The organism is Aeromicrobium sp. REDSEA-S38_B2, assembly GCF_001628525.1.
GTDB lineage: Bacteria > Actinomycetota > Actinomycetes > Propionibacteriales > Nocardioidaceae > Aeromicrobium > Aeromicrobium erythreum.
Window position 1 is genome coordinate 1 of record NZ_LUNH01000026.1, and the last position, 40,884, is coordinate 40,884.

Annotated in this window: 32 protein-coding genes and 1 pseudogene; 4 read left to right on the plus strand and 29 right to left on the minus strand. The window is 73.2% G+C overall.

The genetic code is table 11. The features are described from left to right. Both A6Q81_RS17360 and ligA read right to left on the minus strand, forming a co-directional pair. A partial coding sequence (locus A6Q81_RS17360; protein WP_502692806.1) for an aminotransferase class V-fold PLP-dependent enzyme occupies positions 1-868 on the minus strand: 868 nt, incomplete at its 3' end. Then, positions 851-3,199, minus strand: a pseudogene (gene ligA, locus A6Q81_RS07010) (NAD-dependent DNA ligase LigA); the annotation flags it as partial. The pseudogene ligA and the gene A6Q81_RS17360, both read right to left, overlap by 18 nt. Before the next feature lie 92 nt (positions 3,200-3,291). Here ligA and A6Q81_RS07015 point away from each other — a divergent pair. After that, positions 3,292-3,468 carry a hypothetical protein gene (locus tag A6Q81_RS07015; RefSeq protein WP_158509191.1) on the plus strand — a complete coding sequence of 59 codons (177 nt, stop codon included), beginning with the start codon at positions 3,292-3,294 and terminating at the stop codon, positions 3,466-3,468. Between the two features lie 6 nt (positions 3,469-3,474). Here A6Q81_RS07015 and A6Q81_RS07020 read toward each other — a convergent pair whose 3' ends face one another. The 8 genes from A6Q81_RS07020 to A6Q81_RS07055 all read right to left on the minus strand — a co-directional run bounded on the left by A6Q81_RS07020 (position 3,475) and on the right by A6Q81_RS07055 (position 12,411). Next, the gene (locus A6Q81_RS07020) at positions 3,475-4,446 is read right to left on the minus strand and encodes a uroporphyrinogen decarboxylase/cobalamine-independent methonine synthase family protein (RefSeq protein WP_286689982.1); all 972 of its coding nucleotides are present in this window, start codon (positions 4,444-4,446) and stop codon (positions 3,475-3,477) included. Next, positions 4,443-5,549, minus strand: coding sequence for a tRNA 2-thiouridine(34) synthase MnmA (gene mnmA / locus A6Q81_RS07025; RefSeq protein ID WP_067856416.1), 1,107 nt, complete (start codon positions 5,547-5,549; stop codon positions 4,443-4,445). Before mnmA ends, A6Q81_RS07020 begins: the two co-directional genes overlap by 4 nt. After that, positions 5,549-6,763: a cysteine desulfurase family protein gene (locus A6Q81_RS07030; RefSeq protein WP_202967715.1), complete on the minus strand. Its 1,215-nt coding sequence runs from the start codon at positions 6,761-6,763 to the stop codon at positions 5,549-5,551. Before A6Q81_RS07030 ends, mnmA begins: the two co-directional genes overlap by 1 nt. 61 nt (positions 6,764-6,824) lie before the next feature. Then, on the minus strand, positions 6,825-7,958 hold the full coding sequence (locus A6Q81_RS07035) for a cysteine desulfurase family protein (protein WP_067856413.1): 1,134 nt from the start codon (positions 7,956-7,958) through the stop codon (positions 6,825-6,827). Further along, positions 7,955-8,836 (minus strand): carboxylating nicotinate-nucleotide diphosphorylase, encoded by an 882-nt coding sequence (gene nadC, locus A6Q81_RS07040; RefSeq protein WP_286689983.1) that lies wholly within the window; start codon positions 8,834-8,836, stop codon positions 7,955-7,957. The genes A6Q81_RS07035 and nadC overlap by 4 nt, the downstream gene beginning before the upstream one ends. Continuing rightward, entirely contained in the window at positions 8,830-10,392 is a 1,563-nt protein-coding gene (gene nadB / locus A6Q81_RS07045) for an L-aspartate oxidase (RefSeq protein ID WP_286689984.1), read from the minus strand. Before nadB ends, nadC begins: the two co-directional genes overlap by 7 nt. A 1-nt stretch (position 10,393) precedes the next feature. Continuing rightward, positions 10,394-11,734 (minus strand): quinolinate synthase NadA, encoded by a 1,341-nt coding sequence (nadA, locus tag A6Q81_RS07050; RefSeq protein ID WP_067856404.1) that lies wholly within the window; start codon positions 11,732-11,734, stop codon positions 10,394-10,396. Continuing rightward, positions 11,731-12,411 carry an NUDIX hydrolase gene (locus tag A6Q81_RS07055; RefSeq protein ID WP_286689985.1) on the minus strand — a complete coding sequence of 227 codons (681 nt, stop codon included), beginning with the start codon at positions 12,409-12,411 and terminating at the stop codon, positions 11,731-11,733. Before A6Q81_RS07055 ends, nadA begins: the two co-directional genes overlap by 4 nt. A 103-nt stretch (positions 12,412-12,514) precedes the next feature. Here A6Q81_RS07055 and A6Q81_RS07060 point away from each other — a divergent pair, with 103 nt between their 5' ends. Then, positions 12,515-13,651 (plus strand): GNAT family N-acetyltransferase, encoded by a 1,137-nt coding sequence (locus tag A6Q81_RS07060; protein ID WP_286689986.1) that lies wholly within the window; start codon positions 12,515-12,517, stop codon positions 13,649-13,651. Between the two features lie 3 nt (positions 13,652-13,654). Here the strand turns inward: A6Q81_RS07060 and A6Q81_RS07065 are convergent, their stop codons facing one another. The 12 genes from A6Q81_RS07065 to A6Q81_RS07120 form a co-directional block, all read right to left on the minus strand. Next, positions 13,655-17,182: an error-prone DNA polymerase gene (locus A6Q81_RS07065; protein ID WP_286689987.1), complete on the minus strand. Its 3,528-nt coding sequence runs from the start codon at positions 17,180-17,182 to the stop codon at positions 13,655-13,657. 102 nt (positions 17,183-17,284) lie between these two features. Then, complete coding sequence (locus A6Q81_RS07070; protein ID WP_286689988.1) at positions 17,285-18,805, minus strand: DNA polymerase Y family protein; 1,521 nt, start codon at positions 18,803-18,805, stop codon at positions 17,285-17,287. Continuing rightward, the gene (imuA', locus tag A6Q81_RS07075) at positions 18,802-19,482 is read right to left on the minus strand and encodes a DnaE2-dependent mutagenesis accessory factor ImuA' (RefSeq protein WP_236749842.1); all 681 of its coding nucleotides are present in this window, start codon (positions 19,480-19,482) and stop codon (positions 18,802-18,804) included. Before imuA' ends, A6Q81_RS07070 begins: the two co-directional genes overlap by 4 nt. 82 nt (positions 19,483-19,564) lie before the next feature. After that, a complete protein-coding gene (locus A6Q81_RS07080; protein ID WP_067856388.1) occupies positions 19,565-21,313 on the minus strand; it encodes a dipeptide ABC transporter ATP-binding protein in 1,749 nt (582 codons plus the stop codon). Continuing rightward, the gene (locus A6Q81_RS07085) at positions 21,310-22,296 is read right to left on the minus strand and encodes an ABC transporter permease (protein ID WP_286689989.1); all 987 of its coding nucleotides are present in this window, start codon (positions 22,294-22,296) and stop codon (positions 21,310-21,312) included. The genes A6Q81_RS07080 and A6Q81_RS07085 overlap by 4 nt, the downstream gene beginning before the upstream one ends. Then, positions 22,289-23,215, minus strand: a complete 927-nt coding sequence (locus tag A6Q81_RS07090) for an ABC transporter permease (protein ID WP_067856382.1) — start codon at positions 23,213-23,215, stop codon at positions 22,289-22,291. The genes A6Q81_RS07085 and A6Q81_RS07090 overlap by 8 nt, the downstream gene beginning before the upstream one ends. A 148-nt stretch (positions 23,216-23,363) precedes the next feature. Next, the gene (locus tag A6Q81_RS07095) at positions 23,364-24,989 is read right to left on the minus strand and encodes a peptide ABC transporter substrate-binding protein (RefSeq protein WP_067856379.1); all 1,626 of its coding nucleotides are present in this window, start codon (positions 24,987-24,989) and stop codon (positions 23,364-23,366) included. Between the two features lie 209 nt (positions 24,990-25,198). Beyond that, positions 25,199-26,146, minus strand: a complete 948-nt coding sequence (locus A6Q81_RS07100) for an electron transfer flavoprotein subunit alpha/FixB family protein (protein ID WP_286689990.1) — start codon at positions 26,144-26,146, stop codon at positions 25,199-25,201. A 14-nt stretch (positions 26,147-26,160) separates the two neighbouring features. Then, a complete protein-coding gene (locus tag A6Q81_RS07105; RefSeq protein ID WP_067856373.1) occupies positions 26,161-26,943 on the minus strand; it encodes an electron transfer flavoprotein subunit beta/FixA family protein in 783 nt (260 codons plus the stop codon). Between the two features lie 194 nt (positions 26,944-27,137). Further along, on the minus strand, positions 27,138-28,220 hold the full coding sequence (locus A6Q81_RS07110) for a hypothetical protein (protein ID WP_286689991.1): 1,083 nt from the start codon (positions 28,218-28,220) through the stop codon (positions 27,138-27,140). A 145-nt stretch (positions 28,221-28,365) separates the two neighbouring features. Then, positions 28,366-30,990 carry a coiled-coil domain-containing protein gene (locus A6Q81_RS07115; RefSeq protein ID WP_286689992.1) on the minus strand — a complete coding sequence of 875 codons (2,625 nt, stop codon included), beginning with the start codon at positions 30,988-30,990 and terminating at the stop codon, positions 28,366-28,368. Positions 30,991-31,134: 144 nt separating this feature from the next. After that, entirely contained in the window at positions 31,135-31,914 is a 780-nt protein-coding gene (locus tag A6Q81_RS07120) for an enoyl-CoA hydratase/isomerase family protein (RefSeq protein WP_083516317.1), read from the minus strand. A 134-nt stretch (positions 31,915-32,048) separates the two neighbouring features. On the opposite strand from A6Q81_RS07120, the gene A6Q81_RS07125 reads away from it, so the two are divergent. Continuing rightward, positions 32,049-33,737 (plus strand): maltotransferase domain-containing protein, encoded by a 1,689-nt coding sequence (locus tag A6Q81_RS07125; protein WP_286689993.1) that lies wholly within the window; start codon positions 32,049-32,051, stop codon positions 33,735-33,737. Positions 33,738-33,799: 62 nt separating this feature from the next. Further along, entirely contained in the window at positions 33,800-34,678 is an 879-nt protein-coding gene (locus A6Q81_RS07130) for an NUDIX domain-containing protein (protein ID WP_286689994.1), read from the plus strand. Positions 34,679-34,682: 4 nt separating this feature from the next. Here the strand turns inward: A6Q81_RS07130 and A6Q81_RS07135 are convergent, their stop codons facing one another. From A6Q81_RS07135 to A6Q81_RS07165, 7 genes are all read right to left on the minus strand, one after another. Then, a complete protein-coding gene (locus A6Q81_RS07135; RefSeq protein ID WP_286689995.1) occupies positions 34,683-35,645 on the minus strand; it encodes a DUF8094 domain-containing protein in 963 nt (320 codons plus the stop codon). Beyond that, on the minus strand, positions 35,642-36,688 hold the full coding sequence (locus tag A6Q81_RS07140; protein ID WP_286689996.1) for a hypothetical protein: 1,047 nt from the start codon (positions 36,686-36,688) through the stop codon (positions 35,642-35,644). The genes A6Q81_RS07135 and A6Q81_RS07140 overlap by 4 nt, the downstream gene beginning before the upstream one ends. Before the next feature lie 72 nt (positions 36,689-36,760). Next, positions 36,761-37,663 (minus strand): tetratricopeptide repeat protein, encoded by a 903-nt coding sequence (locus A6Q81_RS07145; RefSeq protein WP_067856352.1) that lies wholly within the window; start codon positions 37,661-37,663, stop codon positions 36,761-36,763. Positions 37,664-37,731: 68 nt separating this feature from the next. Then, complete coding sequence (locus tag A6Q81_RS07150; protein WP_236749841.1) at positions 37,732-38,301, minus strand: PH domain-containing protein; 570 nt, start codon at positions 38,299-38,301, stop codon at positions 37,732-37,734. 4 nt (positions 38,302-38,305) lie between these two features. Next, positions 38,306-38,464, minus strand: coding sequence for a hypothetical protein (locus A6Q81_RS07155; protein ID WP_169795969.1), 159 nt, complete (start codon positions 38,462-38,464; stop codon positions 38,306-38,308). Between the two features lie 89 nt (positions 38,465-38,553). After that, positions 38,554-39,522, minus strand: a complete 969-nt coding sequence (gene meaB / locus A6Q81_RS07160) for a methylmalonyl Co-A mutase-associated GTPase MeaB (protein WP_236749840.1) — start codon at positions 39,520-39,522, stop codon at positions 38,554-38,556. A 26-nt stretch (positions 39,523-39,548) separates the two neighbouring features. Then, positions 39,549-40,739, minus strand: coding sequence for an acetyl-CoA C-acetyltransferase (locus A6Q81_RS07165; RefSeq protein ID WP_067856349.1), 1,191 nt, complete (start codon positions 40,737-40,739; stop codon positions 39,549-39,551). Between the last annotated feature and the right edge of the window lie 145 nt (positions 40,740-40,884).

Here is a 40,884-nt window from a genome sequence, read left to right on the forward strand (position 1 = left end):
CCTCCCTGTCCGGGTCGCCGTAGATTCTAATCCCAGGGATCTCCCTCATCCTGGACGCGGTCCACGAGGCGATGTCGTTGATGTGCTCGTGCACCTCTCTCATGTCAAACTGGTCGAGCCATTCGACAGCGGCCCCCCAGCCTATCGCCTCCGCGATTCGGGGTGTTCCGGTCTCGAACATAGCGTGGCCTTCCTGGAACGTCGAGCCCTCGGTCGAGACTCGCTTAATCATCGACCCGCCAGTCATGAACGGGGCCATCTCGGCCATCGCGTCGCGTCTGACGAGCAGGCAGCCTATGCCAGTGGGCCCAGCCATCTTGTGAGCAGATATGGCGACGAAGTCCGCCCCCAGTGAGTCGAAGTCGATTCTCTCGTGTGGGGCTCCCTGGGCGCAGTCTATGAGCCCCCGCGCGCCGGCGGCATGCGACATCTCGATGATATTCTCTATCGGATTGCGCACGCCCAGGACATTGCTGGTGTGGACGACGCAGACCAGAGAGGCGCCTTCGATAGCCACTTCGAAGGCATCCATGTCGAGAGTGAATGACGCGGTGTCGATGGGCACATACCTGACCTCGATACCGTTGTCGACGGACATCTGCTGCCAAGGAACGATGTCCGCGTGGTGCTCCATCTCGGTCAGGACGACGACGTCGCCCTCGCTGAGGTTCTCCCTCGCCCAGCCGTAGGCTGCCAGGTTGATCGCCTCGGTAGCCCCGCTGGTGTAGATCATCTGGTCGGGAGAGGTTCCGAAGTACGAGGATATTCGCTCCCTTGCGCCCTCCAGCGCCGTGGTCGCCTCGTCGGCGGTGGCCTCGTCCCCCGCGTCAGCGTCCGGCTCCTCGCGCGGAGGGCCCTCGGCGAGCAGCGTCTTGAAGGCTGCCTCGTCGAGGATGGGGACGCCGAGCTGCTCGGCCTTGTCGGCCTTGGAGCCGGGGTTGTCGCCGACGACGACGTAGTCGGTCTTCTTGCTCACCGACCCGGCGGCCTTGCCGCCGTGCTCGAGGATCGCCTCCTTGACGGAATCGCGGGTGAAGTCCTCGAGGGAGCCGGTGACGACGATCGTCAGCCCGTCGAGCGTGCCGCCGCCGGTGGACGCCGCGCCGGGACCCGGGTGGTCCGGTATCGCGAACCGGACGCCGGCCGCGCTCCAGCGGTCCAGGATCTCCTGGTGCCAGTCGACGGCGAGCCACTCCAGCAGCGAGTCGGCGATGATCGGGCCGACACCGTCGACCTGCGCGAGCGTGTCGCGGTCGGCCGCGCGGATCGCCTCGAGGGAGCCGAAGTACTGCGCCAGCGCCCGTGCTGCGACCGGGCCGACGTGGCGGATCGACAGTGCCACGAGCTGGCGCCAGAAGTCCTTCGTCTTGGCCTTCTCGAGCTCGTCGACCAGCGTGAGGGCCTGCGCCGACGGGTGCAGGACGCGGTGGTTCTTGCGCACGCCCGCGGCCCGACGCTCCGCGGGCGACGCGTCCTCGAAGCCGGGCGGGTAGGTGACCTCGACCCGCTGGAAGGGTGCACGTCGTACCGGCTCGCCCGTCCGCTCGTCGATGCGGGGCTCGCCGGTCTCGGCGTCGCGCACGACCACCTCGATCGGCACGAGCGTGTCGAGGTCGAGGTCGAACAGACCCGCCTCGCTACGCAAGGGCGGCTCCTCCGGCACCGTCGGCTGCGTGAGCGCGGCGGCCGTGACCTCGCCGAGCGCCTCGATGTCGAGCGCACCCCTCGACCCGACGTGCTCGACCCGGCCGCGCACCTGCGCCGGGCAGGTCTGCGCGTTCGGACAGCGCAGGTCGATGTCGCCCTCCTTCATGGGCCGCAGCGGGGTGCCGCACACCGGGCAGTCGTCGGGCATGACGAACTCGACCTCGCTGCCGTCGCGCAGCTCCGCGACCGGGCCGAGGACCTCGGGGATGACGTCGCCGGCCTTGCGCAGGACGACCGTGTCACCGATGAGCACGCCCTTCTGCCGGACGACGTCCTTGTTGTGCAGCGTGGCCTGCCGCACGACGCTGCCGGCGACCTGCGCCGGCTCCATGACGGCGAACGGCGTGGCCCGACCGGTGCGGCCCACGGAGACGACGATGTCGAGCAGGCGGGTGTGCACCTCCTCGGGCGGGAACTTGTAGGCGATCGCCCAGCGGGGCGCGCGACTCGTCTCGCCGAGCTCCGGGTGCAGCGCGAGCTCGTCGACCTTGACGACGACACCGTCGATCTCGTGCTCGATGGCGTGCCGGTCCTGGCCGAGCTCGGCGACGCGGGCGAGGAGGTCGTCGACGGAGTCGTAGACCCGCGAGTGCGGGCTGGTGGGCAGACCCCACGACCCGAGCAGGTCGTAGACCTCGCTCTGTGCCGCGACCGGCGGACGCTCCCACGCGCCGATGCCGTGCACGTAGAGGGACAGCGCCTCGATCCGCGCCTCCCCCGCCTCGCGCTCGAGCCCGTCCTTCTTGCCCAGCAGCTGGCGCAGGCCGCCGCTGGCCGCGTTGCGCGGGTTGGCGAACGCCGGGAAGCGTCGGGCGGCGGCGGCCTCGGCCCGGTCCTGCTCGACCCCTCGCCCGGTCATCTCGGCCACGACCCGCTCGCGCAGGTCGGCCTGGAGCGCGTTGAGCCGCTCGAACGCGGCGACCGCGATGAAGACCTCCCCGCGGACCTCGACGATCGGCGGGTGTCCCTCGCCGTCGAGCCGCCGCGGCACGCCGGGCAGCCGCACCGCGTTGGTGGTGACGTCCTCGCCGACCCTGCCGTCGCCGCGGGTCGCGGCGCTGACGAGCCGGCCGTGCTCGTAGCGCAAGGAGAGCGCCAGGCCGTCGATCTTGACCTCGGTGAGCCACCGGACGTCGCGCCCCGCCGAGGCACGCGTCTTCTCGCACCACGCGGTGAGCTCCTCGGGCGAGAAGACGTTGTCGAGGCTGAGCATGCGCTCGGCGTGCTCGACCGGCGCGAGCTCGGAGCTGCGGGCAGCGCCCACCGAGAGGGTCGGCGAGTCCTGACCCTGGACCTCGGGGTGCAGCCGCTCGAGCGCCTCGAGCCGGTGCATCCAGCCGTCGTAGGTCTGGTCGTCGACCCGGGAGTCGTCGTCGCCGTAGTACGCGTCGCGGGCCTCGTTGATGCGCTCGACGAGCTGCTCGGCCTCGGCACGCGCCTGGTCGAGGGTCAGGTCCAACGGGTTCTGCGGGGCCTCGGTCACGTCGTTCATCCTAGGACCGACCTCCGACGTCCACCCCTCGTCGACGAGCCGACGGACGCGCCGCGGGTGCGACGTCGGCAGCGACCTGACACGGTGGACGCATGAGCCCCCGACGCCTCGTCCCGATCGTCCTCGGAGCCCTGCTCGTCGTGGCGGGGCTCGTCGGGTTCTTCGTCCTCGACGGGCTCGCCGCCGACCTCGCGTGCGGGGTCGCCGTGGTGGTCGGCATCGCCGTGGTGCGTCTCGGGTCGCGGCCCGACCCTGACGAGATCGTCTAGCGCACCTCAGCGCGCCAGTCCCACGGCCTCCGCGAGCACGCGGCGGGCGAAGGCGGGCGACGCGCCCGCGAGACCGCAGGCCGGCGTGATCACGACGCGGTCGTGCCAGGCGTCCTCGCCGAACCCGAGCCGTCCGGTCCAGTCCTCGATCCGACGTCGGGACGCGGCCGGGTCGAACGCGACGTCGGTCGACGGCAGCGCCCCGACCCAGAGGTCCGTCCCTGCCTCGAAGGCCTCGGCCCAGGCATCCGCACCCCCGCCGGTGGCCGCCTCGACCAGGCCGAGGTCGAACGCGACGGCGTCGAAGCCGGCTCCGCGCAGCAGGGAGACGGGGACCGCGGGCGCGCAGCAGTGCGCCACCGGCATCGCCCCGGCGTCGCGGACGGCGTCGACGACGAGCCGCAGCAGCGCGTCGGCCTCGGGCAGGTCGACGGTGCGGTAGCGGCCGAAGCCGGACGACGTCGGCACCTGCGCGGCCAGCACCGCGGGCAGGGCCGGCTCGTCGACCTGCACCACGAGCGGCGAGCGCGGGAAGCGCCGACGCAGCGACGCCACGTGGTCGCCCACCCCCGACGCGAGCGCGTGCGCGAGGTCGCGCCGTGCCCCGTGGTCGGACAGGACCTTCTCGCCCCGCTGGAGCTCGACGGTCGCCGCCAACGTCCACGGTCCGGCCACCTGCTGCTTGACGGTGCCCTCCCGGTCCTGGGCGACCTCCTCGAGGACGTCGAGGTCCTGCGCGAGCAGGGAGCGGGCCCGACGGTGGTCGACCCCCGAGGCGTCGAGCAGACGCCACCCGGCGGGCTGGAGGTCGGCGCCCAGGCCGTCGAGCACGGCGAGCGACCTGCCGACCATCTGGGCGGCGACGCCACGCGCCGGGAGCTCGGGCACGAAGACGAGGTCGTCGAGCGTGCCGAGCACCATCGCGGCGCTCTCGGCGTAGTCCTCGCCGGGCAAGGAGCCGATGCCGGTCGCCCTCACCTGCCGTCCCCGACGCCGACCTCGACGCGCGACGTGGCCGTGATGGTGGCGGAGCCGACCACGCGGGTGCCCACGTAGACGACGACGGCCTGACCGGGCGCGATGCCCTCGGCGGGGTCGTGCAGCCGCACCCGGACGAGGCCGCCGTCGACCTCGACGACGGCGCGGTGCTCGGCGCCGTGGGCGCGCAGCTGCACGGTGCACTCGAGCGGACCGTCCGGCGCCGGGCCGCACCAGAGCGGGCGGTCGGCCTCCAGCACGTCGACGAGGAGACGCTCGCGCGGGCCCACCGTCACCGTGCCCGAGACCGGCTCGATGTCGAGCACGAAGCGCGGCTTGCCGTCGTCGGCCGGCACGCCCAGCCGCAGGCCCCGGCGCTGGCCGATCGTGTAGGCGTAGGCGCCGTCGTGCTCGCGCAGGACGGTGCCGTCCTCGTCGACGATCGTCCCGGGGCGGGGGCCGAGCCGCTCGGCGAGCCACCCGGCGTTGTCGCCGTCGGCGACGAAGCAGATGTCGTGGCTGTCGGGCTTCGTGGCCACCTGCAGGTCGCGACGGGCGGCCTCGGCGCGCACCTCGGTCTTGACCGAGCCCCCGAGCGGGAAGTGCGAGTGCCGGAGCTGCTCCTGCGTGAGCACGCCCAGCACGTAGCTCTGGTCCTTGCCCGCGTCCTGGGCCCGGTGGAGCTCGACGTCGCCGCTCGCCCCGGTCTCGAGGAGGGCGTAGTGGCCGGTGACGACGCCGTCGAAGCCCAGCGCGAGCGCGCGGTCGAGCACGGCGGCGAACTTGATCTTCTCGTTGCAGCGCAGGCACGGGTTCGGGGTGCGGCCGGCCGCGTACTCGGCGACGAAGTCGTCGACCACCTCGTCGGCGAACTCGGTGCTCATGTCCCACACGTAGAACGGGATGCCGAGCACGTCGGCGGCGCGGCGGGCGTCGCCGGCGTCCTCGATGGAACAGCAGCCCCGCGCACCGGAGCGGTACGACCGCGGGTTGCGGCTGAGCGCGAGGTGCACGCCGGTGACGTCGTGGCCGGCCTCGACCGCGCGCGCCGCGGCGACGGCGGAGTCGACCCCGCCCGACATGGCGGCGACGAGCCGTGCCATCAGCGTCCCCTGACGAGGGAGGCCGTGACGGCGCGATCGCGCACCTGCGGGAGCGCGGCGAGCAGCCGGTCGACGTCGGCCTCGGTGGAGGTGTGACCCAGGCTCAGCCGCAGCGACCCGCGGGCGGCGGCGTCGTCGTAGCCCATGGCGAGGAGCACGTGGCTGGGCTGCGGGACGCCCGCCTGGCAGGCCGAGCCCGTGGACACCTCGATGCCCTGGGCGTCGAGCAGCATGAGCATGGCGTCGCCCTCGCAGCCCGGGAACGTCACGTGGGCGATGTTCGGGAGCCGGTGCTGCGGACCGGGCTCCGGGTCGCCGTTGACGACGGCGTCGGGGACGGCCTGCAGGAGACCGGTGACCAGCCTCTGCCGCAGGCGCTCGATCCGCGCCGAGACCTCGGCCTGTCGCTCGACGGTGATCTCGAGCGCCCGCGCGAACGCGGCGATCAGCGCCACCCCGACGGTCCCGGAGCGCAGGTCGCGCTCCTGCCCGCCACCGTGGACGAGGGGCACGGGGGCCACCTCACGACGCACCAGCAGCGCACCCACCCCCACGGGCCCGCCGAGCTTGTGCGCGGTGACCGTCATGGCGTCGAGCCCGGAGGCGGCGAAGTCGAGCGGGAGGTAGCCGGCGGCCTGCACGGCGTCGCTGTGCACCGGGATCGCGTGCTCCTTCGCCAGCGCGACGACGTCGTCGACCGGCTGCACGGTCCCCATCTCGTTGTTGGCCCACATGGTCGTCACCACCGCGACCGACGCCGGGTCGGCCTCGATCTGCTCGCGCAGCCGCTCCACGACGACCCGTCCCTGTCGGTCGACGGGGGTCGTGTCGATGCGGGCACCCTCGTGGGCGGCCAGCCACGTGACGGGGTCGAGCAGGGCGTGGTGCTCGATCGAGCTGAACAGCACGCGGTCGCGGGCGGGATCGACGTCGCGTCGGGCCCAGTACAGGCCCTTGATGGCCAGGTTGTTCGCCTCGGTTCCCCCGGAGGTGAACACGACCTCGGACGGGCGGGCGCCGAGGCACTCCGCGATCACCTCGCGCGACTCCTCCACGACCCGCCGCGCGGCGCGGCCCGAGGCGTGCAGGCTCGACGCGTTGCCCGTGCGGGCCAGCTGCTCGGTGAGCACCTGCGCGGCCTCGGGGTGCATCGGCGTGGTGGCCGCGTGGTCGAGGTAGACCACGGAAGCCGGCGCGCTGTTCTCGGACGTCATGACGTCACCAGGGTAGACCGGCGCGCCACCGCGTCGTCGCGCGCTGGCGGCGACGTCGCGCTCACCGCCCGCAGACGTCGGCCAGCGCCCGCGCCGCGTCGGTGAGCTGCTCGTCGGTCACCGAGCGCCCGAAGGTGAAGCGCACCGCCGTCTGCGCCACCTCCGACGGCACTCCCATGGCCACCAGCACGTGGCTCGGCTCGTCGCTGCCGGCGTGGCACGCCGACCCGCTGGAGCACACCACACCGCGGCGCTCGAGGTCGAGCAGCACCGACTCGCCCGACCGTCCGGGGAGCACGAACGACGCGTGCCCCGGGAGACGACGCACCGGGTGTCCCGTCAGTGCGGCGCCCGGGACCGACTCCAGCACCGCCGCGACGAAGCGGTCGCGCCGCGCCGCCACCTCCGCCGCCGACGTGCCGGCCGAGCGCGTGAGCCGCAGCGCAGCCGCGAGACCGACGGCACCCGCCACGTCCTCGGTGCCGGAGCGTCGACCGCCCTGCTGGCCGCCGCCGTGGACGAGCGGCTCGACGCGCACGCCCCGACGCACCCACAGCATCCCGACGCCCTTCGGTCCGCCGAGCTTGTGCGCCGAGAGGCTGAGCGCCTGGACGCCGAGCACTCCGACGTCGAGCGTCAGCCCGTCGTGGTCGGGCCAGGCCGCCGACTGGACCGCGTCGGTGTGGAACGGGACCCCGTGTCGCGCCGCCACCTCCGCCAGCGCGGCGACCGGCTGGACGGTGCCGACCTCGTTGCTGGCGTGCTGCACGCTCACCACGGTCGTGTCGTCGCGCAGCACCGCAGCCAGGTGGCCGGGGTCGACGAGACCGTCGCCGTCGACCTCGAGCTCGGTGACGTCGTAGCCGATGCGGCCGAGCCAGCGGGCCGACTCCAGGACCGCCGGGTGCTCGACGGCGCTCACGACCACGTGGCGTCCCCGCGGCTGGGCGAGTGCGATGCCCTTGACGGCCGTGTTCGCCGCCTCGGTCCCCCCAGAGGTGAACGTGACCTCGCCGGCGCGCGCACCGAGAGCCTCGGCGACGTCGGCGCGCGCCTGCTCCAGGCCGGCACGGGCGGCGTCGCCGATCTCGTGGTGGCTCGACGGGTTCCCGAACGCCGGACCGAGGTAGGGGCCCATGGCGGCGAGCACGTCGCGGCGCAGCGGCGTGGTGGCCGCCTCGTCGAGGTAGATCACGTCGCCGGTCCCGCCACCTGCGACCCGGCACCTCCGGCCCCGCCGACCTCGACGTCGAGCCCGAGGTCGAGCGCGCGGACGGAGTGGGTCAGGGCACCGACGCTGATCACGTCGACGCCGGCGCGCGCCACCTCGCCGACGGTCTCGAGCGTGATGCCGCCGCTCGCCTCGACGATCGCGCGACCCGCGACGAGCGCGACCCCCGCCCGCAGCTCGTCGGGCGTGAAGTTGTCGAGCATGATCGTGTCGACACCGCCGGCCAGCACGGCCTCCACCTGGTCGAGACGGTCGACCTCGACCTCGACGTGGGTCGTGTGCGGCAGCTGCTCGCGCGCCTGACGGATCGCGGCGGTCACGTCGTCGACGAGCGCGAGGTGGTTGTCCTTCGCCATCACGGCGTCGGAGAGCGAGAAGCGGTGGTTGCGCCCGCCACCGCAGCGGACCGCGTGCCGCTCCAGCGCCCGCAGCCCGGGCGTGGTCTTGCGGGTGTCGACGATCCGGACGCCCGTCCCCTCGACCGCCTCGACGTACCGGGCCGTGAGGGTCGCGATGCCGCACAGGCGCTGGACGAGGTTGAGGGCCACGCGCTCCCCGCGCAGCACGGCCCGTGCGGGGCCCACGACGGTCGCCAGGACGTCACCCGCGGCGAACGGTTCGGCGTCGGCGCGCAGGACCTCGACCACGACCGCCGGGTCGACCGCGGCGAACGTCTCGACGAGCACGTCGCCGCCGGCCATGACGCCGGCCTCGCGGGCCACGACCGACGCTCGGGCAACGGCGGTCGCCGGCACGAACACCTCCGACGTGAGGTCGCCGGACGGCGCGTCCTCGTCGAGGGCGAGGTCGACGACACGTCGCACCTGGCGTCGGGTCAGCACGCGGCACCTGCCGTCGCCCCGACTCGACGCGGAGCGGTGGTCCGGGCGAGCACCACGGCACTGTGCCGGGCCACCGGCCCCGGAGCGGGAGCGTCGATGCGGAAGTGACCACCGCGCGACTCCCGACGCTCCAGCGCCGAGACGACCAGCGCCCGCGCAACGGTGCGCAGGTTGGCGTCCTCGACCGCCTTCACGTCACCACCCGAGGGGACGCTCGTGTCGACCCGCTGCAGGGTCTCCACCGCGTGCCGCAGTCCGACCTCGTCGCGCCGCAGCCCGGCCGTGTCCCACAGCAGCCGCTGCAGGTCGGTCCGGATGAGCGGCAACGGGTCGTCGGTGTCCGCGGGAGGCACGAGGACGGGTGCCGCCCAGCTCTCGTCGACGTCGTCGGCCGCACGCGGCGCGGCCACCGCGGCCTCGACCACCCGCCGTCCGTACACCGCCCCCTCGAGCAGCGAGTTCGACGCGAGCCGGTTGGCTCCGTGCAGCCCGTTGCAGGCGACCTCGCCGACGGCCAGCAGACCCGGCAACGACGTGCGTCCCCAGAGGTCGGTCCGCACGCCGCCCATGAAGTAGTGGGCTGCCGGGGCGACGGGGACCGGCTCGCGGCCCCAGTCGAGCCCGAACGAGCGCACCGACGCGTCGATGGTCGGGAAGCGGCGGGCGAGGAAGTCGGCCCCGAGGGCGGTGGCGTCGAGCAGCACCGGCGCACCGCCCTGGCGAGCCATCTGCTCCGCGATCCCCCGCGCCACGACGTCACGAGGGGCGAGCTCGGCGTCGGGGTGGACGTCGAACATGAACCGGTGGCCGTCCGCGGCGCGCAGGACGGCACCCTCCCCCCGCACGGCCTCGGACACGAGCGGGCTGCCCGGGACCGCGAGGGCGGTCGGGTGGAACTGGTAGAGCTCGAGGTCGGCGGCGACCGCACCCGCACGCAGCGCCATCGCCAGGCCGTCGCCCGTAGCGACGGCGGGGTTGGTCGTGTACGGGTAGAGCTGCCCTGCTCCCCCGGTGGCGAGCACCACCTGGTCACCGTTCAGCACCGTGCCGTCGAGGAGCACGACGCCCCTGACGACGCCCCCGTCGACGACGAGGTCGACGGCCATCGTCCGCTCGCGCACGTCGACGTCGCTCGCGCGCACCCTCTCGACCAGGGCGTCGGAGATGGCCGCACCCGTCGCGTCGCCACCGGCGTGCAGGATCCGCCCGTGGGAGTGGGCGGCCTCCAGGCCCCGGGCCAGCTCGCCCTGGTGCACGTCGAAGCGCACTCCGCGCCGCACGAGGGCGGCGACCGCGTCGGGACCAGCGGCGCAGAGCACCTGCACGGCCGCCTCGTCCGACAGCCCGGCACCGGCGGCCAGCGTGTCGGCCACGTGCGACGCGACGCTGTCGGCGGGGTCGGTGACCACCGCCACGCCGCCCTGCGCCCAGCTGGTGTTGCTGGTGACGAGGTCGGCCTTCGTGAGCAGCGTGACCCGCACCCCGGGACGAGCTGCCGCCTCCAGCGCCGCGGTGAGTCCGGCGACGCCGCTGCCGACGACGACCACGTGCCTCACGTCAGGCACCCCTCCCCGAGACGGGGACCGGGGAGGCGTCCTTCGGTCGCGCGGCGAGCATGCGCTCCAGGGCGACCTTGGCGTCGCGCGCGACGTCGTCGGGCACGACGATCTCGTTGCGCACCTCCCCCTCGAGCAACCCGTCGAGCACCCAGGCGAGGTAGCCCGGGTGGATCCGGTACATCGTCGAGCAGGGGCACACGACGGGGTCGAGGCAGAAGATCGTGCGGTCGGGGTGCTCCGCCGCGAGCCGGTTCACGAGGTTGACCTCGGTGCCGATGGCGATGACGTCGCCGGGCTGGCTGGCCGCTACGTACTTGCGGATGAGGTCCGTCGAGCCGGCCGCGTCGGCAGCGTCGACGACCGGCATCGGGCACTCGGGGTGCACGACCACCTTGACGCCGGGGTGCTCCGCGCGCGCCTGCTCGATCTGCGCGACGGTGAACCGCTTGTGCACTGAGCAGAAGCCGTGCCACAGCAGCACCTGCGCGTCGTGCAGCTGCTCCTCGGTGTTGCCCCCGAGCGGCTTGCGCGGGTTCCACATCGGCATGCGGTCCAGCGGCACGCCCAGGGCCTTGGCCGTGTTGCGGCCGAGGTGCTGGTCGGGGAAGAAGAGCACGCGGTGCGCCCGCTCGAACGCCCACTCCAGCACCGTGGCGGCGTTCGACGACGTGCAGACGATGCCGCCGTGCCGGCCGCAGAACGCCTTGAGGGCGGCCGAGGAGTTCATGTAGGTGACCGGCAGGACCGGCACCTTGCCGTCGGCGTCGGGACCCATGCCCGTGACGGGGTCGGCGTAGACGCGCTCGAGCTCCTCCCACGCCGTCTCGACCGACTCCTCGTCGGCCATGTCGGCCATGGAGCAGCCGGCGGCCAGGTTGGGCAGGATCACGTGCTGCTCCGGCCGCGCGAGGATGTCGGCGGTCTCGGCCATGAAGTGCACGCCGCAGAAGACGATGGTCTCGGCGTCGGGGCGGGTGAGCGCGGCGTTGGCGAGCTGGAAGGAGTCGCCCACGAAGTCGGCGTGCTGCACGACCTCGTCGCGCTGGTAGAAGTGCCCGAGCACGACGAGCCGGTCGCCGAGCGCCTCCTTCGCCGCGCGGATCCGCTCGTGCAGGTCGGCGTCGTCCATCCGCTGGTAGGCCACGGGCAGCTGGCCGGGACGCACCACCGGCTCGGGCACGACGTCGTCCTCGGACGCCCCGGGGCCGTAGCCCGGCACGAGGTCGAAGAGCCACGGGCCCTCGGCGAGCTCGGCGTCGCACGTGTCGCCGGGCCGTGCGGTGACGACGTCGTGGACGGAGCCGGTGGGGACGGGACCGGTGGACAGGGTGCTGGTCATCGGATCTCCTCGGGGAGAGCCGCGCGCCGGTACAGCGCGGGCGGACGGTGGCTCGTGCCGGTGAGGTAGGAGCCGGTGGCGGTGACGGTCCCGCTCGCCAGGACCTGGCGGCGGAAGTTGGCGGGGTCGAGCGAGCGATCGAGCACGGCCTCGTGCACGGCGCGCAGGTCGGCCAGCGTGAACTCGGGCGTGACGAAGGCGAACGCGATCGGCGAGTACGTGATCTTGGCCCGCAGACGCGCCAGGGCGTAGCGGAGGATCGTGTCGTGGTCGAAGGCGAGCCCGCGCACGTCGTCGGCGACGAACCACTCGACGTTCTCGCCGTCGGTGGCCCGGGCGTCCTCGTCGGGTCGCACCAGCGCCCAGTAGACGATCGAGACCACGCGGTCCTCGGGCGAGCGGTCGACCGCGCCGAAGGAGTAGAGCTGCTCGAGGTGTCGCGGCGCCAGGCCGGTGGTGCGCTCGAGCGTGTGGCGCGCCGAGGCCGCGAGGTCCTCGTCGGGGCGCAGCGGGCCGCCCGGGAGGGCCCAACGCCCCTCGTACGGCTCGCGGATGCGGCGCACGAGCGGCAGCCACAGGGTCGTACGGCCCGTCGTGGGGTGCGGGCGCAGCGCGAAGATGACCGTGGACACCGCCAGGCTGACCTGGCCGGTGTCGGTCTCGACGTCGGTGCGCATCGCCACTCCCTTCGGGTTGACCTGACCTTAACCCCACCTTCTGGTCGGCTCAACTCGAAGTGCGGCGCATCTCACCCCTCGGGCACCGGCCAGGATGGGGGTCATGCAGATCCGCCGCCTGACCGAGGCCGACGAGGACGTCATGCGACGCCAGTTCACCGAGGCGTTCGGCGCCTTCGACCCGCCGGAGCCGCCCGTCCCCCTCATCGTCGCCGGCAAGCGCTGGTGGGGGGCGGAGGTCGACGGGCGCATCGTCGCGACGGCGCTGGACCGCGAGTACGCGTCGTGGTTCGGCGGTGTCCGCGTGCCGACGGCGGGGATCGGCGGGGTCACGGTCGCGCCCGAGCACCGCGGAGCCGGTCTGCTCCGTCCGCTGTTCACGGCCATGCTGGCCGAGGCCCGGGAGCGTGGCGCGCTGGTCTCGACGCTGTACGCCACCGCGCCCGCGCTCTACCGGCGGTTCGGGTTCGAGACGGTCTCCTCGCTCGACGACGTGCGTCTGCCGACCCATGCGCTCGCCGTGGGCGGCAGCACCCCCGTGCGGCGGGCCACCTCGGCCGACGACGACGCGATCCGCGCCGTACACGACCGCGCGGCGGCCCGCGAGAACGGTCCGCTCGCGCGCACCGGACCGCTCTTCACGGAGTCGCCGACCCTGCGCGTCAGCGGGGTGAGCGTCGCCGAGCGCGAGGGCGAGGTCATCGGCTACGTGTCGTGGGACCGCGGCCGCGGGTACGGCGCCGAGGGCGAGCTGGTGGTCGGGCAGCTGATGGCCGACGACGCCGACGCGCTGCGCTCCCTGCTGAGCCTGCTGTCGACGTTCGCGTCGGTCACCCCGACCGTCCGGATCCGCACCAGCGGCGTGCCGCCGTGGCAGCACCTGCTGCGCGCGGCGCACCCGGAGACGGTCTCGTCGGCCCCCTACGCGCTGGCGGTGCTCGACCCGGCCGCCCTCGGTCTGCCGCGCGTGCACCCCGGCATCGACACCCGCCTCCCGTTCTCCGTCGACGGGCGCTCCTTCACCCTCGTGGTCGCCGACGGCTCCGGGCACGTCGAGCCCGCGGGCACGTCGGCGGGCGGCCGCACGTTCACGCGCGGTGGCCTGGCGCTGACGTTCGCCGGCGCGGCGACCTCGGCCACCCTGCGCTCGCTGGGCCACGTCGGAGGCGACCCCGCCGACGACGTCACGTGGGACCTGCTGTTCACGCGCGGCCCGGTGACGGTGCACGACTACTTCTGACGCTCAGCGGAAGTCGCGCGACCGGTGCCGTCCGATCGCGGTCGCCGTCTCGGGGTAGAGGGTCTCGATCCGCTCGATCCGCTCCGCCCGCAGGTTCGTGGCGCCCTCGACGTTCTCGACGATCCCCCGCACGACCACGCCGGCCGCGTTCTGCAGCACCCGGCGGTGCTGCTCCCAGACGTCGGCGAACACCACCACGTTGAGCATCCCCGTCTCGTCCTCCAGGTTGAGGAACGTGACGCCCGACGCCGTGTACGGACGCTGCTTGTGGGTGATGAGCCCGGCCACCCGGATCCGCCGACCCGTGCCGAGCGACGCGCACTCCTGCACCGCGCGGACCTCCTCGCGCACCAGCAGGGGACGCAGGTGCACGAACGGGTGGTCGGTGGGCGAGATGCGCGTGGCCCACAGGTCGGCCGTGGTCAGCTCGACGTCGCTCATGCCCGGCAGCATCGGCGGCGGTGCCTGCACGGCCGTGCCCTCCAGCAGGTCGGGCGCGTCGGTGTAGCCCGCGTTCCACAGCGCCTGGCGTCTGCTGAGGCCGAACACGTCGAACGCCCCTGCCGTGGCCAGGGCCTCCATCTGCGCCACCGACAACCGCGTGCGGCGCACCACGTCGGCCATGTCGGTGAACGCACGCTCCGCCCGGGCCGCCACGACGCGCTCGGCGTCGGCCTGCCCGATGCCCTGCACCTCCGTGAGCCCCAGCCGCACCGCGTGGTGGCCGTCGCGCCGGTGCTCGGCCAGCCGGGCCTGCAGCACGTCGCGGTCCTGCGTGTCGTCGAAGTCGCCCGTCGGGGGCTGCTCACGGTGGGTGCAGGTGTCGAGCCCGGTCGGGGTCCCGGCCCCCTGGCCCGCGACGAGGAGCTCCAGGTCGGCGTGGACCTGGGAACGGGCGATGCAGGGTCGGCGGACCTCCACCCCGTGCCGGCGGGCGTCGGCGGTGAGCGACTGCGGGGAGTAGAAGCCCATCGGCTGCGAGCGCAGCAGCGCCGCCAGGAACGCCGCCGGGGCGTGCAGCTTCAGCCAGCTGCTCGCGTACACCAGCAGCCCGAAGCTGAGCGCGTGGCTCTCGGCGAACCCGAAGTTCGCGAACGCCTGGATCCGCTCGTAGATCCCGTCGGCGGTCTCCCCCGTGATGCCGTGGCGCTGCATGCCGGCGTACAGGGTCTCGCGCAGGCGCTCGATCCGCTCCGTCCCGCGCTTGGAGCCCATCGCCCGCCGCAGCAGGTCGGCGTCGTCACCCGTGCAGTCGCCCACCGTCATCGCGATCTGCATGAGCTGCTCCTGGAACAGCGGTACGCCCATCGTGCGCTCCAGCACCGGCTTCAGCAGCGGGTGGATGTGGTCGACCGGCTCCTTGCCCAGTCGGCGACGGATGTACGGGTGCACCGCCCCGCCCTGGATGGGGCCCGGGCGGATGAGGGCGATCTCGATGACGAGGTCGTAGTACGAGCGCGGCCGAAGACGCGGCAGGGTGCCGATCTGGGCCCGGCTCTCGACCTGGAACACGCCCACCGAGTCCGCCAGGCAGAGCATGTCGAAGACTCCGCGCTCCTCCTTCGGGATCGACGCGAGGTCCCACCGCTCCCCCGTGTGCTCGGCCAGCAGGTCGAACGTGTGCTGGATCGCCCCGAGCATCCCGAGGCCGAGCAGGTCGAACTTGACCAGCCCCATCCACGCGCAGTCGTCCTTGTCCCACTGCAGCACGGTGCGCTTGTCCATGCGGGCCCGCTCGATCGGCACCACCTCGCCCACCGGCCGCTCGGTGAGCACCATGCCACCGGAGTGGATGCCCAGGTGGCGAGGCGTCTTCAGCAGCTGCTCGGCGAGCTCGCGCACCAGCGGCGGCAGGGGGTGGTCCTCGGCCGTCTCGACGGCCCGCCACGACTCGATGCCCTTGCTCCACGCGTCCTGCTGACCCACCGAGTAGCCCAGCGCCTTGGCGACGTCGCGCACCGCCGACCGCGGCTGGTAGCTGATCACGTTGGCCACCTGCGCGGCGTTGCGCCGGCCGAACTGGTCGTAGACCCACTGGATGATCTCCTCCCGGCGGTCGGCGTCGAAGTCGACGTCGATGTCGGGCTCCTCGTCGCGGGTGGCGGCCAGGAAGCGCTCGAACGGCAGGTCGTAGAGCATCGAGTCGACCGCCGTGATGCGCAGCGCGTAGCAGACCGCGGAGTTCGCGGCCGAGCCGCGACCCTGGCACAGGATCCCGCGACGTCGGGCCTCGGCGACGATGTCGTGGACGATGAGGAAGTAGCCGCAGAAGCCCTTCGCCTCGATGACGGCCAGCTCCCGCTGCAGCCGTTCCTCGGCGCGGTCGCGGTCGTGCGCGTAGAGCTCGTCGGCACCCCGGCGCACCAGCTCGCGCAGGTACTCCATCGGCGTGTACCCGGCGGGCACCTCGGTCTGCGGCAGCCGCGGGGCCGCTCGCCGCAGGTCGAACGCCGCGGCCCGGGCGACGTCGACCGAGCGCGCCACCGCACCGGGGTACCGGCCGAACCGGGCCTGCATCTCCGCGCCCGAGCGCAGGTACGCCTGGCCCGAGGCCGCCAGCCAGCCGTCCATGTCGGTGAGGCTGCGGCGGGCCCGGACGGCTGCCATCGCCTGGGCCAGCCGGGTGCGTCCCGGGGTCGCCGCGTGCACGTTGCCGGTGGCCACCACGGGCAGGTGGTGCTCGGCGGCCAGCCCCGCCAGCACGTCGTTCACGGTGGAGTCGGTCGGCCCGCCGTGGTGGGTGAGCTCGACGTCGACCGCGTCGGCGCCGAACAGGTCGACCAGACGGCGCAGTGCGCGGGACGCGTCGGCCGGGCCGCCGGTGGCGAGCGCCTGGCGCACGAAGCCCTTGCGGCAGCCGGTGAGCACGTGCCAGTGCCCGCGGCCCTGCTCGGCCAGCTGCTCGAGGTCGTAGACCGGTCGGCCCTTCTCGTCGCCGGCCAGCTGCGCCTCGGTGATGGCGGAGGCCAGCCGGTGGTAGCCCTCCACACCGCGGGCGAGCACGAGCAGGTGGCTGCCCTCGGGGTCGGGCACCCCCTGCTGCGGTGCCGTGAGGCCGAGCGACAGCTCCGCGCCGAAGACCGTCGGCAGGCCCAGCTCCTGTGCCGCCTCGGCGAAGCGGGCCACACCGTAGAAGCCGTCGTGGTCGGTCAGGGCCAGCGCCTCCAGCCCGAGGTCGACGGCCTGCTCGACCAGGACCTCGGGGGCGCTGGCGCCGTCGAGGAAGCTGAAGTCGCTGTGGCAGTGCAGCTCGGCGTACGGCACGGTCGGCGCCTGGTCCGCGCCGTCCTGCCACCGGCCGCCACCGTCCGTGGCGTCGGGAGCCCGGTAGCGCGCGCGCTTACGGCTGAACGCGGGACCGTCCCCGCCATCGGGGAAGCGACCGTCGACGGGGTCGGGTGCCAGGTCCTCGGTGCCGGGCACCGGGCCGCGCCGGTCGGCACGCCGGTCCTGCGGGAGGGCGTGCGCCGGACGTCCGGAGAGCCGCGCCTCGAGCTCGCGCCAGGTGACGTCGGGGTTGTTCCAGCCCATCAGCGCCTCCCCCTCCCCCGCTGAGCGTGACGTTTGCGGGGTGCGGACGCGCTCACGGCCCCGCGAACGTCACGCTTAGCGGGGAGGGGGGGCGTGAGGCGGTCAGTCATAGCGCGCCTCGGTCCACCAGGTGCCGTTCTCGACGACCATGAGCCAGGCGGTCCCGTCGACACCGACCACCTGGAAGCGGGCCACCCGACGGGCGGCGGCCTCGTCCCACCAGAGCTCGTCGACGGGCCAGGGACCGGCCCACGACGCGACGGGACGCCACTGCTCGTCGCCCGTGGCGCGGAACCGCACCGGCTCGCAGCTGATCGCCCCGCGGCCGTCGACGCCGACCACCCGGTCGCCCGGTCCGACGACCTGGGCCGGCCTCGGGGCGGCGTACACGGTGGCCGGCGCCGGCGGCGGCACCGACCCGGGCCACGGGGCACCGACCGCCCGGGCCGGCTGCGCCTGCTCGCCCCACGTCGTCAGCAGGCGGCGGGCAGCCGGTGCCCGACCACCCTGGACCTGGGCCGCGAGCACCCCGTCGTGCCCGACCAGACCCTGCACCCGGGCGATCCCCCGCTCGACGCGCTCGTCGTCGGCAGCCCGGGTGCCGGCCCCGAACAGCACCGGGGCGTGCTCGCCGACGGGCGCGACCGTCTCGGGCACCAGCCGCACGCCGCCGACCGGTCCGGGCAGCACCGTGCCCTGCAGCTGCCAGCGCACCCGGTCGACGACGTCGACGGCACCGAACCAGCGCGGGTGCGCCCAGCGTCGGGTGGAGGCGACGACACCGTCGACCTCGACCTCGATCCCGAGGGCGGTGCACACGACACCGCGCTCGGCCAGGCGGGCGACGAACCGCTCGGCCACCGAGCGCAGGCTGAACGCGACGGTCTCGGAGCTGGAGACCGGCGGCTCGAGCGCGAGCACGCCGCTCAGCTCGGGCGGCACGTCGCGGCGCGCGAGCAGCCGGGGATCCTGCCCCGAGGCGAGCCGGTGGAGCAGACCACCGTGCGCCCCGAACCGGGTGTGGACGTCGGAGGGCCGCAGCGCCGCCAGGTGCGCGAGGGTGGTCAGGCCCATGCGGCGCAGCAGGCTGACCACGTCGGGCGACTCGAGCACCTCGACCGGGAGCGGGGCCAGGAAGGCGGCGTCGGTGCCGGGCTCGACGACGTGGACGTCCTGCGGGGCAGCCCGGCGGGCGGCCTGCTCCGCGGCGAACAGGGTGTCGGCGACGCCGAGCCGCACGTCCCACACCGCGAGCGAGACGACGCGCTCGGCGACGACGGCCGCCGCCTGCTCCTCCCCGCCGTAGAAGCGGGCCGGCACGGGCAGCGCGCACAGCCCGGGACGCAACGGCGTGACCGCGGGGCTGAGCTCCTCGACGCCGAGCAGCACCTCCTCGAACGAGCGTGCCTCGACGTCGGGACGGTGGTCGGCCAGGTGCAGCTCGGGGCAGCGCGCCTGGGCGTCGCGACGACGCATGCCCCGCCGCACCCCCTCGACCCGCGCGGCGTGGTTGCACGCGAGCACCTGGCCGCCCTCGAGCACGGCACCGGGCTCGTCGCGCGGCAGGTCGGGCAGGGCGGCCCGCACCGGCCAGTCGGGGCACCACACCACGAGGGTCCTCATCCGGCGCTCCGCACGACCGCGGGCTCACGCCGGCGCACGGGTGCGACGTCGGGGCGAGCCTGCTGCACGGTGAGGTCGGCCGCGGGCAGCAGCAGGTCCCGGGTGCGGCGCGGTGCCGCGCCGCGGTGGAGCGCGACCGTGACCTCCCGCGAGCGCAGGTGCCCGTCGCCGGCGCCCGGGCCTGCCCAGCGGGCGGTCTCGAGGGTGAGCCGGGCGTCGCAGCGCGGCCAGTCGCCCCACGGGACGAGCACGCAGCCCTGCTTGCGCAGCCGGGCCCCGAGGCGGGACGCGTCGCCCTCGCCGACCGCCGCGGACGGGCGGACGACCACGAGACCCACCACGTCGACGAGCGCGGCCGTGACCTCCAGCCAGCGGTCCTGCGGGTCGGGCACCAGCACCGTGCGGTGCGGGTCGACGCCCATCGCGACCGCAGCCTCGACCCCCAGGTCGGGTGCGCCGACCACCGCGCACCACGTGCCGGCCGCCGACGGACCGGCCATGAGCAGCAGGGCCAGGCTGGCCGAGTCGACGCCGTACACCCCTCCGGTCTCCAGGCTCAGCAGACCCTCGAGGGCCGCGTGCGTGGGCACCGACTGGCGGGCAGGAGCGCCCTGCATCCGCTCGACCTCGCGTCGCAGCTCGGCGACGACCTCGAGGGCGGGACGGGCGGTGGACACCCCACCATGATCGAACAGATGTTCGAACGAGTCAACTGGATCGACGCACCCCGCGCCCGGTCAGCCGGGCGCGGGGCGAGCCTCAGACGTCGTCGCCGGCCTCCACCACGCCGAGCGGGATCGACCCGCCCGGGATGGCGTCGAGGAGCATGCGCGTGTAGTCCTCGCGGGGGTTCTCGAACACCTCGGACACGGTCGACTGCTCGACGACCTTGCCGTTCTGCATCACCAGCACGTTGTCGGCGATCTGCCGCACGACCGCGAGGTCGTGGGTGATGAACAGGTAGGACAGGCCCAGCTCGCTCTGCAGCTCGTTCAGCAGCGTCAGGATCTGCGCCTGCACCAGCACGTCGAGCGCCGAGACGGCCTCGTCGCAGATGACGACCTCCGGGTCGAGCGCGAGGGCTCGGGCGATCGCCACGCGCTGGCGCTGGCCGCCCGAGAGCTCGTTCGGGTAGCGCGTCATGACCGAGGCCGGCAGTGACACCTTGTCGAGCAGGTCGCGGATCTTGGCCTCGCGCTCCTTGGCCGTGCCGACGCCGTGCAGCCGCAGCGGCTCCTCGATCGAGCGGTAGATGGAGTACATCGGGTCCAGCGAGGCGTACGGGTTCTGGAACACCGGCTGCATCTGGCGCCGCAGCGCGAGCTGCTGGTCCTTCTTGCGCAGGGTCGTGATGTCGACGCCGTCGAACTCGACGCTGCCGCTGGTCGCGTCGAGCAGACCGAGGACCATACGGGCCACGGTCGACTTGCCCGACCCCGACTCGCCGACGATCGCGGTGGTCGTGCCGCGCTCGAGCTGGAAGGAGACCTGGTCGACCGCCGTGAAGTCGGTCGACTGCCCCGGCCGGCTGCCGCGGATCTTGAAGACCTTGGTGAGGTCCTTGGCCTCGATGATCGTGCCGCGGCCCTCCCCCAGCTCGTCGTCGTGGGTCGCGACCTCGGCGGCGATCTCGGCCGCCGTCTGCACGGCCTGCTCACGGACCTCGGCGCGGGCCTCCACCGACGAGAGCCGCTGCGAGGCGAGCGACGGTGCCGAGCTGACGAGCCGCTTGCTGTACGGGTGCTGGGGGTCCTGCAGGATCTCCAGCGCCGGCCCGGACTCCACGACCTGCCCGCGGTACATGACCACGAGGTGGTCGGCCCGCTCGGCCGCCAGCCCGAGGTCGTGGGTGATGAGCAGGACCGCGAAGCCCAGCTCGTCGGTGAGCCGGTCGAGGTGGTCGAGGATCTGCTTCTGGACCGTCACGTCGAGCGCCGACGTGGGCTCGTCGGCGATGAGCAGCTTCGGCCGCGCGGCCAGGCCCATCGCGATGAGCGCACGCTGGCGCATGCCGCCGGAGAACTCGTGCGGGTACTGCTGGGCCCGACGGGCCGCGTCGGGCAGTCCGGCCTCCTCGAGCAGCTCGACGACGCGGGCGTCGGCGGCCTTGCCCTTGGCGACGCCGTTGGCCTCGAGCGACTCCTTGATCTGCGTGCCCACACGCCACAGCGGGTTGAGGTTCGACATCGGGTCCTGCGGCACGAGGCCGATGGACGAGCCGCGCAGGGCGACGATGTCGGACTTCTTCGCGTGCGCGATGTCCTGGCCCTCGAAGAGGATCTGGCCACCGGTGATCCGTCCGGTGCCGGGCAGCAGGTCGATGATGGCGTGCGCCGTCGTCGACTTGCCCGAGCCGGACTCTCCCACGATCGCGACGGTCTGACCGGGGTAGACCGACAGGTTGGCGCCGATGACGGCGGGCACCACGGTCTTCTTGTCGGCCGCGAAGCCCACGTGGAGGTCCTTGACCTCCAGCAGCGGCTGGTCGGGGTTCAGGTCGCGGCTCATCGCTTCTTGGCCTTCGGGTCGAGGGCGTCGCGCACGGCGTCGCCGAGGAGGATGAAGCTGAACACGGTGAGCGCCAGCGCTCCGGCCGGCCAGAACATGGTGCCCAGCCGCTGCCCGGCCCGCACCTGGTTCTGGGAGGCCGCGATGTCGTTGCCCCAGGACACGATGCTGGTCGGCAGCCCGAGGCCGAGGAACGACAGCGTCGCCTCTGCCACGATGAACACACCGAGCGAGACCGTCGCCGTGACGATCACGGGAGCCAGGGAGTTCGGCACGACGTGGCGGAGCAGGTTGCGCCGCGGCGTGGCACCGAGCGCACGCGCGGCGTCGACGAACTCCTGCTGCTTGGTCTCGATGACGGCACCGCGGGCGATACGCGTCACCTGGGGCCAGCCGAAGAGTCCCAGGGCGAGCACGATCGCGAGGACCGACCCCCAGAAGCCACGGTCGGGCCAGACGTTGTTGAGCGCCGACAGCAGCACGATCGCGGCCAGCAGCAGCGGGATGGCGTAGAAGATGTCGCCGACGCGGGAGATGAGCGTGTCGAAGATGCCGCCGTAGAAGCCGGCGACGGCACCCGTCACGAGGCCGAGCAGGGCGACGATGAGCGTCGTGAAGACGCCGACGGCGACCGAGGCGCGTGCCCCGTAGATGACGCGCGAGTACACGTCGCAGCCCTGGCGGTCGAAGCCGAGCGGATGACCGGGCGAGGAGACCGCCAGGCTCTTGCCGGGCTGGCAGAAGCTGGGGTCGTTGCTCGTGAACAGGCCCGGCACCGCGATGACCACGGCCAGGAACACGAGGAGCACGGCCGAGACCCAGAACAGCGGGTTCTTGCGCAGCTGCTTCCACGCCTCCTTCCACTGGCTCTCCGGCGGGGCCGTGGTGTCGAGTGCGCCGACGTCGTGCAGCGGGGTGTCCTCCAGGCGGGCGAGGTAGCGCTCCTGCCCGGGACGGATCTTCGAGCGACGGCCGTCAGGCATAGCGGATCCTCGGGTCGAGCCAGGCGTAGAGCAGGTCCACGACAAGGCTGGTGAGCACGTAGACGAGCACCATGATGGTGACCACCGAGACGATGGTCGGGGTCTCGCCGCGTCGGACGGCCTGGAAGGCCAGGTTGCCGACGCCGGGGACGTTGAAGATGCCCTCGGTCACGACCGCGCCGGCCATCAGGCCGCCCAGGTCGGCGCCGAGGAACGTCACGACGGGGATGAGGGAGTTGCGCAGCACGTGGCGGCGGTTGACCTGCCCGTCGGGCAGACCCTTGGCCCGGGCCGTGCGCACGTGGTCGGCGGTGAGGTTCTCGATCACCGACGTGCGGGTCAGGCGCAGCACGTAGGCGAACGACACGAGACCGAGGACGATGGCCGGCAGCAGCAGCTCACGGAACGTCGCCTGCGAGCTGACGAGCGCCGGCAGCGCCCCGAGCTTGATGCCGACGATCAGCTGCAGCACGAAGCCGAAGACGAAGATCGGGACGGCGATGACGAGCAGCGACACCACGAGCATCGTGGAGTCGAACAGCTTGCCGCGGCGCATGCCCGCGTAGAAGCCGGCAGCCACGCCGAGCACGGCCTCGATGACGAGGGCCATGAAGGCCAGCTTGATGGTCACGGGGAACGCGCGCTGGACGAGGTCGATCACCGGCTGGCCGCTGAACGACGTGCCGAAGTCGAGGGTCACCGCGCCCTTGAGGAACAACAGCCACTGCACCAGGAACGGCTTGTCGAAGTTGTACTGCTCGCGCAGCGCCTGGTAGGTGCCCTCGGGCACGGGCTTGTCGCCGAACAGCGCGACGATGGGATCACCTGGTCGCAGGAACACCATCGCGTAGATGAGCAGCGTCGCTCCGAGGATCACCGGGATCGCTTGGAGGAGACGCTTACCGACGTACCACCACATGGGCAGGACTCCTTGTCTGAAGGGGGCGGCGGTGCCGCGACCCGTCCCGACGATACGCCGGGGCACGAGGCACCACCGAGGGACCCGGACGCACCTGTGGGGCAACACCTGAGGTGTTGCCCCACGGGTGGTCGTGCGGGCGCCGGAGCTACTTCTTGGTGATGAGGTGCAGCTCGGGCTGGTTCTGCCAGTTGAACTCGACGTTCTCGACGTTCTTCGAGGCGGCGGCAGCCACGTTCGAGTACCACAGCGGGATGGCCGGCAGGTCCTTGAAGAGGACCTCCTGGGCCTGCGACTGCAGCTCGTAGCGCTTGTCCTCGTCGGGCTCGCCGGCGATCTTCGTCATGAGGTCGTCGAACTCCTTGGAGGAGTAGTCGCCGTCGTTGGACCCGGCCTTGGTCTGGTACAGCGGGGCCAGGTAGTTGAAGATCGACGGGTAGTCAGGCTGCCAACCGGTGCGGAAGGCCGTCTTGATCGTGCGGTTCGTGACGTCGGAGCGCAGCTCGTCGAACGTGGCGTAGGCCTGGCCCTTGGCGTCGATGCCGAGGTTGTTCTTGAGCTGGTTCGCGATCGCGTCGACCCACTCCTTGTTGCCGGCGCCGTCACCGTTGTAGGCGATGACGAACGAGCCCTTGAACGGGGCGATGTCGTCGGCCTGGGCCCACAGCTTCTTGGCCTCGTCGGCGTCGAAGGTCAGCACGTCGCTGCCCGGGATGTCCTTATCGAAGCCCGGCATGACGGGCGCGGAGAAGTCCACGGCCGGCGTGCGGGTGTCGTCGAAGATGTTCTTGGTGATCTCGGGGCGGTTGATGGCCTTGGAGATCGCCTGACGACGCAGACGGCCCTCGTCGTTGGTGCCGAAGCCGGGCAGTCGCTCGGGGATGGTGACCGAGCCGAAGACTGAGCCGGGCTCGGAGATGGCCTGGACCGAGCTGTCGTCCTGGAAGGTCGACAGGGCGCTCGGGGGCACGGCGTCGAGGACGTCGAGGTCACCGGTCTGGACGGCGGTGTACGCCGTGTCCGGGTTCGTGAAGAACTTCAGCGTGACGCCGCCGTTCTTGGGCTTGCGGACGCCGTCGTACTCCTCGTTCGGGACGAGCTTGATCTGGACGTCGTGCTCCCAGGCACCCTTGCCGTCCATCTTGTACGGGCCGTTGCCGATCGGGTCCTCGCCGTAGGCCTTGATGTCCTCGAACGCGGACTCGGGCAGCGGGTAGAACGCCGAGTAGCCCAGACGCGCCGGGAAGTCGGCCTCGGCCTGGTTGAGCTCGATCGTGAAGGTCTTGTCGTCGACGACCTTGAGGCCCTCGAGCGTCTTGGCCGTCGGCTTCTCGGCCTGGACGGCGTCGAAGCCCTTGATCGGGTAGAAGAAGTAGCTGTTGAGCTGCTTGTTGGTGCTGAGCGCGCCGTAGTTCCACGCGTCGACGAACGACTTCGCGGTGACCGGCGTGCCGTCGGAGAACTTCCAGTCCTTCAGCTTCACGGTCCAGGTGACGTTGTCGTCGGACTCGATCGACTCCGCGACCTCGTTCACGCTCGAGCCGTCCTTCTGGTACGAGACCAGACCGGCGAAGAGCAGGTCGACGGCGCGACCGCCACCGGTCTCGTTCGTCGACGTGGGGACGAGCGGGTTCTGGGGCTCGGTGCTGAAGTTGGTGATCACCGAGTCGGTGGACCCGGAGTCGTCACCGCCTCCACCGCAGGCCGCCAGGACGAGGCTGCCCGCGGCGAGCAGGGCTACGCCCGCGACGCGAGTACGTCGGGAGAGACGCATGGATTCCTCCTGTGAAGATGGGTGCACGCAGTCGCGTGCGCCCCTATTGCTATCACCGGCGGACGGGCCTTCGACAGGCCTCGGAGGGGACTTCACCAACTTGCAACCTGATCAGGATGGGCCATGATGCGTGGCTCTCACGGGCCATGGACGCACGAGGGGCCCCGGACCGTGCGGTCCGGGGCCCCTCGTGGTGGAGCGGGTGGTGATCAGCCCTTGCGCGACTTCGCGGCCTCGGTGGCCTGCGGCAGGACCGTCTTGAGGTCGCCGACGACGCCGAAGTCGACGAGCTCGAAGATCGGAGCCTCCTCGTCCTTGTTGACGGCGACGATCGTCTTCGACGTCTGCATGCCGGCGCGGTGCTGGATGGCACCGGAGATGCCGTTGGCGACGTACAGCTGCGGCGAGACCGTCTTGCCGGTCTGGCCGACCTGGAAGCTGTGCGGGTACCAGCCGGAGTCGACGGCGGCGCGCGAGGCGCCCACGGCGGCACCGAGGGTGTCGGCGAAGGCCTCAACCTCGGAGAAGTCGCCGCCGGTGCCACGGCCGCCGGAGACGACGATCGCGGCCTCGGTCAGCTCGGGACGACCCGAGGCGGCCTTCTCCTTGGTGGAGACGATCTTGGCGCCCTTGGCGGCGTCGGAGACGTCGACCGAGACGGCCTCGACCGTGCCGGCGCCCGAGGCGGCCTCGGGGGCCACGGAGTTCGGCTTGACGGCGATGACCGGGATGCCCTTGGTCACCTGGGCGTCGACCGTGAAGTTGCCGGCGAAGACCGACTGCGTCGTGGTCACGGTGTCACCGTCGACCGACACGTCGACGGCGTCGGTGATGAGGCCCGACTCGGTCTTGAGCGCGACACGGGCCGCGATCTCCTTGCCCTCCGTGGTGGAGGGCACGAGCACCGCGGCGGCGGAGGCGTCGGTGACGATCTTGGTGAGCGCCTCGGCCTTGGGGCCGACGAGGTACTCGCCGTAGACGGCGTCGTCGAGCTGGTAGACCTTCTCCGCGCCGTGCTCGGCCAGCGAGGCCGGGACGTCGGCGCCGAAGACGACGGCCGACGGCTCGCCGATCTTGCGGGCGATCGTGAGGAGCTCGAGGCTGGGCTTGGTGGCGTTGCCGTCGACGACGTCGACGAGCACGATGACTTCGGACATCTCTCTACTCCTGCTCAGACGAACTTCTTGGAGGCGAGGAACTCGACGAGCTTCGTGCCGCCGTCGCCCTCGTCGGTGATGATCTCGCCGGCCGTGCGCGGGGGACGCGGCTCGGTGGTGACGACCTTGGTCCAGGCGGCGTCGAGGCCGACCTCGGACGCGTCGACGCCGAGGTCGGACAGGTCCCACTCCTCGACCGGCTTCTTCTTGGCGGCCATGATGCCCTTGAAGGACGGGTAGCGGGCCTCGCCGGTCTGGTCGGTGACGCTCACGACGAGCTTGCCGGAGCCCTGGATCTCCTGCGTGGCGACGTCACCGTCACGCTTGATCGTGACGCTGTCGCCGTCGACGCTGATCTCGCCGCCGAGGGTGACCGCGGGCAGGCCGAGGCGCTCGGCGACCAGGGTCGGGACGACGCCCATGCCGCCGTCGGTCGAGGCCATGCCGAAGAACACGAAGTCGTACTCGAGCTTCTCGAGCGCCTTCGCCAGCACGAGCGAGGTCGCGAAGGCGTCGGAGCCGGCGATCGCGTCGTCGTTCACGTGCACGCCCTTGTCCGCGCCCATCTGCAGGGCCTTGCGGACGGCGTCGGCGGCGTCGTCGGGGCCGACGGTCAGGACGGTGACCTCGCCGTCACCCTCCTCGACGACCTTGAGCGCCTGCTCGACGGCGTACTCGTCGAGCTCGGAGAGCAGTCCGTCGACGTTCTCACGGTCGACGGTGTTGTCGGACGAGTCGAAGGTGCGGTCGGCCGTGGCATCCGGCACGTACTTCACCGCGACGACGATGTTGGTCACGAGGACCCTCCTGTGGTCGGGGACGCGGCGTTCTACGCCGCGCTGTCGGGGACGTCCACCTTCCCACGTGGTGCTCCACGAGGTGAGGGCAGCCTTGCACGCAAGGTTACCGGCGAGTTACATACCGGGGCCAGGCGCGTCACCCATGGTATAGGTCACACGTCCGGGACACCTGTCGTCGCAGGCCTCGCGGGTCAGGATCGAGCGGGCCGGTGCAGGAGCGACGGGGCGAGCACGCCGACCGCCAGGTAGGCGACCGATCCCCCGCCGTAGGCCACGAACGACTCCTTCGCGGCGGCGTTCTCGCCGCTGAAGGAGACGAGCCCGCGCAGCGGCTGCGTGAGCGGGTCGGCGACGGTCGCGACCGACTGCAGCACGCCCGTCGACGGGTCGAACCCGAACGCCACGAGCAGCGCCGCGAGCGCGAGCGTGACCGACGCGACCAGGCCGAGGACGCCCAGCACCACGCCGACCAGTCCGACGACGCGACGGGCGGTCGACGGACCCTCCTGCGGGACCGAGGGCGGCTCGGGCACGTCGTCGGTGCCGGAGTCGTCACGACGCGCCACGGCCGCGGCGGCCTTCGCGCGGCGACGCTCGACGCGGTCCGCGCGACGCGCACGCGACGGTCGCTCCGTCGGCGTCGCCTCGACGGACGCGCCGTCGGTCGCGGCTTCGACCTCGGTGCCGGCCCCGGCCTCGGCGTCGCTCTCGGTGTCGGTGTCGGTGTCGGTGTCGGTGTCGGGGCGACGATCCGTCGCGGCGGGTGCGACGGGCTCGTCGACGGGCGGCTCGGCACGGTGGCTGCCGGGCGGGGTGGCCAGCGCGGCCCTCGCGGCCGCCTTGCTCTCCGCGCGACGGCGCGCCTTGGCCTGGGCGGCCTCCTCGGCGAGCCGCTTGCTCTCGGCACGCTCCTGCTCGCGCTCCTCGGCCTCGGCCGCCGACTGCTCGGCCTCCAGCTGCTTGACCTCCTCAGCCCATACCCGTTCGCGCTCGCGCTCCGCGGCAGCCTCCTCGCGGGCGCGGGCGCGCTCCTCGCGGGCGCGCTGCTTCTCGGCCTTCGCCTCCGCACGTCGCTGTGCACGCTCACGCTTCGCGGCGTCGCGGCGGGCCGCCTTGGCCTCCCGCGAGCCGGGTGCGGGGTCGGTCTCGGGTCGGCGCTCGGGCGTGTCGAGGGCTGCCTCGGCCCTCGCCAGCGGATCCGGGCGCGGACCGCCGTGGGTCGCCGCGATCCACGCGAGAGAGCCGGGCACGAGGTCCTCGTAGGAGCGCGTCACGCCGGGCGTCTGCGCCGGCGCGGCAGCATCGTCCGACGCAGGCGCGTCTGCCGGCACCGCAGCGTCGGACGACGTGTCACCATCGCCGTCCGCCTGCGCGGACGGCGCGTCCAGACCGGCGACGATGGCGCCGGCCGTCAGGTACTCAGGATCGCCGGATGACCCTTTTTTTGGTCGGGGGGACGGCTGCCCCGGGTCCGTCGCTCACCTCCGACGAGGCGTCGGGACCGACCTGGCTGGACGGCTCGTCGGCCGTCGACCTCTCCTCGACGAACTCCGCCACGGCGGGTGGCTCGAGCTCCGCGAAGCTCGGCACCTGCTTGGCCGACTGGTTCGCCGCGACGATGTGCGCCTGGGCGACGCGTTCGGCCTCCGCCTCAGCGGCCGCCACCCACTGCATCGCGGTGGCCTCGGCCTCGGCCAGCTTCTCCTCGGCCGCCGAGCGTGCCGCAGCAACGGCCTGCGTCAGACGCTCCTGCGCGTCGAGCTTGGCGCGCTGCACGACGCGGTCGGCCTCGGCGCGCGCCTCCTCGATGCGGCGCTGGGCGTCCTGCTCGGCCCGTTCGCCCACGGCTCGTGCCTCGGACTCGGCCTGGGCGATCCGGGCTGACGCCTGCTCCTCGGCCTCGGCGAGCTTCCGCTCGGCCTCGACACGGGCCTGCTCGGCCTCCTCCGCCTGACGACGCGCCGCCTCCTCACGCGCGGCGGCTGCCGCCCGCGCTGCGTCGGCAGCCTCGGCGGCCACGCGCTCGGCCTCGGCCTGCGCCGTCCGCACGCGCTCCTCCGACACCCGCTCGGCCTCGGCCAGCTTGGCCGAGGCCTGGTTGCGCTCGTCCTCGGCCTGCCGGGCGAGCTCGGCCGCCTCCGCGGTGACCCGCTCGACGTGAGCCCGTGCCTCGTCGCGCTCGCGCGCCAGCTCGGCCGCAGCCTGCTCGTGGCGCTCGGCGGCCTCCGACGCCAGCCGCTCGGCCTCGACCTCCTGGGCGTACTTCTCGGCCTCGGCCTTGGCGACAGCGACGTGCTGGGCGGACGTGCGCTCGGCGTCGGCGACGACCTTCTCGGCCTCCAGTCGCACCTGCTCGAGCTTCGCCTCGGCCTCGGCACGCTCCTTCTCGAGCTGCTGCAGGGCCGCCTCGCGGTCCTGGCGAGCGGCCTCGGCCAGCTTCTGGGCCTCGGCGCGTGCCTCGCTGATGCGGCGCTCCGCGTCCTGCTCGGCTGCGGCCAGGCGCCGCTGCGCGGCGTCCTCGGCATCGCGCTCACCCTGGGCGAGACGCTCGGCGGCGGTGCGCGCCGCCTCCTCCTCGGCCTCGGCGATGCGGCGCTCGGCCTCTGCCTTCGCCTCGTCGAGACGCTCCTGCGCGGCGCGCTCGGCCTCCGCGCGGGCCGCCTCGACCCGGGCGTCGGCCTCCTGCTGCAGCTGCTCGATCTTGGCGGCGGCGGCCTGCCGCTCGCGCTCGATCTCGACCGTGACGCGCTCGGCCTCGGCACGCGCCGCACGCACGCGCTCCTCGGCGGCCTGCTCGGCCGCCCGGAGCCGACCCTGCAGCACCTCGCGCTGCTCGGCCTCGTCGGCGCGGATCCGTGCGGCGACCTCGGCGCGCTCGCGTGCGGCCTCCTCCATGAGACGGGCGGCCTCGGCGCGGGCGGCGCTCACGCGCTGCTGCGCGGCGGCGCTGGCCGCGGCGAGCTTCTCGGCGAACGTGCTGGGCGCCGGAGCCTGCGCGGCCTGGTCGTCCTCGGCGGGCTGCTCCGACGTCACGGGGGTCTCCTCGGCCTGGGGGCCCTCGTCGTCCGACGGGACCGAGGCGGCCTCCGTCGTCTCCTGCTCGGAGGTCTCGTCCTGGGGTGCAGGCTGCTCGGCCTGCTCGGCGGCAATGCGCTCGGCCTCGGCCTGCTCCGCAGCAGCACGCTCGGCCTCGGCCTGCTCGGCAGCAGCGCGGTCAGCCTCAGCCTGCTCCGCCGCTGCGCGGTCAGCCTCAGCCTGCTCGGCAGCTGCGCGCTCGGCCTCAGCCTCGGCCTCAGCCTGCTCGGCCGCTGCACGCTCGGCCTCAGCCTGCTCCGCCGCTGCACGCTCGGCCTCTGCCTCGGCGTCGGCGGTGGAGGCGGTCTCGGGCTCGGCGAGGGAGGCGGCCGTGGGGGGCGCCCAGCGGCGCGTTCCCGCGGAGACGGCGACCTCGCGCGTCTCGTCCTCGGTGTCCTCGACCGCGGGCAGCGTCTGCGTCGCGTCGGACAGCGCCGCGTCGATGTGCTCGTCGTCGGCCGACGGCGTCGTCGTCGCCTCGACGGCCGGCTGCTCGGCCGTGGCGGAGACGTCCGCCACGGGCGTGCTTGCCTCAGGCGTGCTCGACTCAGGCGTGCTCGACTCAGGCGTGCTCGACTCGGGCGTGCTCGACTCGGGCGCGATCCGCTCCTGCGGCGCGACGGGCTGCGGCTCGGGCTCGCTCGCCTGCGCGGCCGCGCGCTCCTGGGCCTCGATGGCTTCCTCGGCCGCCTTCAGCGCGGGCTCCGGCTCGTCACCGTCGCGTCGGCCCCGGCGCGAGGCGTTGAACGCTCGGGCGGCGTTGCGCTCGGCGCGTCGCTTCTCGGCAGCCATCTGGCGCGCGGCACGCTGAGCTGCCCGCTTGGCCCGTCGGTCGTCCGGCGCACCGCGTCGCGCATCGTCCGCGGCGGCCTCGGTGTCGCCACCGGACTGCTCCAACATCTCGGCAGCCACCTTCAGCGGATCGGCGCGTCGACGCTCCTGCGGCTGGTTCGAACCTGAGTCGGTCATGACTACCCTTCTCGCGAGCACGGCGGCACGTCGCAGCACAGTATGCCCCATGCGTCCCTGGTGCCACAGGTGTTCCGTGGCGATGTCGAGGCGTGAGACCTCGGACCCGTCGTGAGGTCTCCCCCGCCTCGGTGGTCCGCCAGGTCACGACCCACTGAACGTGGCCTTCCCGGGACCGTTCTCGACGAAGGAGTCCATGCCGGCGCGGCGGTCGTCGGTGGCGAACAGCCCCGTGAACTCGATCCGCTCGATCTCCAGCCCGGTCTGCAGGTCCGTCTCGAGACCGCGGTCGACCGCACTCTTGGCCGCCCGCAGCGCGAGGGCCGGTCCTCCGACGAAGCCACGCGCCCACGCGACGGCTGCGTCGAGCACCTCCTCCGCGGGGAGGACGCGGTCGACGAGACCGATCCGCAGCGCCTCCTGCGCGTCGACGAAGCGACCCGTGAAGATGAGGTCCTTCGCGACCGACGGCCCCACGAGCCGCGCGAGCCTCTGGGTGCCTCCCGCGCCGGGGATGATGCCGAGCAGGATCTCGGGCTGCCCGAGCTTGGCGTTCTCCGCCGCGAACCGCAGGTCGGTGGAGAGCGCGAGCTCGCAGCCCCCGCCGAGGGCGAAGCCGGTGATCACGGAGACCGTCGGCTTGCCGATGGCGGCGACCGCGCGCGTGAACTCCTGCAGGAGATGACCGTGGCGCACCATCTCCTGGTACGACATCGCGGCCATCTCCTTCACGTCGGCACCGGCCGCGAACACCTTCGGTCCGCCGTGCAGCACGACCGCAGCGACGTCGTCGCGCGTGTCCACCTCCCGCGCCACCTCGACCAGCTCGCGCTGGACCTGCGCGTCGAGCGCGTTCATGGGCGGGCGGACGAGCTGGACGAGGGCGACGCCGTCGGTCACCTCGAGCTGGACGAGCTGGGTCACGCTGGTTCCTTCCGTCGGGCCGGCGTCGTGACGCCGACCACAGGGCCGTGGCCGTGAGCATAGGAGGAGAGCCACCTGCTCCGACGCGCGGGTGAACAGGGTGCGGACCGCCTCCGAGCCACTAGCGTGTCCCCATGGTCGCTCGGGTCCCGGTGCTGGAAGTCCGTCCGTGCCTCGACCGCGGGCGGTTCCCGGCGAAGGTGGTCCCCGGCGAACCACTGACCGTCGAGGCGCTCGTGCTGCCCGACACGGTCGACGTCGGCGCCGCGGTCGTGCTCACCGCGCCCGACGGCAAGCGACGCGACCCGGTGCCCATGCGGCACCTCGGCGACCACGTCTGGTCCGCCACGGTGACGGCCGACGCGGTGGGCGCGTGGACCTACCACGTGGAGAGCTGGCAGGAGTCCCTGCGCACGTGGGCGGGCCGGGTCGTGACCGACATCGACCACGGGGCCGACCCCGAGACGGTGCTCGCCCAGGGCAGTGCGCTCGTGCTCGCGCTCGGCAACGAGGACCCAGCAGCGCTCGAGGTGGGCGACGACCTCCTCGACACCACGACACCGGCCCACGAGCGGCTCGCCGAGGGACTGGCCTACGTGGCGTCCCTGCCCGAGCACCTGGGCCGGGCCGACGTCGGCTCGACCGAGCCGCTCCCCCTGCGCGTCGACCCCGAGCGCGCCCTCGTCGGGGCCTGGTACCGCCTGGCGCCCTCCACGCCCGACGGCACGCTCGCCGACGCCACCGCACGCCTCGACGACGTCGCCGCCCTGGGCTTCGACGTCGTCCGCCTCCCGCCGCTGCACCCCACGCGCGGTCGCCCGTGGCACTCCGCTCCCGTCGTCGGGGGGCACCTCGACGTCGATCCGCGGCTCGGCACCGTCGCCGACCTCGACGCCCTCGTGCAGCGGGCCCACCGGGTCGGGCTCGAGGTGGCCCTGGAGCTGACGTGGACGGTCGCGCCCGGTCACCCGTGGCTCGAGCAGCACGCCGGCTGGTTCGTCCCGACCGGGGACGACACCTGGCGGCTGGATCCCGATGCCGAGCCGGCCGGCGTGCTCGGTCTGGTGCTCGAGACGCTCGTCGGCTGGGCCGACCGTGGCGTCGGCGCCTTCGTGGTCCGGGACGCGCACCACTGGCCGCTCGGGCTGTGGGAGCACGTGCTGCGCGAGCTGGCCGCGGCAGCACCCGACGTGCTCCTGCTGTCGGAGGGCGACGCGAGCCCCGCGCAGGCTCACGCCCTGGCGCTCGTCGGGTTCCACCAGACGACGCCGGCGCTGCACGACGCCCTCGGCCTCGCCGACGTCGAGGACGTCCTGGCGGGCGTGGGCCGCGGGTCGGTCACGCGGACGCACCTCGTGGCCGCGCCCGGCGGCGGACGGGCCTCGACCCTGGACGACGGCGGCGCCGCCACGCGGTGCGCGTGGGCGGCGGTCGCCGCGCTGGGCAGCCCGGCCTGGGAGACGAGCAGCACCCTGGAGGAGGTCGACGGGCCGAGCTCGGAGCCCGAGCCCGACGTGGCGACGTTCCTCGGTCGCCTCAACGAGCTGCGTCGTGCGCACCCCGCCCTGCGTCGTCGACGCGGCCTCGTGCTGCACCGCGTCCACCACGCCGGTGTGCTCGCGTTCAGCCGGAGCGACGGCGAGGACGCGCTGCTCGTCGTCGTCGACCTGTTCCCCGCCTTCCCCAAGTCCGTGGGCGTGCCGGACGCGCTCGGCGCGCCCGGGGAACGGCTGCAGGACGAGCTGGACGGCACCTGGCACACCCTCGACGCCCTCACGCTCGACCCGGCGCACCCCGTGCGCGTGCTGACCGCACGCCGCTGAGCGCAGCCGTCCACGCGCCGGACCCCGCTGCGTCCCGGTGACCGGCCGCGTACGGTGACGACGTGACCGCCATCCTGCGTGACGACGACCTCCACCTCGAGCCGACGAGCGGCGCGGACGGCCTGCGCGGCTGGTCCGTGGTCGTCGGCGGGGAGCGCCGCGGCACGATCGCCCTGCTCGACGAGGGACGCGGCACCGGCTCCGTGCGCTGGAACACCGGCACCGGCGAGCAGTCGCTGGGCCTGGCCGTGCGCGCCCTGCGCCTGGTGCTCGCGCACGCGTTCGACGACCTCGCGCTCCAGAGGGTCGAGGCACGTGTCCCGGTCGAGCGCACCGGCGACGTCCGCGCGGCGTCGATCAGCGGGCTGCGACGCGAGGGCATCGCCAGGGGTGCCGGCGACTCCCCCGACCGCGCCCTGCTCGCCCGGCTGCGCGACGACCCGCCGGCCGACAGCCGCGACGGCTTCATCGCGCTGCTGAACGCCGGTCTGCCGACGAAGCGGGTCATCTCGCAGGGCGTCCTGCGCGACGGCGAGGGTCGGGTGCTGCTCTGCCAGCTCACCTACAAGCAGGAGTGGGACCTGCCCGGCGGTGTCGTGGAGGTCGGCGAGTCGCCCTCGGAGGGGCTCGTCCGCGAGCTGGAGGAGGAGCTCGGCCTCACCCTGACCGTCCACGGTCTGCTCACCGTGAACTGGCTCCCGGCCTGGCGCGGGTGGGACGACGCCTGCGTCTTCGTGTTCGACCTGGGCGTGGCCGACGCCTCGCTCGTCGACACCATGGCGCTGCAGCCGACGGAGATCGCCGGGGTGCACTGGTGCGACGCCGACACCGTCCGCACGCGCGCGACTGCTGCCGCGACCGAGCTGCTGGAGGCTCTCGCCGGGGGTGACGTCCCGCCCTACCGGGAGGCGCCGCTCGCCCCCGAGCCGCCGGTCGTCTGAGTCCTCAGGGCCCCTCGGCCTCCACCACGCCCCCGTACTGGCCGATGACGCGGGGGCGCCCCGACCCGCCGGGGATCTCGACCAGCACCTGGTGCAGGTAGCGCAGACGCCCGGACGAGGAGACCCCCGACTCCAGCAGCGCCTTCTGCGGCGAGTCGTCCGGCCAGGTCACCTGGATGCCGTCGCGCACGCGGTAGGAGTCGACCCGCTCGAGGGTGGCGAAGACGAGCGCTCCGCCGTCGGCGGTCCGCAGCGCGTGGGTGACCTTCTCGGCCTTCCACGTCTGGGCGAAGCGGACGCCGTCGAGCGCGGCGTTGCGTCGCGCCGCGGTGCGCATCTGCGCACGGAAGTCGTCGTTCTCGATCGTCCGCGCCGCTGCCGTCGACGGGTCCTCGAGAGCGGCGGCGTAGCGGTCGGCGGCCTGCTGCGGCGACATGCTCATGCCTGTGGCGCTGCGAGGGTCGACCGTCAGCGCCGCGCCGTCGCGCTCCCGCAGGTCGGGCAGACGCGTGCTCAGCACCGTCTCGGGGCTTGCCACGAGGAACCAGGGGTCGACGGCCGACCCGCGCTCGAAGACCTGCACGCGGTTGACCTTCGCAGCCTGGTCGCGCACCTCGACGACGAACCAGAGCGGGTAGGCAGTGAACCGAGGCACCGCGAGCCGCTCGACCTGGTCGGAGGTGCCGTCGGACCCCACGCCGCGCGAGAGGCGCTGCGCGACGTCGAAGGACCCGGTGTCGATCGCGAGCACCGCGCCGCTCTCGACCGTCGACAGCGGCTTGGGGTCGAGCAGCTTCGCGGCCGCCTCCCGGACCTGGTCGTAGCGGCTCAGCACCTGCTCCACCCCAGCGCGGTCGATCGGGACCGTCGACGCGGGTCGGTCGTCGCGGGGGCGCGGCACGGTGCAGGACGTCAGGACCAGCACGCAGGCCAGCAGCACCACGACCGGTGCGGACCGTCGGCTCATCGGTCCCGCCTCTCGTCGTCCGCCGAGCGCTCGTCCGCCGGCTCGTCGTCGGCGAGCTCGTAGTCGGCGAGCTCCTCCTCGGACACCTCGTGCTCCACGCCGTCCTCGTCGACGAACACGTAGACGACCGCCGGGGGCGGCACCTCGACGGCCACGTCGCCCGCGCTGTCCAGGTCGGGGCCGGCCGGATCGGGGTGGGTGGAGTCGGGGCTGATGGAGTCGGGGCTGATGGAGTCGGGGCTGGTGGGGTCGGGGCCGGTCGGCTCGAGCGCGTCGGCGGCCAGACGCTCCTGCAGGCGCGCCGCCTCCTCGGCCGTGATCTCGTGCTCGACCCCGCGCTCGTCGACGAACACGTAGACCTCCTCCTCCACGACCTCGACCTCCTCCCCCACCTCGAGCGGTCCGTCACCGCGCTCGCGCCACGGACGTCGCAGACCGCCGGACGACGCCGACGGTCCGCGCCGCAGGAGCAGGCCCGACCAGATGAGTCCCAGTCCGCCGAGCAGCGCGCCGAGACCGAGGCCGAAGCCGCCCCGCACGCCGTAGGCGAACGTGACCCGCAGGCCCGAGAGGTCCGAGGCGCCGACGGCGAGGATCGCGAGCGAGACCGGCGTGTCGGGCAGGGTCGTGCTGATCGACGCACCCCCGAGGCCAGCCGAGTCCGCGATCCACCAGTCCAGGGCCGTGGGCGCGCCGGGCAGCGCGGCTCGACCCCGACGCTCCGCCGTGCGCACCGTCCACGGCGCGCGGAACGAGGTGACCTCGAGCCGTCGTGTGCCGGCCAGGTAGTCCTGCACGTCGACGGTGTTGCCGAGGCCGACGAACACCGGCTTGTTCACCGGGACCTCCACCAGGACGTCGACCTGGAGTCCGCGGTAGGTGATGACGTCGGGTGCCGTGACCACGGCGACGCCGTCGGTCCGGACCGTGTGCGGACCCGTCGTGAACCGGCTGTCGGGGCCGAGCACCGCCATGACGGCTGCTCCGGCGAGCGCGAGGAGAAGACCGACCACGACGAGCGGCCAGGCCAGACGTCGCGCCATCACCCCTCCTCGCCGTGGCCGCTCCCACGGCTGCCGTCGCCGCACCCTAACGCGCAGGCGAGGCGCTCGCCGTCAGAAGAGCGCCGACGCCAGGGCGCGTCGCGCGTCGGCGACACGGGGGTCGGTGGTGCCCACCACCGTGAACAGCTCCAGGAGCCGCTCGCGGATCCGGTCGCGGTCCTCACCGTGCGCGGTGCGGACCAGCCCGACGAGCCGGGCGAACGCATCCTCCACGTGTCCGCCGCTCACGTCGAGGTCGGCGACGAGCAGCTGGGCGTCGACGTCGTCAGGGGCGTCCGCGGCGGCCTTGCGGGCCTGCTGGAGGTCTGCGTCCTTGGTGCGGGCGAACAGCTTGACGCCGGCCAGCCGCTCGGCGACCTCGGCGTCGCCGGGGTGCTGCAGGGCGAGCCGCTCGTACTCGGCCACGGCCGTGTCGGTGTCACCCGCGGCGAACGCCGCGTCCGCAGCGGCGAAGCGGGGGTCGTCCGCGGGCTCCTCCGGCTCGGCGGACTCGCCACCGGCCGGGGTCGCCCGTCCGGTCAGCCCGTTCTGCACCGCGAGCGCCACCAGCTGCTCGAGGTACTGGCGCACCTCGGCCTCCTCGGCGAGGCCCTGGAAGAGGGGCACCGGCTGGCCCTTCACGAGACCGACGACGACCGGGACGCCCTGCGCCTGCAGCGCCTGGGCGATCGCCGGGTTGGCGTCGATGTCGACCGCGGCCAGCAGGATCCGTCCCTCGAGCGTGTCGACGACCCGGCCGAGGAGGTCGACGAAGTCGCGGCTCTGGGGTGCGCGGGGCGACCAGAGGGCGAGCACGACGACGTGCTGCATCGACGCCTCGAGCGCGACGGTCTGGAAGGTCTGCTCCGACACGTCGACCGTGTAGCCACCGCCGGGACCCGACGGGCCGGCCGGCGGGGCGGACGGCTTGGCCAGGGCGGAGAGGTCGATGGCACCAGGGCGCGAGAAGCTCATGGCCCCATCCTAGGAACTCGCCCCCGGCGGCTCCCCCTGCCGTCCGCGACGTCCAACGGTCGGGTGCGTCAGCGCCCGTCGTGGAGGGGCCGCGGACCGTCCGGGCGCGGCCCGCGCAGCCCGGCACGCTGCACGACCCGCTGGATCGTCAGATCGCGCTCGTCGGGGTCGCCGATGTAGCGGATGTCGCGCAGCCCCTGTGCCTGCGCGGCGGACTCGAACACGAAGTGCCCGTAGCCCAGCACGCGCCCCACGAACGGCTTCTCGACCGTGATGTCGAGGATGCGGGTGATCGGCATCGTCGCGATGCGGACCGAGAAGACGCCCGAGGCGCGGAAGACGCGCATGTTGGTGATGACGAAGACGTCTCGGTGCTCACGGGCGACGCCGTAGAGCGCGTACCCGAGCCCACCGGCCGCCAGCAGCAGGAAGAACCAGCCGAGCTGGATGGGGCCGACGAACGCCAGCACGCCGACGAGCAGCGCGGCCAGCGCGATCGCCGCAGGACGCAGGTACACGACGCCGTGCTTGCGCACGAGGTCGATGACGTGCTCACCCTCCTCGGCGAGGAGGTGACCCTCGACGTCCTGGTCCGGGATCCGCGCCAGCAGGGCGGCCAGCGCGGAGCTGCCCAGCACGGGACTACCGGGTGAGCTCGTCGACGAAGATGAAGACCTGCCCGAAGGCGTCGATGACCGCGTTGACCGCACCGCTGACCGCGTCGGCAGCGCCGGCGGGCGCGGTCAACAGGTAGTAGACCACGAACGCGGCGACGAGGAGAACGAGGACCTTCTTCAGCACGGCACCATTCCTACCCCAGCCGGGCCTCACGACCCGGCAGGCGCGGCCGGCGTGGCCCGTCCCACGTCAGTCCGGGACGTGTCGTGGACTCACTGGACGACGTCGAGCAGCACGTCCGCGGCCGCGAACGGGTCCTGGTCGCCCGCGAGCACGTCGGCGGCGAGGTCGTCGAGCCTCGCGTCGGCGCCCACGTGCCCGAACCGCTCCCGCAGCTCGTGCACGGCGACCGCCTCGATCTCGCGTCGGGTGCGGGCGAGCCGACGACGACGCAGGTCTCCCGAGGCCTCCTGGTGGGCGCGGTGACGGTCGATCTCGGTGACGACGTCGTCGATGCCCTCGCCCCGTGACGCGACGGTGAGCACGATCGGCGGCTTCCAGGCACCCTCGGGACGTTCGGCCATGGCGACCATGGAGCGCAGCTCGCGGCGGGTGGACTGCGCACCGTCGCGGTCGGCCTTGTTGACGACGAACACGTCGCCGACCTCGAGGATGCCGGCCTTCGCAGCCTGGATGCCGTCGCCCATGCCGGGCGCGAGCAGGACGAGCGTCGTGTCGGCGAGCCCCGCCACCTCGACCTCCGACTGTCCCACACCCACCGTCTCGACGAGCACGACGTCGCAGCCGGCCGCGTCGAGCACCCTCAGCGCGTGCGGCGCGGCCCACGACAGCCCGCCGAGGTGCCCACGGCTGGCCATCGAGCGGATGTAGACGCCGTCGTCCGTGGCGTGGTCGCCCATGCGGATCCGGTCGCCGAGCAGCGCGCCGCCCGTGAATGGAGACGTCGGGTCCACGGCCAGCACGCCCACGCGCTTGCCGCGTGCGCGCAGCGCCGTGACCAGGGCGGCCGTCGACGTCGACTTGCCGACGCCGGGCGAGCCGGTGAGGCCGACCACGTGCGCCCGGCCCACGAGGGGCGCGAGCGCCGCACTGACCTCGCGGAGGACAGGTGACTCGTCCTCCACGAGGGAGATGAGACGGGCGACCGCCCGGGGCTGCCCCTCGCGTAGTCGCGCGACGAGGTCGGCGACGTCGGGTGCGCGCAGGCGCGAGGCAGCCACGGGCGGTCGGTGAGGGCTGGTCGGCGTCAGGCGGACGGCACCGTGATCAGCAGGGCGTCGCCCTGGCCGCCGCCACCGCACAGCGCGGCTGCACCGAGGCCACCGCCGCGACGCTTGAGCTCCAGCGCCAGGTGCAGCACGATGCGCGCGCCGCTCATGCCGATGGGATGACCGAGGGAGATCGCGCCGCCGTTGACGTTGACGATGTCCTCGGAGATGCCGAGCTTGCGCGTGGACGCGATGCCCACCGCGGCGAACGCCTCGTTGAGCTCCACCAGGTCGAGGTCGGCAGCGGTCTTGCCCTGCTTGGCGAGCGCCTTCTCGATCGCGTTCGCGGGCTGCTCCTGGAGCGTGGAGTCGGGGCCCGACACGTTGCCGTGCGCGCCGATCTCGGCGATCCAGCTCAGACCCAGCTCCTCGGCCTTCGCCTTGCTCATCACCACGACGGCGGCGGCGCCGTCGGAGATCTGGCTGGCCGTGCCGGCGGTGATGGTGCCGTCCTTGGAGAACGCCGGACGCAGCCGACCGAGCGACTCGGCGGTGGTGTCGCCGCGGACGCCCTCGTCGGCGGAGACGACGACCGGGTCGCCCTTGCGCTGCGGGATCTCGACGGGGACGATCTCCTCGTCGAAGACGCCGTTCTTCTGCGCGGTGGCCGCGAGCTGGTGCGAGCGGGCACCGAAGGCGTCCTGCTCCTCACGCGTGAACGCGTCGAGGTCGGCGTTGCGCTGCTCGGTGAGCGCGCCCATCGCCTGGTCGGTCAGCGCGTCCCACAGGCCGTCGTACTCCATGTGGTCGAGCAGGGTGGTCTTGCCGTACTTGGTGCCCTCGCGCGAGCCCTGGAGCAGGTGCGGCGCCTGCGTCATCGACTCCTGACCGCCGGCGACGACGACGTCGTACTCGCCCGCACGGATCAGCTGGTCGGCCAGCGCGATCGCGTTGATGCCGGAGAGACAGACCTTGTTGATGGTGAGCGCGGGGACGTCGAGCGGGATGCCGCCCTTGAACGCAGCCTGCCGGGCGGGGACCTGCCCGGCGCCGGCGCCGAGGACCTGGCCCATGATCACGTAGTCGACCTGGTCGCCGGTGATGCCGGCCTTCTCGAGGGCACCCTTGATGGCGATGCCACCGAGGTCGGTGCCGGACAGCGTCTTGAGGCCGCCGAGGAGGCGACCGATCGGCGTGCGGGCGCCGGCGACGATCACGGACTGGGTCATGGGGTTGCTCCCTTGCATGGACACAGGTGGTGGGGTGCGGGTCACTCTACTCGCGAGTCACATCCGTGGTCCCGGGGTGTGCGTCACGTCACGACGTCGCGGGCACGGCACCGCTCCTCCCGTCGCGCCTCACGCGTCCTCGGGG

What these genes read in the sequence shown, in the direction of transcription:
- A6Q81_RS07095 (WP_067856379.1), bottom strand. Translation starts at nt 24,989, where the DNA reads ATGCGTCTCTCCCGACGTACTCGCGTCGCGGGCGTAGCCCTGCTCGCC.
- A6Q81_RS07125 (WP_286689993.1), top strand. Translation starts at nt 32,049, where the DNA reads ATGGTCGCTCGGGTCCCGGTGCTGGAAGTCCGTCCGTGCCTCGACCGC.
- A6Q81_RS07085 (WP_286689989.1), bottom strand. Translation starts at nt 22,296, where the DNA reads ATGCCTGACGGCCGTCGCTCGAAGATCCGTCCCGGGCAGGAGCGCTAC.
- A6Q81_RS07145 (WP_067856352.1), bottom strand. Translation starts at nt 37,663, where the DNA reads ATGAGCTTCTCGCGCCCTGGTGCCATCGACCTCTCCGCCCTGGCCAAG.
- A6Q81_RS07140 (WP_286689996.1), bottom strand. Translation starts at nt 36,688, where the DNA reads ATGGCGCGACGTCTGGCCTGGCCGCTCGTCGTGGTCGGTCTTCTCCTC.
- A6Q81_RS07135 (WP_286689995.1), bottom strand. Translation starts at nt 35,645, where the DNA reads ATGAGCCGACGGTCCGCACCGGTCGTGGTGCTGCTGGCCTGCGTGCTG.
- A6Q81_RS07090 (WP_067856382.1), bottom strand. Translation starts at nt 23,215, where the DNA reads ATGTGGTGGTACGTCGGTAAGCGTCTCCTCCAAGCGATCCCGGTGATC.
- A6Q81_RS07100 (WP_286689990.1), bottom strand. Translation starts at nt 26,146, where the DNA reads ATGTCCGAAGTCATCGTGCTCGTCGACGTCGTCGACGGCAACGCCACC.
- A6Q81_RS07060 (WP_286689986.1), top strand. Translation starts at nt 12,515, where the DNA reads ATGCAGATCCGCCGCCTGACCGAGGCCGACGAGGACGTCATGCGACGC.
- A6Q81_RS07165 (WP_067856349.1), bottom strand. Translation starts at nt 40,739, where the DNA reads ATGACCCAGTCCGTGATCGTCGCCGGCGCCCGCACGCCGATCGGTCGC.
- A6Q81_RS07065 (WP_286689987.1), bottom strand. Translation starts at nt 17,182, where the DNA reads ATGGGCTGGAACAACCCCGACGTCACCTGGCGCGAGCTCGAGGCGCGG.
- A6Q81_RS07055 (WP_286689985.1), bottom strand. Translation starts at nt 12,411, where the DNA reads ATGCGCACCGACGTCGAGACCGACACCGGCCAGGTCAGCCTGGCGGTG.
- A6Q81_RS07115 (WP_286689992.1), bottom strand. Translation starts at nt 30,990, where the DNA reads ATGACCGACTCAGGTTCGAACCAGCCGCAGGAGCGTCGACGCGCCGAT.
- mnmA (WP_067856416.1), bottom strand. Translation starts at nt 5,549, where the DNA reads ATGGCACGGCTCGTCGCCGCCATGTCGGGCGGGGTCGACTCCGCCGTC.
- nadA (WP_067856404.1), bottom strand. Translation starts at nt 11,734, where the DNA reads ATGACCAGCACCCTGTCCACCGGTCCCGTCCCCACCGGCTCCGTCCAC.
- A6Q81_RS07015 (WP_158509191.1), top strand. Translation starts at nt 3,292, where the DNA reads ATGAGCCCCCGACGCCTCGTCCCGATCGTCCTCGGAGCCCTGCTCGTC.
- A6Q81_RS07080 (WP_067856388.1), bottom strand. Translation starts at nt 21,313, where the DNA reads ATGAGCCGCGACCTGAACCCCGACCAGCCGCTGCTGGAGGTCAAGGAC.
- A6Q81_RS07070 (WP_286689988.1), bottom strand. Translation starts at nt 18,805, where the DNA reads ATGAGGACCCTCGTGGTGTGGTGCCCCGACTGGCCGGTGCGGGCCGCC.
- A6Q81_RS07030 (WP_202967715.1), bottom strand. Translation starts at nt 6,763, where the DNA reads ATGACGTCCGAGAACAGCGCGCCGGCTTCCGTGGTCTACCTCGACCAC.